We start from the raw sequence: 55,866 nt of genomic DNA on the forward strand, positions 1-55,866 counted from the left end.
GCGGTACGGCACGAGGAGATCGCCCGGGTGATCTCCTGCGAGAACGGCTCCCCGTACTCGTGGAGCGTCCTCGCCCAGGCGCTCGGCGCGATGATGGTGTGGGACGCGGCGATCACGGTCGCACGGGACTTCAGCTACGAGGAGCGACGCGACGGCGCCCTGGGGAAGATCCTCGTACGTCGCGAGCCGGCCGGGGTCGTGGCGGCCGTGGTGCCGTGGAACGTGCCGCAGTTCGTGGCCGCCGCCAAACTCGCGCCCGCCCTGCTGGCCGGGTGCACCGCAGTTCTGAAGCCGTCCCCCGAGTCGCCGCTGGACGCGTACATCCTCGGTGAGATCGCGCGCGAGGCCGGGCTGCCGGAGGGCGTGCTGTCGATCCTGCCCGCGGACCGCGAGATCAGCGAATACCTCGTCGGGCACCCCGGCATCGACAAGGTGTCCTTCACCGGGTCGGTCGCGGCCGGCAAACGGGTGATGGAGGTCGCGTCGCGCCATCTCACCCGGGTGACCCTGGAGCTCGGCGGGAAGTCGGCGGCCGTGGTCCTGCCGGACGCGGACCTCGCGACGACGGTGGCGGGGATCGTGCCGGCCGCCTGGATGAACAACGGGCAGGCCTGTGTGGCGCAGACCCGCATCCTGGTGCCGCGCTCGCGCTACGACGAGTTCGCCGAGGCCCTCGCCGCCGCGGCGGGGGCGCTCGTGGTGGGCGATCCGCTGGACCCGGCGACCCAGGTCGGTCCGCTGGTGGCCGCCCGCCAGCAACGGCGCAACCTCGACTACATCGGGATCGGCCAGGAGGAGGGTGCCAAGGTACTCACCGGTGGCGGGCGCCCGGCGGGCCTTGCCCGCGGCTGGTATGTGGAGCCGACCCTGTTCGGCGACGTCGACAACACCATGCGGATCGCCCGCGAGGAGATCTTCGGGCCGGTCGTCTGTCTGCTCCCGTACGGCGACGAGGACGAGGCCGTGAAGATCGCGAACGACTCCGACTACGGCCTGAGCGGCAGCGTCTGGACGGCGGACGTCGAGCACGGTATCGACATCGCACGGCAGGTGCGTACCGGCACCTACTCGGTGAACACCTTCAGTCTCGACATGCTCGGCCCCTTCGGCGGCTACAAGAACTCGGGTCTGGGGCGGGAGTTCGGGCCCGAGGGGTACGGCGAGTTCCTGGAGCACAAGATGATCCATCTGCCTGCCGGGTACGGGGAGGCGTAGCGCATGGGAGACCGCTGGCACATCGAGGTCGACCGCTCGGTCTGCATCGGCTCCGCACAGTGCGTCCACCGTGCGGCCGAGGCCTTCCGCCTCGACGGCGCACGGCAGTCCCACCCCGTGGATCCGGACGCCGACGCGGGCGAGCAGATCCTGGACGCGGCGGAGAACTGCCCGGTGGAGGCGATCGTGATCACCCTGGTGGACAGCGGGGAGCCGGTGTTCCCGCCGGAGGACTGAGCGGATCCGCGGACGACCGTCCGGATTGCCCGAAAAATCTTTATTAAGGGGTTCCCGTCAGGTGTGCCGGTGATATCCTGATAAGTGCCTACGAGGCGAGCGAGGAAACTCGACCGGAAGCTGCCGACTTTGGCGTGAGGTTTCGGTTTCCGCTGAGGCCGACATCGGTCGGCCGAGGGGCTGGAAGGTCGAAAGACCGGAAAGTCATCCAGACCCGTCTCGTAGGTTTTTCCGTGCCCGCGGCACGGGCGTGTGCGGGCCCCCTCCGCCCGGGGCGGCGCCTAGTGCCGCTCGCGGGGGCCGGTGAGGTCGATGAGCCGGCACACCGTCTCGATGTCGATCTTGACCTGGGCGATGGAGGCGCGGCCCGAGAGCCAGGTGATCAGGGCCGAGTGCCAGGTGTGTTCGATCACCCGGACCGCGGAGAGCTGTTCCGGGGTCGGGTCGTCCAGCCCCATGGCGTCCAGGATGATCGCCGTCGTCTGACGGGAGACCTGGTCCACCTCCGGGGAGACGCTGCGGTCCGCGAAGGTCAGCGCGCGCACCATGGCATCGGCCAGATGAGGCTCGCGCTGCAGGGCGCGGAAGGCGCGCATCAGGGTCTCCGCCACCCGCTCCGCGGCCGTCTCCCCGGACGGCGGCTTCTTCCGCAGGGTGCCGTGCATGTGCTCCAACTGGTCCTGCATGGTGGCGACGAGCAGATGCACCTTCGAGGGGAAGTAGCGGTAGAGCGTGCCCAGGGCGACCTGCGAGGACTCCGCGACCTCACGCATCTGCACCGCGTCGAAACCGCCCCGGCTGGCCAGCTGCGCGCTCGCGTGCAGGATCCGGCGGCGGCGCGCCTCCTGCCGCTCGGTGAGCGGTGGTGAGGCCGGCTGGGCCGCCGGTCGCGCGGTACTGGCTGGCACCTTGGCTTCCGCAGGCATGGGTCCCGTTCCGTGACAGTCGGTGAGGGCGGGCGATCAGACAGCATGGCAGGGTGCCGGTCGTGGCGCGAATCACCCGATCCACCACTCACAGCGGCGCTACCTGCCGGTAGATTCAGAGCCCCTACGATCAAGTCTGAAACTTGTTCTAGATTACCGTCCCGACGTAATCTCGCGGGAAAATGGCAGGGAGAAGGGGCCGAGAGTGACCGCTGAGGCCAGGGAGGCGGGTCCCCAGGAGGGCTTGGCCGCGGACGGGGACCGTCCGTTGCGCATCGCGCTCCTCACCTACAAGGGAAACCCGTTCTGCGGCGGTCAGGGTGTCTATGTCCGGCACCTCTCGCGCGAACTGGTCCGGCTCGGCCACCGGGTCGAGGTGATCGGTGCCCAGCCGTACCCCGTGCTCGACGAGGGCGAGGACCTTCAGGGCCTGACCCTCACCGAACTGCCCAGCCTCGACCTGTACCGGCAGCCCGACCCCTTCCGCACCCCGGGGCGCGAGGAGTACCGGGACTGGATCGACGCCCTCGAGGTCGCGACGATGTGGACCGGCGGCTTCCCGGAGCCGCTGACCTTCTCGCTGCGCGCCCGCCGTCATCTGCGGGCCCGGCGCGGCGACTTCGACGTCGTGCACGACAACCAGACGCTCGGTTACGGCCTGTTGGGTGAGGTGGGGGCGCCGCTGGTGACCACCATCCATCACCCCATCACCGTGGACCGCCAGTTGGAGCTGGACGCGGCCGAGGGCTGGCAGCGCAGACTTTCCGTACGGCGCTGGTACGCGTTCGCGCGGATGCAGAAGCGTGTGGCCCGCCGGCTGCCCTCGGTGCTCACCGTCTCCGGCACCTCCCGCCAGGAGATCGTCGACCACCTCGGCGTCTCCCGGGACCGCATCCGCGTCGTGCACATCGGTGCCGACACGGACCTGTTCTCGCCGGACCCCTCGGTGCCGCAGGTACCCGGCCGGATCGTCACCACGTCCAGCGCGGACGTGCCGCTCAAGGGCCTGGTGTTCCTGATCGAGGCGCTCGCGAAGCTGCGGACCGAACATCCGGGGGCGCATCTGGTCGTGGTCGGCAAGCGGGCGCAGGACGGACCGGTCGCCCAGGCCATCGAGCGGTACGGGCTCGCGAGCGCCGTCGACTTCGTCAAGGGCATCTCGGACGCGGAACTTGTCGATCTGGTGCGGTCGGCCGAGGTGGCCTGCGTGCCCTCGCTGTACGAGGGCTTCTCGCTGCCGGCCGCCGAGGCCATGGCGACGGGTACGCCGCTGGTGGCCACCACCGGTGGTGCCGTACCCGAGGTCGCGGGAGCGGACGGCGAGACGTGTCTCGCGGTGCCCCCGGCCGACGCCGGCGCGCTGGCCGCCGCGATCGGCAGGCTGCTCGGGGACCCGGAGCTGCGGGCACGGCTCGGAGCGGCCGGACGCCGACGCGTATTGCGCCACTTCACCTGGGCCAGGGCCGCCGAGGGCACGGTGGCGCGGTACCGCGAGGCCGTCGCCGCCTCCGTCCGGCAGGACTCCCGGCGCTCCCCGGCCCCGACACGGGCCGCCCGCGCGGCCGAAGAGGCGGTCGCGGCCGGGAAGCCGGCCGCCGCCGAAGAGATCGTCGTACCCAATCGCGAAAGCAGGGCCACGTGCTGACCGTCGACTTCTCCCGGTTCCCGCTCGCCCCGGGAGACCGCGTCCTGGACCTCGGCTGCGGTGCCGGACGGCACGCGTTCGAGTGCTACCGGCGCGGAGCCCAGGTCGTGGCCCTCGACCGGAACGGCGAGGAGATCCGCGAGGTCGCCAAGTGGTTCGCGGCGATGAAGGAGGCCGGCGAGGCCCCCGAGGGCGCCACCGCGACCGCCATGGAGGGGGACGCCCTTGCGCTGCCCTTCCCCGACGAGTCCTTCGACGTCGTGATCATCTCCGAGGTCATGGAGCACATCCCGGACGACAAGGGCGTGCTCGCCGAGATGGTCCGGGTGCTCAAGCCGGGCGGGCGCATCGCGATCACCGTGCCGCGCTACGGCCCCGAGAAGGTCTGCTGGACCCTGTCCGACGCCTACCACGAGGTCGAGGGCGGCCATATCCGCATCTACCGCGCGGACGAGCTCCTCGCGAAGATCCGGCAGGCCGGGCTCAAGCCGTACGGCACGCACCACGCGCACGCGCTGCACTCGCCGTACTGGTGGCTCAAGTGCGCCTTCGGCGTCGACAACGACAAGGCGCTGCCGGTGCGCGCGTACCACAAGCTCCTGGTCTGGGACATCATGAAGAAACCCGTCGCCACCCGGGTCGCCGAGCAGGCGCTGAACCCGCTGATCGGCAAGAGCTTCGTGGCCTATGCGACAAAGCCGCATCTGCCCCGTCTCTCCGGGGTCTCCGAGGCGGCCGGCCAGTGACGACCCCCCGGACAGAACACCTCGTCCTGCCCGGGGTCCTCACCGCCGAGGAGGCCGCCGCGACCGTCCGCGGGCTCCTCGACGTGCAGCGGGAGGACGGGGCCATCCCGTGGTTCCGGGGGCACCATCTGGACCCGTGGGACCACGTCGAGGCGGCCATGGCGCTGGACGCGGCCGACGAGAACGAAGCGGCCGAGCGGGCCTACGAGTGGCTGGCCCGGCACCAGAACGAGGACGGCTCCTGGTACGCGGCGTACGCCGACGGGGACCCGCAGAACGTGACCGACCGCGGCCGGGAGACGAACTTCGTCGCCTACGTGGCCGTAGGCGTGTGGCACCACTACCTCGCGACCGGGGACGACACGTTCCTGGACCGGATGTGGCCGACCGTGTACGCGGCCGTGGAGTTCGTGCTGCGCCTCCAACTGCCCGGCGGGCAGATCGGTTGGAAGCGCGAGGACGACGGAACGGCAGTGACGGACGCGCTGCTCACCGGCTGCTCCTCGATCCATCATGCGCTGCGGTGCGCTCTCGCGATCGCGGAACAGCGCGAAGAGGCCCAGCCTGACTGGGAGTTGGCGGTGGGGGCGCTGCGGCACGCGATACGCCGGCACCCCGAGCGCTTCCTGGACAAGGACCGCTACTCGATGGACTGGTACTACCCGGTCCTGGGGGGCGCCCTGACGGGCGTCGAGGCGAAGGAGCGCCTCGAGGCGGACTGGCACCGCTTCGTCGTGCCCGGTCTCGGGGTGCGCTGTGTCGTCCCCAACCCCTGGGTGACCGGCGGCGAGTCGGCCGAACTCGCCCTGGCCCTGTGGGCCGTGGGCGAGTCCGACCGCGCGCTGGAGATCCTTCAGTCCATCCAGCACCTGCGGGACCCGGAGACGGGCCTGTACTGGACGGGCTACGTCTTCGAGGACCGGACGATCTGGCCGAGGGAGCTCACCACCTGGACGGCCGGTTCACTGCTGCTGGCCGTGGCCGCGCTCGGCGGCGACGAGCCGACGTGCGCGGTCTTCGGGGGCGAGCGCCTTCCACGCGGCCTGGAGGCCGACTGCTGCGCCTAGGATCCGCCGTTCGGATCAGGTCGGCCGAGGGAGACCGCGCCTTTCGGGCGACGCCGGCATGATCCGAACGACAGGCCCTGGACCCCGTTCAGTGCCGGTGCATACGGTGGGCGATGGCGTGGCCCACGAAGAGGTAGACCACGGCGGCCAGTCCGTAGCCGGCGACCACGCGCGCCCACGCCTCGTCGAAGGTGAACAGGTCGTGCGACCAGCCCGCGAGCCAGTTCGCCGCATCGTGGACGAACTGCACCAGGTCGTTGGCGCGGTTGGCGTCCAGCAGGTACATCAGGATCCACAGGCCCAGGATGAAGGCCATGACGTCGGCGACGATCGCGATGACCGTGCCGGCCTGGTTCGCACCGTTGCTATATCGAGGAGACATGTTCTCCGGATTGCCCGTCGACTTCGGTTGAAACGCGTGCGACCGCCGCACATCCCTTGTGGGACAAGGGAGTCACCCGATCGGCCCGGCCCGGTCGGCGCCCCGGGACCCGGCGTGTGACGCTGCCTTGAGAGCCGTGTCTCCCGGCCGGGAGACGCACCGTTCCTCGCCAAGGCCGGAGGATCCCGTGTCCCGACCGATACGCGCCCTCGCGGTGACCCTCGCGACGTGCTCCATCCTGTTCGCCGGGACCGCCTGCGGTGGTCGCAGCGCCGTGCAGCAGGTGGCCGGCAACTACATCGTGGTCGCCTCGCCCTCGCCGAGCACCCCGGCGGAGCGGCAGAGGCTGGCCAGGACCCGCTTCCTGGCGAACGCGGGGCTCGCCGCCGGGGCGACGTACCAGTGGATCGTGAAGCCGTGGAAGGCCGGTGGGTTCAAGAACGGCGCACGGGGCCGGCAGGCGGCCCTGGTGAAGGCCGGCCTCGCGGGCACCTTCGCGTACAACCGGCTCAGGGCGGCCCAGCGCAGCGCCCAGGGTGATCCGGCGCTCGCCAGGGCCCTCGCCCCGCTCGCCGCGGGCATCGACGGGTTGAGGAACCTGCCGACGCGGCTGAACAACGGCGACGAGTCGGCGGCGAGTTCCTTCGCCGACGTGGTCGGCAAGGTGAAGAGCGCGAGCCGCAGCGCGGGCACCCCGGTCAGGAACCAGTACCCGACGGCCAGACAGCTCACGGTGGACTGAGACGCGCGCTACGCGTTCAGCTCGGCCAGCACCCGCAGCGTATGCGGGTCCGGGGCCAGCGCCAGCAGATCGGTCACCGGGCCCTTGCGCCACAACTCCAGCCGCTCCGCGATCCGTTCACGCGGGCCGACGAGTGAGATCTCGTCGGCGAAGGCGTCGGGTACGGCCCGCACCGCCTCCTCCCGTCGTCCCTCCAGGAACAGCCGCTGGATGCGCCGCGCCTCCTCCTCGTACCCCATGCGCGCCATGAGGTCGGCATGGAAGTTCCGTGCCGCGTGCCCCATGCCGCCGATGTAGAAGCCGAGCATGGCCTTGACCGGCAGCAGCCCCTGCGGGACGTCGTCGCAGACGCGCACCTGTGCCATGGGGGCGACGAGGAACCCCTCGGGCACCTCGGCCAGGGCGGGTCCGTAGACCTCGGGACGGGTCGGTGCCCAGTAGAGCGGCAGCCAGCCGTCGGCGATCCGGGTCGTCTGCGCCACGTTCTTCGGCCCCTCGGCGCCGAGCAGGATCGGCAGATCGGCGCGCAGAGGGTGGGTGATCGGCTTCAGCGCCTTGCCGAGCCCGGTGCCGTCCGGCCCCGGGTAGGGCAGAGGGTGGAAGCGTCCGTCCAGTGCGACCGGGGCCTCACGCCGCAGCACCTGGCGTACGACGTCGACGTACTCCCGGGTGGCGGTCAGCGGGGAAGCGGGGAACGGCCGTCCGTACCAGCCCTCGACGACCTGGGGCCCCGACAGCCCGAGTCCGAGCATCATGCGTCCGCCGGAGAGATGGTCGAGGGTGAGCGCGTGCATCGCGGTCGTGGTCGGGGAGCGGGCCGCCATCTGGGCGACGGCCGTGCCCAGACCGATCCTCGAGGTCCGTGCGGCGATCCAGGTCAGCGGGGTGAAGGCGTCCGATCCCCAGGACTCGGCGGTCCACACCGAGTGGTAACCCAGCCGTTCGGCCTCCCGCGCCAGCGGGACGTGGTCCGCCGCGGGGCCACGGCCCCAGTAGCCGAGCGCGAGTCCGAGCCGCATGTCGCCTCCAGCCGTGCCGATCTGACGAGTCATCAGAGAGGGGACGCAGGGCTGCGACTGTACGACAACGGCCCCCCGCCCGGAAGGGCGAGGGGCCGTATGCCGATGAAGGGGTCAGCCGCGCTGGATGCCGCTGGTGTCCTGCAGCACACCTCGGCGGCCGTCCTGCGTCTGGGCCACCAGGCCCGGGCCGCGCTGCTCCACCGCCAGGTACCAGGTGCCGGGCGCGAGTTCGGCGATCGGCGTGGGCGAGCCGTCCTCCGCGAACAGCGGACGGGGCACCGGCACGGCGAACCAGAACGGCGAGAAGTCCCCGGCCGGGGCCTGCTGCTGCGGCTGCCCGCCGAACGGCTGTCCCGGCTGGGGCTGCCCGCCGAACGACGGCTGCTGGGCGCCCGGGTAGCCGTAACCGCCCTGCGGCTGGCCGCCGTAGGGCTGCGGCGCGGCCGGCTTGGGGGCGGGGACGAGGGCGGCCTGCAGTGCCGGCACCACGGGAGTGGCGACGGCGGCGGCCGCCAGCAGCAGGGCGGCGATGAAGCCGAGGACCAGGCCGGTGCCGGCGTCGATCCCGTTCGGGACGTCGACGAGGAACCAGAACAGGATCCACGCGGTGAGGATCGCGAACGCCTGGCCGACCGCCGTGAGTTCCAGGCCGACGATCTTGCGGGGCTGGGGCAGGCAGCGGTTGATGACGATCAGAGCGGCGCCGGCGACCCCGCCCATGTAGAGGCCGAGGCCTTCACCGAGGGAGTCCCAGGCGTTCGGGGCGCCGCTGAAGCCCGCGGCCGAGTAGAAGTCGAGAAACGACGCGATGAACAGCAATACCGCTGCTCCGATCACCACGCCGTCGCCTCTAGTGAGGGAGCGGATATTCACTTCGGGTCCTTCGTCTGTCGTCTCGTCGTCGGTGGAGGCGTCGCTGTCACCTTGTCGCCCTCGGGCCGCGGTGAAAAGCGCAGGGGTGGCCCCTCATCGTAGGGATGACACTATCGTCCGCCCGATCTGCGTGTCCGCCGGGTTCGGACCGGTGATCGCTACCCGCGCAGGAAACTCACGATTCCCTCAGAGATCCCCTGCGCCGCCTTCTGCCGCCACGCGCCGCTGGTCAACGATGCCGCGTCCTTGCTGTCGCGCATGTTGCCGCACTCGATGAACACCTTGGGAACCGTTGACAGATTGAGACCGCCGAGATCGCTCCGTACGACAAGGCCCGTACCGTTGCCGACGTAGTTGGACGGAGCGCTTCCGGTGACGCGGACGAAACTGCCCGCGACGCGCTCGCCGAGGTCGCGCGAGGGGGCGGCGATCTTGCGGGTGTCGGCCGAGCCCGCGTGCACCGCGGCCGGAACGATGACGTGGAAGCCGCGGTCACCGACCGGTGCGCCGTCCGCGTGGATGGAGATCGCCGCGTCGGCGTGCGCCTCGTTGCCGATGCGCGCCCGCTCGTCCACACACGGGCCCCAGGGGCGGTCGCCGTCCTGGGTGAACTTCACCGTGGCGCCCTGCTTCTCGAGGAGCGTGCGCATCCTCCGCGCCACGTCCAGAGTGAACCGGGCCTCCGCGTAACCCGCATTGGTGGACGTGCCCGTGGTGTCGCACTCCTTCCGGTTCGTCCCGATGTTCACCTGGCGGTTGATCTCGGAGGTGTGCCGGAAGTTGCTGGGGTTGTGTCCCGGGTCGATGACGACGACCTTGCCCGCGAGGGGCCCGGAGCCCGCCCGCGCGGTGGCCGGAGTCCGGCCGGGCGGTACCGCGCTCTCCTTGCCGTCCTGCGGTGCGGACGCCGAGGCGGACCCGGTGGCCGAGGACGCCGTCACGGGCACTGCACCGGACCGGCCGCCGCCTGTGTCGGCGACGGCCTCGTAGACCAGCCAGCCCACGAGCGCGGTCGGCACCAGAGCGGCGACCGCCAGCGTCAGCGGGCCGCGCCGAAAGCGGGGCGGCCGGGGAGGATCGAAGTCGGGACCCACGTACGACATGCCTGCGACCCTAACGGCTACGCCGTGCCCGCCGCTCCAACGCCGCGATGCGCCCGCTGCCCCGTTCGTTTCAGGACACGCAGCGAGCCGGTCGCCGAGACCTCCGTGAAGCCGCCGGACTCCAGTGCCCTGAGGTACACCCGGTAGGGCGCCTGGCCGGTGAACTCGTCCTCCGGCTCCGGGAAGACGTCATGGATGACCAGCAGTCCGCCCTGTGCCACATGCGGGGCCCAGCCGTGGTAGTCGGCGTTCGCGTGTTCGTCGGTGTGGCCGCCGTCGACGAAGACCAGGCCGAGGGGGGACTTCCAGAAGGCGGCGATCTGCGGGGAGCGGCCGACCAGGGCCACGACGTGCTCCTCCAGGCCCGCCCGGTGCAGGGTCCTGCGGAACGTGGGCAGCGTGTCCATCAGGCCGACCTCGGGGTCCACCGTCTCCGGGTCGTGGTACTCCCAGCCCGGCTGCTGCTCCTCGCTGCCGCGATGATGGTCGACGGTGAGCGCCGTGACGCCCGCGGCACGGGCCGCGGCGGCGAGCAGGATCGTGGAGCGCCCGCAGTAGGTGCCGACCTCCAGCAGCGGCAGCCCGAGCCGTCCGGCCGTCACGGCGGCCCCGTACAGCGCGAGTCCCTCGTGGAGCGGCATGAACCCCTTGGCGGCCTCGAACGCGGCCAGGATCCCGGACGGGGGAGGGGCCGGGAGCTCGAGGGAGGGTGCCGCCGCCATGGGGGGGGTCCTTTCGGTCGTACGTGCGGGCAGGCGCCGTACGGACGGGTCGGGCGTCGGCACAGGCCTGTAGGCGACCCATGCTGCCGCACCCCCCGTCGCGCGGGCGACGGGGGGTGCGGTGTCCGGTACGGGTCAGGCGGAGACCGTCTCGCCCGGCAGGGAGAGATCCAGATCGATCGGGCGGTGGTCGCCGTGGTGGGTCGCCGAAGAGGCGAGCGGGCCGTGCCCCGCGGCCCTGGCGGCGAGGACGTACGGGCCCTCGGCCGGTACGGCCAGGGCGTAGCTGCCGTCGTCCGCGGAGAGCGTGGCGCCGGCCTGGCGCCCGCGGCGGTCGATCAGCGTCACCTTGGCGCGGGCGACCGGGGTGCCGCCCGCGTCCAGGACGCGGCCGCGGAAACCGCGCAGTACCTCTTCGGCACGCTCCAGGTTGGCCTCCTCCTGGCTGCTCGCGCGCAGCTGCGGGGCGCGGTCCGGCTTGGGCAGGAAGAGGGCCAGGAGCAGGCCGATCGCGACCGCGCCGGTCGCAATCAGGAACGACACATGGAAACCGCGCAGTGTGGGGATCGTGAGACCGCCGGCGTGGTTCGCGGTGTTGGCGAGCACCATGCCGATGACGGCGCTGGAGACCGAGGTGCCGATCGACCGCATCAGGGTGTTGAGACCGTTGGCGGCGCCCGTCTCCGAGGCGGGGACCGCACCGACGATCAGGGCGGGCAGCGAGGAGTAGGCGAGGCCGATGCCCGCGCCCAGGACCACCGAGGTGATCACGGTCTGCCAGGCGGCGTCCATCAGGCCGAGCCCGCCGCCGTAGCCGATGCCGATGATCAGCAGGCCCATGATGAGGGTGACCTTGGGGCCGTACTTCGCGGACAGCCGGGCGTAGACCGGCGCGGTGAACATCATGGTCAGACCGAGCGGTGCCACGCACAGGCCCGCGACCACCATCGACTGGCCGAGGCCGTAGCCGGTGGCGGCGGGCAGCTGGAGCAGCTGCGGCAGGACGAGCGAGACGACGTAGAACGAGACGCCGACCATGATCGACGCGAGGTTGGTGAGCAGCACCTCGCGGCGGGCCGTGGTGCGCAGGTCGACCAGCGGGGCGCTCAGCCGCAGCTCCAGCAGACCCCACAGGAGCAGGACCGCCACCGAGGCCGCGAACAGGCCGAGCGTGGTGCCGGACGACCAGCCCCAGTCGCTGCCCTTGGTGATCGGCAGCAGGAGCAGGACCAGGCCCGCGGACAGGCCGAGCGCGCCGAGCACATCGAAGGAGCCCTTCGCGCGGGCCTCGGACTCGGGCACCACGAGAAGGGTGAGCACGATCGAGAGGACGCCGAGTCCGGCGGCGCCGAAGAAGAGGGCGTGCCAGTCGGCGTTCTGGGCCACCAGGGCGGCGGCCGGCAGCGCGAGTCCGCCGCCGACGCCGATCGAGGAGCTCATCAGGGCCATCGCCGAGCCGAGCCGCTCACGGGGCAGCATGTCGCGCATCAGGCCGATGCCGAGCGGGATCGCGCCCATCGCGAAGCCCTGGAGCGTGCGTCCGACGATCATCGGCAGTACGGCGCTGGTGAAGCCGCTGATCAGTGCGCCGACCACCATCACGGCCAGGCTCGCGAGGAGCATCCGCCGCTTGCCGTAGAGGTCGCCGAGCCGGCCCATGATCGGGGTGGCCACGGCGCCCGAGAGCAGGGTGGAGGTCAGGACCCAGGTGGCGTTGCTGGGCGAGGTGCTCAGCAGCTGCGGCAGATCCTTGATGACAGGGACGAGCAGGGTCTGCATCACCGCGACAACGATTCCCGCGAAGGCGAGTACCGGCACGATTGCGCCGGACGGCCTCCGAGCAGGCTGGTCGGTCGTCGTGTGCGTCATTGCGTGAGGCCTCCAGGCCGAAAGTGAAAGAGGCGCGGAAGGGGCCGTCGGTCGGGTCCGCGCCGGATAAGTGCTGGGTAAACCTCGTATGCACGGGCAACTATTCCGATGCTTTGGCATACTAACGAATCCTTGACCATCCCATGAAGATCTGATCTTCCGTCAGGTCGCTTACGTCCGTGGCGCGGCAGGAACCAGGTCGATGGACCGAGTCGGAGACGGGACGAAATCCCGATGCCGACCGGCCACGGGGTCGGCAGTATGGCGCGCATGCTGCCGACCGTCGAAGACCTGTCCGTGACCCGTCGTTCCCTGCCGCCCGCCTGGGTGGTGATCACGCTGGCGTGCGCCGGACAGTTCCTCGTGGTGCTGGACGTGTCCGTGGTCAATGTGGCGCTGCCCTCGATGCGCGCCGACCTCGGACTGACCGCCCCGGGGCTGCAGTGGGTGGTGAACGCCTACGCGATCGCCTTCGCCGGGTTCATGCTGCTCGGAGGGCGGGCCGGGGACCTGTACGGACGCAGGCGGATGTTCCTCCTCGGGCTCGCCCTGTTCACCGTGGCCTCCCTCGGCGGCGGACTGGCCCAGGAGGGCTGGGAGCTGCTGGTGGCACGAGCCGTGCAGGGACTGGGGGCGGCCGTGCTCGCACCCTCGACGCTGACCCTGCTCACCGCGGCCGTACCGGAGGGCGCGGCACGGGCACGGGCGATCGCGACCTGGACCGCGGTGGGCGCCGGCGGCGGCGCGGCGGGCGGGCTCGTCGGCGGACTGCTCGTGGACGGCCTGTCGTGGCGCTGGGTGCTGCTGATCAACGTGCCGGTGGGCGTGCTCGTCCTCGGGGGATCCGCGCTGGGGATCCCCTCCGCCCGGACGCGGCCGACGGCCGGGGAAGCGCTCCTCGAGAGCCGCACGGCAGACGGACGTCGCCTGGACCTGCCGGGCGCGATGCTGGTGACCTCGGGGCTCGCCGCGCTCGCGTACGGGATCGGGCAGACGGAGGCGGAGGGCTGGACGGCGGCCGCGACGCTGGTGCCGCTGTGCGCGGGACTCGCCCTGATCGGGCTGTTCCTGGCCGTCGAGGCACGGACGAAGGCGCCCCTGATGCCCCTGGGTCTGCTGCGGCTGCGGTCCGTGTCCTCGGCGAACGCGGCCATGTTCGTCTCCGGTTCCGCGATGTTCTGCATGTGGTTCTTCATGACGCTGTACGCGCAGAACGTCCTCGGCTACTCGCCCCTGGACGCCGGTCTCGCGCTGGTGCCCAGTTCACTGGCCGTGGTGTTCGGCTCCAAGCTCGCGCCGTCGGTCATGCGGGCGGCCGGGGCGCGGAACGCGGCGGTGCTCGGGACGCTGGTCGCGGCGGCCGGGTTCGGCTGGCAGTCGACGATGGAGGCGCACGGGGCCTATCTCACGACGATCATGATCCCGGGGATCCTGATGATGCTGGGCGCGGGGCTGGCGGCCACTCCGCTGGCGGCGTTCGCCACCTCGGAAGCGAAACCGGCGGACGCCGGGCTCGCGTCCGGGCTGATCAACACCTCCCGCACGATGGGCGGTTCGCTCGGCCTCGCGGTCATGTCGACGGTCGCGGCGACGCGCACGGGCGGGGGCGCGTCGGCGCAGGCCCTGACGGAGGGTTATGCGCAGGCGTTCCGGTTGAGCGGATGCCTGCTGCTGGCGGGCGCCGCGCTGATGCTGGCGTGGCTGCCGCGCAAGGCCGCCGCGCGCTGAGGGGGCGCACGGGCCGCGGCCGCACGGGTTCCCGCGGAGACGGCCCGTTGGGGCCTGTCGTTCGGATCAGGCCGGTGTCGAAAGGCGCGGTCCTTCCCGCCGACCTGAACCGAACGGCAGGCCCTACAGCCATCCCTGCTGCCGGGCCTCGCGCATCGCCTCCATGCGGTTGCGGGTGCCGGTCTTGCCGATGGCCGACGAGAGGTAGTTGCGGACCGTGGACTCGGACAGATGGAGCTTCGCGGCGATGTCGGAGACCGTCGCCCCGTCCACGGATGCCTTCAGGACCTCGCACTCGCGTGCGGTCAGCGGGTTGGGTCCGGCGCTGAGAGCCGCCGCGGCCAGCGCCGGATCGACCACCGTCTCACCGGTGAGCACCCGCCGGATCGCCGTGGCCAGGTCCTCCACCGGACCGTCCTTGACGAGGAACCCGGCGGCCCCCGCCTCCATGGCGCGGCGCAGATAACCGGGCCGGCCGAAGGTGGTCAGGATCAGCACCCGGCAGTCCGGTGCCTGCACGCGCAGTTCGGCCGCCGCGTCCAGACCGCTCATACCGGGAAGCTCGATGTCCAGCAGGGCCACGTCCGGACGGTGGGTCAGGGCCGTGTCCACGATCGCGTCGCCCGCGGAGACCTGCGCGACGACCTCGATGTCCTCCTCCATGCCGAGCAGCAGGGCGAGGGCGCCGCGCATCATGCCCTGGTCCTCGGCGAGCAGGACCCTGATGCATGTCGCCGGCCTGTGACTTCGGGGCATCTCGTCCACGGGCCAAGCGTACGGTGCGGGCACGTCCGCGGGTCGCGCCTCGACCGGAGCGGGCCGAGACGGCCCGGCGCGGCGTTCTGCACGTTCGGTGATCGCCGGGACGGTGCGCCGTGTTGTCGGTGTGATGGGGCCGGGTGCGCGGTGCGGGCCGGGTGATCGCCGGGTCCTGGGGGTCGTGGTTGCCCGGCGGGAGGGGCGTGAGGCGGCCCGCGTCGGGGTTTCGGCGGTTCCGTGATCGCCGGAACGGACTCCGTGTTGTCGGTGTGACGGGTGCCGGGTGGTCAGTCGGTTCCGGGAGCCGTGGTCGCCGGTGAGAGCTGGACGGCGGGCGGAAGCCCGGCGGCCATCGGGAGTTCCGAGTCCACGGGCAGTTCCGCCGTGACCGTGAATCCGCCGCGCGGTGCCGGGCCGGCGCGCAGTGAGCCGCCCGCCGCCGCGAGCCGCTCCGTCAGCCCCTTCAGACCGGTCCCGCCCACGCCCGCCGGCGGCGGGGTGGCCGGCGCGCCGTTCCCGTTGTCGGCGATCGTCAGCCGGACGCGTCCGGACGTGCCGTCGAGGGTGAGCTCGCAGCGGTCCGCGCCGCTGTGCCGTACGGCATTGGTGACCGCCTCGCGGACCACCCAGCCGAGCAGCACCTCGGTCTGCGGTACCAGGGGAGGGCCCGACCTGCGCACCAACGGCTCGATGCCCGCTGCGGTCAGGGCCGACCGGGCGCGGTCCAGTTCCGTCGCCAGGCTGCCCTCCCGGTAGCCCGTCACCGCCTCGCGGATCTCGGTGAGCGCCTGGCGGCCGACGGACTCGATGTCGGTGACCTGTGTCAGCGCCGCGTCCAGGTCGCGATGGGCCAGGCGGCGGGCCGCCTCGGACTTCACGACGATCACCGAGAGGGTGTGCCCGAGCAGGTCGTGCAGGTCGCGGGAGAAGCGCAGTCGCTCCTTCTCCACCGCTCGGCGGGCCAGTTCCTCTCGGGCGGCGCGCAGTTCGCGGACGGCCTCGGACAGGGACAGGATGGCGGCGGTCACCATCGTCGACAGGAAGGTGCCATAGGCGATGTTGATCCCGTTCCAGCCGTCGCGCAGGCACGCCACGGTTCCGGCCAGCGCGGTGAGCCCCAGACCGGTCTTCCCCAGCCAGGGCCCGCGGACGATGGCGCCCGTCGCCAGACCGAGCAGAGGGAAGAACAGCAGCCAGTTGCCGCCGTAGCCGATGGCCAAGGCGCAGGTCACCGCCCCCATCAGGACCAGCGCCGCACGCGTGGACGGCGCCTCGCGCCGCTCCCTGTCGAAGGCCCGGAAGACGACGTAGATGTAGAGGGAGTTGAACGTGAGCAGGCCGACACTGCCTATCCACGCGTTCGAGGCCTTGCCCTGGAAGAGGTTGGAGAAGGCCCCCATCCCCAGCAGCAGCCACGGCAGCAGGGTGAAGCCGGTGGGCGGCGGACCCGGGCTCTCCGCCGTCTTGCCGGTCTTCCGGGCGGCCTTCTGCTCGGTCTTGAAGCGCGCCATGTCCTCCTTCCACGTCTCGCGTGCGAGCTGCCATGCGTCCATGCGGCAGCCGGCCTTGCGCAACCAGTACATGTCCGTCACCCCGTTCACACGTTCCCCGCACTGCGGCGGTACGACAAGACAGCGTACGAACCGAACGCCAGCGCCCAGGCCGTCAGGACCACGACCGCACCGAGTGCGGGGGCGTGGCCGTCGGCGATCGACGTGCCGAGCTGGGCGAAGCGGTGGGTCGGGGTGTACCCGGAGACCGTGCGCAGCCAGCCGGGGAACAGGGTGACGGGGAACCACAGGCCGCCGAGCACCGCGAGGCCCAGATTGCACACCATGTTCGTCACACCCGTGGTCTGCGCGGTCAGCCGGTAGCCGTTGCCGAGGCCGAGCAGGGTGAACGGGATCGAACCGAGCCACAGCAGGAGCGCGATCGAGGCCCACTGCCATGCCGCCAGCCGGACGCCGTTGAGCAGCCCGCCCGCGGCCAGCACCACGACGATCGCGGGCAGTACCGTCACGGAACCGGTCAGCGCCCGCCCGGCGACGACCTGGCGGGGAGTCATCGGGGTCACCCTGAGCTGCCGCAGCCAGCCGATCGCCCGGTCCTCGGCGACCCCGCCCCCGGTGTTCAGGGCCGACCCGACCGCGCCGTACGCGGCCATGCCGACCATGGAGGCCGTCTTCCAGGCACCGTCGTTCTCACCGAGGTTGGTGAACAGCAGATACATCATCACCGGCATCGCGACCCCACCGATCACGAAGCCCACGTCGCGCAGCGTCCGGCGCACTTCCAGCCGCAGGTAGTCCAGCATCACACGATCTCCATCTCGGGTGCGGTCAGGGCAAGGAACGCGTCGTCGAGCGATGCCGGGGCGACCTCCAGGCCGCGTATCGCGCCCAGCTCCGCCAGGGCGATCACCGTCGCGTCGGAGTCGTCCGAGCGCAGCAGCGCCCGGTCCCCGCGCACTTCCATCGACCGCACTCCGGGCAGCAGGGTGAGCCCCTCGGCGCCGCGCCCGGCCAGGTCGATCGAGACGAGGTTGCCGCCGGCCGCCCGCCTCAGCTGCTCGCCCGTGCCGTCGGCCACGACACGGCCGTGGTCGACGACGACGATCCGGTCGGCGTGCGCGTCCGCCTCCTCCAGATAGTGGGTCGAGAACAGGACGGTGCGACCGAGCCCCGCGTACTCCCGCATCGACCGCCAGAAGGCGTGCCGCGCCTCCACGTCCAGGGCCGCCGTCGGCTCGTCGAGCACGAGCAGCGTCGGATTTCCGGCGAGTGCCACCGCGTACCGCACGCGCTGCGTCTGACCGCCGGAGAGCCGGTCCACCCGCCGCCCGGCCAGGTCGGTGATCCCGGCCAGCTCCAGGGCCTGTGCGACGGGCATCGGGGCCGGATAGCGGCCGGCCACGAAGGACACCAGCTCGCGGACGGTCACCCGGGGGACCGCCCGCGAATCCTGCAGCATGGCGCCCACGCGCCCGGCCAGCACGGAGCGCTCGGGCGCCGCGCCGAAGAGCTCCACCGTGCCCTCGTCGGCCTGGACGAGGCCGAGCAGCAGGGAGATCGTGGTGGACTTGCCGGCGCCGTTGCGGCCGAGCAGTGCCACCGTCTCGCCCTGCGCGATGCGCATGTCCACTCCGTCCACGGCGCGCACGGCGCCGTAGGTCTTGACCGCCCCCGTGAAGGACACGGCAGGCGGTGTCCCGGTCGTTTTCGTCATGACCACGACCTTACGGAGCGGAGGCGGCCCGCAGCAGATGCGGTTGTACGGACTCCGGCAGGACAAATGTCATGGGCCCGGAGGCGGGGCCCGGATCTGACAAGCCGTCAGCGGTCTTCACAACTTCTGCGAGCTGGGTTATACAGGGGGTCGCCGTACTGGAACGCGTTCTAGAACGGGCGGGTTCCGCGGCCCCGTGACGCCCCGGTGCGGCCGACGGTGCGGACGGCCGCACCGGGGCCTTTCCCGCCAGTGTCAGGAGCCCCATGCCCATCGACGCAGCCAAGGCCCTCGCAGCCGAACCCCGGTCCCGCGAGATCACCTGGAACAGCAAGGACGTCCAGCTCTATCACCTCGGCATCGGCGCGGGCGCGAACCCCGACAAGCACAGCCCGTCGACCGACGCCGACGAGCTGCGCTACACCCTGGAGTCCCGGCTGCACGTCCTGCCGAGCTTCGCCACCGTCGCGGGCGCCGGGGCCCCGGGCGTGATCAGCGGCCTGTCCATGCCCGGCATCGAGGTCGATCTCGCCCGGGTCCTGCACGGTGGCCAGACACTGACGGTCCTCCGTCCGATCCCGGTGGAGGGCCGGGCGACCGCGACCTCCCGCATCGCCGCCGTGTACGACAAGGGGAAGGCAGCCGTCCTCGTGCTGCGCACCGAGACCACCGACGACCACGGCCCGCTGTGGACCAACGACGCGCAGATCTTCGTCCGCGGGGAGGGCGGCTTCGGCGGCGACCGCGGCCCCGCCGTCCCCACCGACCGGCCCACCGGCGCACCCGACAAGGTGATCGAGCGGCCCACCCGCGAGGACCAGGCGCTGCTGTACCGCCTCTCCGGCGACTGGAACCCGCTGCACGCCGATCCCGAGTTCGCCAAGCTCGCCGGCTTCGAGCGGCCCATCCTGCACGGACTGTGCACCTACGGGATCACCCTCAAGGCCGTCGTCGACACGCTGCTCGACGGGGACGTCGCCCGGGTGCGCGCCTGCTCCACGCGCTTCGCCGGAGTCGTGTTCCCCGGCGAGACCCTGCGCATCCGTGTGTGGCGGCGGGAGGGCTCCCTGCGGGTGACGGTCGGTGCGGTCGAGCGGGACGACGCTCCGGTCCTCACCGACACCGTCGTCGAACACTCCTGAGCCACCCAGCCTTCGAGGGAGCCGCACCATGCGCGCAGCCGTACTGCACGAGATCGGCCAGGACAAGCTGGAGGTCCTCGACGACGTCGAGGCGACGGGCTTCGGCCCCGGCAAGGTCAGGATCCGGGTGCGCGCCACCGGGCTGTGCCACTCGGACCTGTCCGCGATGAACGGGGTGCTCCCGCAGCCCGCCCCGTTCGTGCCCGGCCACGAGGGCGCGGGCGAGATCCTCGAGGTGGGCGAGGGCGTCCGCACCCTGCGGCCCGGCGACCGGGTGGTCGTGTGCTGGCTGCCCGCCTGCGGCGCCTGCCCCGCCTGCCGGCGCGGTCAGACCGAACTGTGTCTGTCCGGGTTCATGAACGCGGGCACCCCCAACTTCACACGTCCCGGCGGCGACGTCTTCGGCTTCGCGGGCACCGGCACCTTCGCCGAAGAGGTCGTCGTGGACGCCGGCTGCGCGGTGCCCGTCCCGGACGACGTGCCGTTCGACATCGCCGCGCTCATCGGCTGCGGGGTGACCACCGGCCTGGGCGCGGCCCTCAACACCGCCGACGTGGCGGCGGGTTCGTCCGTGGCCGTCATCGGCTGCGGTGGCGTCGGGATCTCCGCGATCCAGGGTGCCCGGCTCCGGGGCGCCGCCGAGATCGTCGCCGTCGACCCGGTCGCCTCCCGCCGCGAGTCCGCGCTGAAGTTCGGGGCCACGAGGGCCGTGTCACCCGAGGAGCTGCCGGACGCCAAGCAGCAGGTCACCGCGGGAGAGGGCTTCGACTACGTCTTCGAGGTCGTCGGGAAGTCGGCAACCGCCCGCACGGCCTACGAGCACACCCGGCGCGGCGGCACCCTCGTCGTGGTCGGCGCCGGCGCCATGGACGACTTCCTCCGGCTCAACATGTTCGAGCTGTTCTTCGACGAGAAGCGCATCCTGCCGTCCATGTACGGCGGCGGGGACGTCCTGCGTTCGTACGAGCGGACCATCGCGCTGTGGCGCGCCGGGCGTATCGACCTGGCGGGCCTGATCACGCATCGGGTGCCCCTCGCCGGGATCAACGAGGCGCTGGAGGGGATGAGGACGGGCGCGGCACTGCGCACGTGCATCGAACTCTGAGCCCGCTGCCCCCGTACGCCTGCCGAAAGGGACCGTGATGTCGCTGCCACTGGAAGGGCTGTCCGCCGTCGTCACCGGGGCGGGCCGGGGGCTGGGCCGGGCCGAGGCGCTGGAGCTCGCCCGGCTCGGGGCGGCCGTCGTCGTCAACGACTACGGGCAGCCGGGCCGGGACGGTTCGGGGGAGGCGTGCGGGGGTCCCGCCGAGGAGGTCGCCGCCGAGATCCGCGCGGCGGGCGGCCGGGCCGTCGCCCACACCGGGGACGTCGCCGACTTCGACCAGGCCCACGGTCTGATCGAGTTGGCGGTCGCCGAGTTCGGAAAACTCGACGTACTCGTCAACAATGCGGGCATCCTGCGCGACCGCATGGTCTTCTCGATGTCCGAGAACGAATGGGACGCGGTGATCCGGGTCCACCTCAAGGGCCACTTCAACACGACCCGCTTCGCCGCCGCGCACTGGCGGGCGCGTTCCAAAGCGGTGGACGGCCCGGTGTACGGGCGGATCGTGAACACGTCGTCGGAGGCGTTCGTGGCGGGCTCGGCCGGGCAGCCCAACTACGCGGCGGCCAAGGGCGGCATCGTGGGCCTCACCACCTCCACCGCCCTCGCCCTGGCCAGGTACGGCGTCACGGCGAACGCCATCTGCCCGCGTGCCCGCACCCGGATGACCGAGGACGTGTTCGCCGGCCTCGAACGCCCGGAGCAGGGTCTCGACCCGCTCGCCCCCGAGCATGTGGCCCCACTCGTCGGCTATCTGGTCTCACCCGCCGCCGCACCGGTCAACGGGCAGCTCCTGGTGGTGCACGGCGGTCTGGTCGCGATCGTCGAGCGGCCCCGGGTGCACGCCAGGTTCGACACGAAGCAGGACGCGTTCACCTACGAGGAACTCGACACCCTCCTCACCCCGCACTTCGCGCAGCGCCCCCGGGGCGAGACGTTCGCGGCGGTGGAGGTGCTCGGGCTGAAGCACGTGTGAGCGGTGACCGGCCGGCGGTCCCGCCTCCCGGCGCCATCGCGGGCCCGGCACCCCCCAACCGGCCGTAGCCCGCCGCGTGCCACCGATACCGGGGCACCGCTCCATGGCACCGTCGGACCATGACCACGTCGCAGGCGGAGAGAGCCGCTCCCCGAGTCCGGGCACCGTGGAGTGCGCTCGCCGCCCTCATGGTCGGCTTCTTCCTGCTCATGCTCGACACCACCGTCGTGGTCGTGGCGATGCCGACGCTCTCCGCCGATCTCCATACGGACATCAGTACGACGGTGTGGGTGACCAGTTCCTATCTGCTGGCGTACTCCGTGCCGCTGCTGCTCGCGGGCCGCCTCGGGGACCGGTTCGGCGCCAAGCGGATCTATCTGATCGGTATGGCGGTGTTCACCGCAGCCTCGCTCCTGTGCGGGCTCGCGTCCGGCATCGGTCAGCTGATCGCCTTCCGGGCCCTTCAGGGACTGGGCGCCGCGGGCATGAGCCCCCAGTCCATGGCGATCATCAGCAAGACCTTCCCCAAGGAGGTCCGCGGGCGCGCCATGTCGTACTGGGGTCTGGTCTCCGGCGGTGCCGTTCTGGTCGGACCGGTCTGCGGCGGTCTGCTCGTCGACTCGCTGGGCTGGCGGTCGATCTTCCTGATCAATGTGCCGATCGGGATCGTCGGACTCCTGGTGGCGCGGCGCTTCGTGCCCGCGCTGTCCGGCGATCCGCACCGCTTCGACGTCGTCGGCGTGCTGATCAGCGGCCTGTCCCTGTTCTGTCTCGTCTACGGCCTGGAGAACGGCAGCGGCTACGACTGGTCGGAGATCACCGACGACCTCGTCGTCCTCGGCCACCACACCGGGATCTCCGTGGGCGTCCCCGAGATCCTCGTCCTCGGAGTCGTGCTCGGGGCCGGCTTCGCCGCCTGGGAACGTGTGAACAAGAGCGAGCCGCTGGTGCCGATGGGCGTCTTCCGGGTCAGGACGTTCGCGGCCGCCAATCTGGCGATCGTGGCCGCGGGCTTCGCCACCGTCGCCGCGAGTTTCCCCGGGACCCTCTACTTCCAGGCGGGCCGCGGTATGACGCCGGCCGAGGCGGCGCTGATGATGCTGCCTTCGGCGCTGGTCTCGGTGCCGCTCGCGCCCTGGATCGGCAGGCTCGTCGACAGGGTCGGGCCCAAGTGGCCGGCGTTCACCGGGCTCGCCCTGTTCAGCTCCGCGCTCTTCGTCCGGCACTTCCTGATGACACCCGACATGTCGCTGGCCGTGCTGCTCGTGCACGCCGCCTGGATGGGCGCGTCGAGCTCGCTGATGATGAGTCCGCTGGCCGTCGCCGCGATGCAGGGGCTGCCGCCCACCTACATCGGCGCCGGTTCGGGTGTGTTCAACGCGTCGCGGCAGATCGGGGCCACACTCGGCTCCGCGGTCATCGCGACCGTCATGACCGCCCAGTTCAAGACCCAGATCGCGGCGCACGCGGCGGATCTCGGCGCAAGCCGGAGAAGCGCCTTCGAGAACATCGACTTCCAGCGGCTGGAATCCGGCCGCGGTGTGCAGGACTCCGTCCGTACCGTCGTCTCGGCCGTCATGGCCAACGCCCTGCTGTGGCCGGCCGCGGCGATGGCGATCGGGGCGGCCGCGGTGCTGCTCGTGCGCAGTCCCGCACCCAAGGAGTGACGGGTCGTGGGGCGACCGGGGCGGGGAGCGACGGGTCCCGGGCCCTCGTCATGGCGAGGCCCCCCGCCCGTGACGGAACGGACGGGGGGCCTCAGCGGAATCGATGCGCCCTCAGTGAGTGGCCGACCCCTGATCGGCCGTCATGCCGCGGTCCGCGGCACGGTGACGCCCGTTGGGGTTCGCGTCGGTGTTCTCGGCGGAGACCGGTCCGCGGTGCCGGCCGTGCCCCGGGATCTCCTGGGCCGCGTCCGGCGTAGGCGTGCTGCTGCTGATGTCGCTCATCTGAACTCTTCACCCCGTCAATATGTCTTTCGTACAGCCGGGCGAGTCTAACGGGCGGCGACCACGGCCGTACCGGGGACCGGTGGCGTGGCGCCGCGGCTCTCCGCGTTCCCCGCCGCTCCGTTTCCACTCCCCACCGGCGTCTGCTTCGTGCGCACCCATACGAGGGGTGTCCGCTCGGTCCGGCCACCGCGTGGCGCGAGCGCCTGCTGCAAGGGCACCGGTCGCGACGTGCGTCCCACCGGGGGCTTCGGCACCGGCCACCGGCCCGGGTCCTGGGACGGCGGGGCGGGTGCCGCGGCGGGGGGTACGACCCGGGCCACCGCGCAGCGCACCGTCCGGGTCGCATACGGCAGTCGCAGCACCCCGTCCCGCGTCCACAGGCCCGTGCCCGCCAACCAGCCCTCGGGGGCCGCGAGATGGTGGACACGGCGGTCCGCCGGGCGCCACACCCCGATCCAGCTGCCCGCCGCCCCGTCGATCCTGAGCGCCACCGCACAGCTCTCCGGCATCAAGGCCTGTCCCGGCTGGATGGCGAAGGGGGCCGCCGGGCTGTCCAGCCGCAGGCACTCGGGGAAGCGCACCGGCAGCGTGCTCCCCAACACCCCCCAGCCGAGCCGGTCCTGACCCGGCGACGGGGCGTCCGAGCGGATCAGCAGCAGTCCGCTGTCCGGATCCGCGAGCAGCAGCCGGTCGTGGCTCGCGTCCGTGATCTGCAGCAGCGGCGAGATCTCCCCGCCCCGCGCCAGATCCACCACCACCGTCTTCGCGGGCCCCCCGTCGGGCGGTGTGCGGTCGAGGGCCAGCATCCGACCCGTACGGTCCAGCCACACCCCGCCCGAGCAGCGGCCCGGCACCTGAGCCAGCCGCTCGGGCCCACCCGGTCCCCCCGCCACCTGCCACACCGCCGTGGATCCCCCGTCCACGGCCAGCGCGAACGCGCGGTCCCCCGTCGGCGCGGGGGGCAGCAGCCGCAGCCGGGCGTCCTCCGTGGGGCATTCCACCGAGCCCAGCGGCAGCTCCCCGGTCCCCGGTCCGGTCGGATAGAGCAGCGAGAACGTGTGGCGTCCCGCCGCGACGCGGTGGATCAGCACCCGGCCGTCGGCCAGGGGCTGCACTTCGGTGCCGGGCTCCTCCGGCTGGTTGCCGGGCAGTGGTACGGCGTACGGTTCGGGGCCGTCCAGGGTCCAGCGCTCCGGGTACCAGGACCCGTCGTCCAGGGCGAGACGTGCCGCGTAGGACCCGTCCGCGGTCAGCACGCATCCGGGTCGGGGCACCCACTCGTTCCCCTCCGCCGCGGCGGTTGTGAAGGCACAGGCCGTCATCGTTCGGTCACCTCCGGCGACGAAGCTAGTTTTCGTACGCACGGGCGTGACTTCGCGGGACGGCTGCTTCACACATAAGGGTGTTCGTCGCGCCGTTCGCCTGAGGAAATGGGGGCGGGTGTGCTGCACGAGGGGGCGCACGGCCCGTCCGTGCGCGACCTCCACACCCTCGGGGGCGGTCGGCGCGGCGCCCCCGCCGAGCCCGTCGGCCCGCGACCGGTCGGGGAAGGAGCCGGGGCAGGTAGCCTTTCCCCGTGCCCCGTCTGTCTGAAGTCATCGCCGCCCTGGAGACCCTGTGGCCCGCCGAGCGGGCCGAGTCCTGGGACGCGGTCGGCACGGTCGTCGGCGACCCCGACCAGGAGATCACCCGGGTCCTCTTCGCCGTCGATCCCGTCCAGGAGATCGTCGACGAGGCGGTGAAGCTCGGCGCGGACCTGCTGGTCACCCACCACCCGCTCTACCTGCGGGGGACGACGACGGTGGCGGCCTCCACCTTCAAGGGCCGTGTCGTGCACACCCTCATCAAGAACGACATCGCGCTGCATGTCGCCCACACCAACGCCGACCGCGCCGACCCCGGCGTCAGCGACGCCCTCGCCGGCGCGCTCGACCTGCGGGTGGTGCGCCCCCTCGTACCGGACACGACCGACCCGGAGGGCCGCCGGGGCCTCGGCCGCGTCTGCGAGCTGGACCACCCGACGACCGTCCGCGCGCTGGCCGCCCGGGCCGCCGAGCGGCTGCCCGCCACCGTGCAGGGCATCCGCGTCGCCGGCGACCCCGAGGCGCTGGTCCGCACGATCGCCGTCAGCGGCGGCTCCGGCGACAGCCTCTTCGACGAGGTCCGCGCGGCCGGTGTCGACGCCTTCCTCACCGCGGACCTGCGCCACCACCCGGCGTCCGAGTTCGCGGCGGCCCGCACCCACCGCCCCCTCGCGCTGCTCGACGCGGCGCACTGGGCCACGGAGTGGCCCTGGTGCGAGCTGGCCGCCACCCAGCTCGACGAGATCTCCGACCGGCACGGGTGGGGCCTGCGCGTCCACGTCTCGCCGACGGTCACCGACCCCTGGACCGCCCACGCGGCGTCCGCCACCGTCCAGCCAGAGAGCGCCTCGCGCGCATCCTCCGACTCGCACACCCCTGGAGCCCCCAACTGAACGCCGCGCCCGCCGACCAGATCCGACTCCTCGACGTCCAGGGCCTGGACGTACGACTGCAGCAGCTCGGGCACAAGCGCAGGTCGCTGCCCGAGCACGCCGAGATCGAGTCCCTGACCAAGGACCTCACCCAGCTGCGCGACCTGCTGGTGGCGGCGCAGACCGAGGAGAGCGACTGCGCCCGCGAGCAGACCAAGGCCGAGCAGGACGTGGACCAGGTGCGCCAGCGTGCCGTCCGCGACCAGCAGCGCCTCGACTCCGGTGCGGTCACCTCCCCGAAGGACCTGGAGAACCTCCAGCACGAGATCGTCTCGCTCGCCAAGCGGCAGGGAGACCTGGAGGACGTCGTGCTGGAGGTGATGGAGCGCCGCGAGTCCGCGCAGGAGCGGGTCGCCGAGCTGACCGAGCGGGTCGGATCGGTGCAGTCGAAGATCGACGACGCCTCGGCGCGCCGGGACGCGGCGTACGAGGAGATCGACGGCGAGTCCGCGTCGGTGACCAAGGAGCGCGAGGTCGTCGCGGGCTCGGTGCCCGCGGACCTGCTGAAGCTGTACGACAAGCTGCGGGAGCAGCAGGGCGGCATCGGCGCGGCCAAGCTGTACCAGCGCACCTGCCAGGGCTGCCGCCAGGAACTGGCGATCACCGAGCTGAGCGAGATCCGTGCGGCGGCGCCCGACACGGTCGTGCGCTGCGAGAACTGCCGCCGCATCCTGGTGCGCACCTCCGAGTCCGGCCTGTAAAAGGCGTACGGCGTGCGGGAGTTCATCGTCGAGGCCGACGGCGGGTCCCGGGGCAACCCGGGGCCCGCCGGCTACGGCAGCGTCGTGCGTGACGCGGCGACGGGCGAGACGCTGGTGGAGCGGGCCGAGTTCATCGGGACCGCCACCAACAACGTCGCCGAGTACCGGGGACTGCTCGCCGGGCTGAGCGCGGCGCGCGAGCTGGACCCGGCGGCGAGGGTGCACGTCCGGATGGACTCCAAGCTGGTCGTGGAGCAGATGTCCGGCCGGTGGAAGATCCGGCACCCGGACATGCGGCCACTGGCGATGCGGGCCGCCGCCGTCCTCCCGGCCGGGCAGGTCACCTACGAGTGGATCCCGCGCGAGCGGAACAAGCATGCGGACCGGCTGGCCAACGAGGCGATGGACGCGGGGAGCCGGGGCGAGCGATGGACCGCGTCCCGGTCCGCCGCCGAGCCGGACGCCCATGGTGCGACGGGGCCCGAACCGCCCGGCCCCGCGGGTGATGCGCCGGCCACCGCAGCCGCGTCCCCGTCCGACGGCGCGCAGCCGGGCTCGTCGGCGCGTGCGGGCGCCGATGTGCGTGCCGCCCGCAACGTCGCCTCCGCCCCGCCCGACCTGGGTGCCCCGACCACCTTCGTGCTGGTGCGCCACGGCGAGACCCCGCTCACCCCGCTCAGGCGCTTCTCCGGCAGCGGCGGCGGCGACCCGGCCCTGTCCGACGTCGGCCGGCGCCAGGCCGAGCTCGTCGCCGCCGCGCTCGCCGCGCGGGGGACCGTCCAGGTCGTGATCTCCTCGCCCCTCGCGCGCTGCCGCGAGACCGCCGGGACCGTCGCCGCCCGTCTCGGCCTCGAGGTGAGCGTGGAGGAAGGGCTGCGCGAGACGGACTTCGGTGCGTGGGAGGGCCTGACGTTCGGCGAGGTGCGCGAGAAGTATCCCGACGACATGAACGCCTGGCTCACCGACCCGGAGGCCGCACCCAGCGGCGGCGGCGAGAGCTTCGCGGCCGTCGCCCGGCGGGTCGCCGCCACCCGGGACGCGCTGCTGGCCACTCACGCGGGCCGTACGGTCCTGCTGGTCTCGCACGTCACGCCCGTCAAGACCCTCGTCCGGCTCGCGCTCGGAGCGCCCCCCGAGGCACTGTTCCGGATGGAGCTGTCGGCGGCGTCCCTGTCCGCGGTGGCCTACTTCGCCGACGGCAACGCCAGCCTCCGCCTCCTCAACGAGACGTCCCACCTGCGCTGAGCGGACGGCGCAGTCCCGCCGCCTCGCGTGCCAGCCGCTCGACCCGGGCCCAGTCCTTCGCCTCGATCGCGTCCTGGGGCAGCATCCAGGTCCCGCCCACGCAGCCGACGTTGGGCAGCGCCAGGTACTCCGGGGCGTTCGCCGGGCCGATACCGCCGGTCGGGCAGAAACGGGCCTGCGGGAGCGGTCCGGCCAGCGACGAGAGGTAGGCCGTGCCGCCGGCCGCCTGCGCCGGGAAGAACTTCATCTCCCGCACGCCCCGTTCGAGGAGCGCCACGACCTCCGACGTCGTCGACACCCCGGGCAGGAACGGCACCCCGGACGCCTGCATCGCCGCCAGCAGCGCGTCCGTCCACCCGGGGCTGACCAGGAACCGCGCGCCCGCCGCCACGGAGTCCGACACCTGCGCCGGTGTGATGACCGTGCCCGCCCCGACCACCGCGTCCGCGACCTCGGCGGCGATCGCCCGGATCGCGTCGAGCCCGGCCGGGGTGCGCAGTGTCACCTCGATCGCGGGCAGCCCGCCGGCCACCAGCGCCCGTGCCAGGGGCACGGCGTCGGCGGCGTCCGCGACGACGACCACGGGGACGACGGGTGCGAGATCGAGGACCGGGACGGCGGACGGCGACGGGGGCAGCGGTGAGGTCATGGCTTCATCCTGCCCAGGGAATGCACTCTGCGCAAAGGTCGTTGCGCATGCTGCAATGCGCTGTAGCGCCCGGGTCAGTGGATCTCCGTCACCACCACGTCCAGCGACCACGGCCTGCCGGCGGCGGGGGCCTCGGCCTCCACCACATGGCCCAGGTCCCGCAGCGCCACCACCAGCTCCGCGGGGTTCTTGGGAGCGGCCCCGGCCGACAGCAGAGCCCGGACGATGCGCCCCTTCGTCGCCTTGTTGAAGTGGCTGACGACCGAGCGCTTCTCCACCCCGTCCACGATCCGGGAGTGCAGCACCCGGACGGTCGCCGTCCGCCCGGCCACCTCACCCTTCGGCTTCCACGCCGCCGCATAGGCGGAGGACCGCAGATCCAGCACCAGTCCACCGCCGGCCGCCGCGGGCAGCACCGAGGCCAGGGGTGCGCGCCAGTGCGCGCCGAGCGCCCCGAGTCCGGGCAGCCTCACACCCATCGAGCAGCGGTAGGAAGGGATGCGGTCGGTCACCCGGACCGCGCCCCAGAGCCCGGAGAAGACGAGCAGGGACCGGGCCGCCCGCCGCTTGGCGGCCGGGTCGAGCGAGGCGAGATCCAGGGCGTCGTACAGGACGCCGGTGTAGATCTCCCCGGCGGGCCGCGCCCCCGCGGACCGCAGCCCGGCGTTCTTGGCCGCCTCGCCGCGCAGGCCCTCGCTCAGCCCCAGTACCTCACGCGCCTTCTCCTCGTCACCCGCGCACAGCTCCACGAGCTCACCGAGGACGGCCTCCCGCGCGGCCGTCAGACCGGGCAGCGACAGCGACTCGAGGTCCAGCGGGGCACCGCGACCGGAGGACGCCTTGCCTTCCGAGGGCGGCAGCAGCACCAGCACACATACTCCTTCTGTAGCGCTCCGCGACAGCGTACGGCGTGGGCGCGTCCGCGGACGGCCCCCACCCCCCGGGGCCTACCGTGCCCGCGCGAGCGCCCGGACGACACGGCCGGCGTCGTCGGCGTGGAAGCGGACGACGCGGACCGCCCGCCGACGGCCGAGGAAGGTGACGTGGGCGACGGGCTCGGCGAGTTCCAGCGTGACGGTGGTCTGCGAGCCCACCGGGAGGTTCAGCTCCCCGTCCGCTCGCTCGTGCACGGTGCGCAGCTCGCGGCGCACGGCCGCGATCCGGTCCAGCGGTATGCGCAGATCGACGTGGGCGGCATGGCGGATACGAAGCCCGCCGGGGTCAAGGACGTGCGGACGGACCACGGAGGCCGCGTACAGGCCGACGACGAGCACCACGGTGTAGACGTCCAGCAGCAGCACCACCCCGTGCACCAGCGGCCAGTCGCGCAGCAGCACGGACATGGTGAGCGTCTCCACCACGCACACGAACGCGAACCCGGCCATGACCGGCCCCTGCCCCCGCGCATACCCGAAGGCCCGGCCGCCCCGCGTCCCGTGGGTGCGGCGCGCGGCCCAGAGCGCGAGGCTCACGAGGAGCCGCAGCTCGTGCCGCACCAGGACGTACGCCGTTCTCATCGCCGCCCCCGGGCGTGCATCCGCAGGGCGCGGCGGACGGCCTCCGCCTGAGCCGGTGCGAGGTCCGCGTAGAGCGCCCTGACGAAGCCGTGCTCCTCGTCGACACCCTCCTCGGGTACGAGGCCGTCCGGCAGGCAGGCGACGAGCGCCCGGGCGGCGTCGTCGACCCGCGGATCGTCCGGACCGGCGTCCACGAGCGCGTCGAGCAGCGCGTACACCTCCCTCGCCCGCTCCACGGCGCCCGGCTCACCGAACGCGCCGCCCAGCACGGCCGCCAGCCGTTCCCGTTCCTCCGGCGCGGCCGCGGTCTCGATCAGCGCCAGAACCTCGCGGTCCTTGGTGGCCATGGGGGACTCGAGGAAGGCCTCCATGCCGGCGAACAGCGCGGCGAGTCCGGGGGAGACGGGACCCTCGGCGGGATGGCCCCGCTCCAGCAGCACGCGCAGCCGTACCCGGCGCTCGCGGATCGCCGCCTCCTGCCGGGCCAGATCCTCGTCCAGCTCCGCGAGCACCTCGGCGAGGTCGCGGCCCTCGTCGTCCGCGAGCACGTCCCGTACCTCCGCGAGACCGAGGCCCAGCTCGGTCAGCCGCCGGATCCGGGCCAGCACGACGGCGTGCCGCAGGCCGTAGTCGCGATACCCGTTGGGCAGCCGCTCGGGCTCGGGCAGCAGCCCGAGATGGTGGTAGTGCCGCACGGTCCGCGTGGTGACGCCCACGGCCGCGGCGAGTTCTCCGATCCGCATACGACCAGTACAAACGCTGACGTTGCGGCAAGGTCAAGCGAGCGGATCGCCACGCCCGCACGTCCCTGACGACGGCCGCGATGGCGTGCCACGATCGAGGGAACGCTGCTGGACCGCGAAGCCTCCTCGATCACGCTGTTCGGCGACCCCGAGAAGGACGACTACCGCCGGCACTGCACGTTCCCCTTCGGCAAGCCGCTCGCCCTCCCCGGGCCGTTCGGCCTCGAACCGGACACGACCGACTTCCTCTGAGTTCCCCGGCGGTATGAAAACGGGGCCCGGACGCGTTGCACCCCGCACAAGGGGGTGCACGGTGAGCGGACGGGAACAGGCGCTGTGGACGCGGGCGCGCCTCGGCCGGGGCGGGCCGCCGCTCGACCTGCTCACCGCCCGCTTCGACCAGCACCGCTACGCCCCGCACGCGCACGACGAGTTCACCATCGGCGTCTGCGTCGGCGGATTCGAGGTCATCGACTACCGCGGCGGCCGCATACGGACCGGACCGGGCACCATCGTCGTCCTCGACCCCGGCGAGATGCACACCGGCGCACCCGCCACCACCACCGACGGCTACGCCTACCGCGCCCTGTACGCGGAGCCCTCGCTGCTCTCCGACGGCATCCTGGGCGGTCTCCCGCACTTTCGCGAACCAGTCCTCGACGACCCCGAACTGGTGGCCGCCGTGCGCGCCGCGCACACCGAACTGAGCGCCTGCCCCGACCCGTTGGAGGCCGAGTCCCGGCTCCCGTGGCTGCTCACCGCACTCGCCCGGCGCCACTCCACGGCACGCCCCGTCTCCGACTCGATCCCCGGCGCCGCGGACCTCGCCCACGCCGTACGCGACCGCCTCGCCGACGAACTGCTCGCCCCGCCCTCCCTCGCCGACCTCGCCACCGAACTCGGCCTGTCGCGCTATCAGTTGCTGCGTGCCTTCCGTACGGCGATGGGGATACCGCCCTATGCCTGGCTCGCCCAGTACCGGGTGACGCGGGCCCGCGGGCTGCTGGAGGCAGGACTGCGCCCCGCCGAGGTCGCCCCGCTCGTGGGCTTCGCCGACCAGGCGCATCTGACCCGCTGGTTCCGTCGTGTGCTGGGGGTGACCCCGGCGGCGTACCGTGCGAGCGTGGCCGCGACCGCGCACCGCAACAGCGTTCAAGACGGCGGTCACTGAGCCGGCCGACACTCGCCGTATGACTGCACGCGGCTGGTTCCTGTTCTCCCTCATGGGAGTGATCTGGGGCATCCCCTATCTGATGATCAAGGTGGCGGTGGACGCCGTGTCCCCGTCCATGGTGGTGTTCACGCGCTGTGCGCTGGGCGCCGCGCTTCTGCTCCCCTTCGCCCTGCGCCAGGGCGGCCTGACCCGGACCGTGCGGACGCACTGGCGCCCCATGCTGGCCTTCGCGTGCATCGAGATCATGGGCCCCTGGTTCACGCTCACCGACGCCGAGCGGCACCTGTCCAGCTCCACGGCGGGTCTGCTGATAGCGGGCGTGCCGATCGCCGGGGTGGTGCTGGCCCGCTTCTTCGGTGGCGCCGAGCACCTGGGCGCGCGGCGGGTGGCCGGGCTGGCCCTCGGCCTCGGCGGCGTCGCGGTCCTCACCGTCCCGCACCTGACCGGCGGCGACGCACGGTCGCTCGCTGAGGTGCTGCTGACCGTCCTCGGCTACGCGACCGCGCCGCTGATCGCGGCCCGGCATCTCAGGGACGTTCCCTCACTCCAGCTCACCGCGCCGTGCCTGGCCCTGTCGGCGCTGGTCTACGCCCCGGCGGCCGCCGCGACCTGGCCCACCACCGTACCGTCCGGGCAGGTACTCGCCGCCCTGGCCGGTCTCGGGGTGATCTGCACGGCCGTGGCCTTCGTGGCGTTCCTCGAGCTGATCAAGGAGGCGGGCCCGACCCGGGCCACGGTCATCACCTACGTGAACCCGGCGATCGCGGTGGCGGCGGGCGCGCTCTTCCTGGACGAGCGCCTCACGGCCGGGACGCTGGCGGCCTTCGCCCTGATCCTGGCCGGCTCGGTGCTCGCGACGGTGGCCCCGGTCGGCGGGCGGAGGCGCGGCGCACGCCCGGTACCATGGTCCCTACGGCAGACGAGCCGGGCGGGCGGCCGCGTGGAGGTCCTGGTGGACCTCCCCGAGGAACGTCCGGGCTCCACAGGGCAGGGTGGTGGCTAACGGCCACCCGGGGTGACCCGCGGGACAGTGCCACAGAAAGCAGACCGCCGGGGACCGTATCCGTACGGCCCCCGGTAAGGGTGAAACGGTGGTGTAAGAGACCACCAGTGCCCAGGGTGACCTGGGCAGCTCGGTAAACCCCACCCGGAGCAAGGTCAAAAGGGGCCGCTGTGAAAGGCGCGCCCTGCGCGGACGTTCGAGGGCTGCCCGCCCGAGTCCGCGGGTGGACCGCACGAGGCCGGCGGCAACGCCGGTCCTAGATGGATGGCCGTCGCCCCGGGGCCCGCGAGGACCCCGGGGAACAGAACCCGGCGTACAGCCCGACTCGTCTGCCGCTTCCTGAGCCGCGGGATCGCTGTACGCATCCCGACCGGGGCAGCCGCCTCAGGTGCGTCCAAACGTCGCCACGAACACGATGGCGGCGGCAACCGCTCCTCCGCGTACCGCCGCCGGCCCCACCCGAACGTGCCCTTGTGAAGGGCCGTCACTTCTCCGGAGGTTGCTCAGGCGACCTTCCGGAGCGGCGGCGGATGTCTGATCAGCAGCGGGAGAGCACACCATCCTCGAGCCGGTTCTCGAGGTTTGTCCGGGTTCATCGGCAGTGCGCTGTGGGTGCAGAAAGGGTGCACTCTCAGACGCGAGAGGGGGTTGCCCGGTGCTTAGCGTGGTCGCAAACGCATCCCGCACGAGGAGAAGAAGATGCAGGAGTCGATTGCCCCCGTCGAGCCCGTCCTGGAGCCTGCCGCGGCCGCGTTCGCGCAGGCGACGGCGAAGCCCCCGTTCTTGTTCGACCTGAGTCCCGCCGAGGGCCGCAAGGCTGTCGACGAGGTGCAGTCCGGTGAGATCGCCAAGCCGGAGATCGACGAGGAGTGGGTCACCGTCAGCGGCGGTCCGACCGGCAGCGTCCGGGCGCGGATCGTCAGGCCGGCCGGGGCCACCGGTACCTTGCCGGTGATCATCTACATACACGGCGCGGGGTGGGTGTTCGGCAACGCGCACACGCACGACCGTCTGGTGCGCGAACTGGCGGTGGGGGCGAACGCCGCGGTGGTCTTCCCCGAGTACGACCTGTCGCCCGAGGCCCGCTACCCGGTCGCGATCGAGCAGAACTACACGGTCGCCCGCTGGGTCGTCGCCGATGGCGCGAGCAAGGGCCTGGACACTGCCCGGATCGCGGTGGCCGGTGACTCGGTCGGCGGCAACATGGCTGCGGCGCTGACGCTGATGGCCAAGGAGCGGGGCGACGTCCGGCTCGTGCAGCAGGTGCTGTTCTACCCGGTCACCGACGCGAGCTTCGACACGGGCTCCTACCACCAGTTCTCGGAGGGCTACTTCCTGCGCCGTGACGGCATGCAGTGGTTCTGGGACCAGTACACCACCGACGAGGGCCAGCGCGCCGAGATCACCGCGTCCCCGCTGCGTGCCACCACCGAGCAGTTGAGCGGTCTTCCGGCCGCCCTGGTCATCACCGGTGAGGCGGACGTGCTGCGCGACGAGGGGGAGGCATACGCCAACAAGCTGCGCGCCGCCGGAGTCCCGGTGACCGCGGTGCGCTACCAGGGCATCATCCACGACTTCGTCATGCTGAACGCCCTGCGCGAGACCTACGCCGCCCAGGCGGCCATCACCCTGGCCATCGGCACTCTGCGGACCGCCCTCCACCCCGCCTGATCCTGTTCGGGGCGCGGTCCTGTCGCCGGCAGGTCCGCGCCCCGTCCTCGTCTCCGCGGCCGGCCCCGTGTCGCGGTGCAGCGGCACTGAGGGGCCCAGAACGGCGGACGCCCGCCTTGCCCGCCACTCCTGACCGCGCGGCGGCCGCGGTGCAGCCCCTGCAACTCTCCGTACATCAAGCAAGGATGATCCCTGATGACCGTATCCACGTCTCCGACCGTGGTCCTCGTCCATGGCGCCTTCGCCGATGCTTCCAGCTTTTCGCGCGTGATCCCCGAACTCCTCGCCGACGGCCTGAAGGTGGTGGCCCCGGCGGTTCCCAACCGCAGCCTGATCGGTGACGCCGCCTATGTCGCTTCCGTGGTCCGGCAGATCCCCGGCCCGGTCGTGCTGGTCGGCCACTCCTACGGCGGGGCGGTCATCACGGTGGCCGGTGCCGAGGAGAACGTAGCGGCCCTGGTGTACCTGGCCGGCTACGCACTGGAGGAGGGCGAGAGCCTGGGAGAGCTGCAGGGTGGCTTCCCCGACTCCGACCTTGCTGCCGCGCTGGTCTACACACCTTTCCCGATCGAGGGCGCCGCCGAACCCGGCACGGACGTGTCGGTCGACGTCGAGAAGTTCCCCGCGATCTTCGCCGCCGATGTCGACAAGGACGTCGCCGCGGTCCTCGCGGTGTCCCAGCGTCCACTGGCCGCGCAGGCTTTCGCCGAGGCGGCTCCCGCGGCGGCCTGGAAGACCAAGCCGTCCTGGGGCCTGGTGTCCTCCTCCGACCGCACCATCAACCCCGACGTCGAGCGCTTCGGCTACCGGCGCGCCGGGATGACCACCGTCGAGGTGGACTCCTCCCATCTGGTCATGCTCGCCCACCCCGAGCGGGTCGCCGACCTGATCCGCGAGGCCGTCCAGGCTGTCCGAGGCTGATCCGGCAGGCACGGCCCACGCCGCCGCCCGGCGGGCGGCGGCGTGGGCCGGCAGCATGTGGCACACGTCTCAGCAGGCAGGAGCGCTGCTGGACGGCAGTACCGTGGTGGCGTGAGTACGACGGGCGGTGGCACGGATGGAGGCGGGACGCAGTTCGGGCGCCTGCTGCGGGAGCTACGGCACAGCAGACGCCTGACGATCGAGGAACTCGCGGAATCGTCCGGCATCTCCGGCCGAGCCATCGGCGACATGGAGCGCGGGCGGAGCCTTCGTCCACATCGCGGCACGGTCACCGCTCTCGGTCAGGGGCCGCAGTTGGACGACGCCGGTCATGCCGAACTGCTGGCGGCTGCCCGCGCCGCCCGCCCGGGTCCGAGTCCCGCCGTCCCGGCCGCCGCGTCGCCCTACGCGCTGCCGCGAGGGGCCCGGGACTTCGTCGGCCGGCATCGGGAACTGGCACATCTGCGTACCGTGGTGGCGCCGGCCGCCGCGAACAGGGGAGCGGCGGAGCGGGCGACGCATCCCCTCGCACCGCCGGTGGTGGTGGTCTGCGGTGCGCCCGGCAGCGGCAAGACCACCCTGGCGATCCGGCTGGCCGAGGAGTCCGCGAGCGCGTTCCCCGACGGCGCGTTCCTGCTGGACATGCAGGGGCTGGACGACCAGCCGCTGTCCGCCGAACAGGCCGTGGTGCGGCTGCTGGACGCCTGGGGGGTCGACGACGCCGACCTGGCGCCCCACAGCGCCGAGGAGTGCCTCGCGCGCTACCGGACGATCACATCCCGGCTGCGCGCGGTCCTGGTGCTGGACAATGCCGGCAGCGAGGCGCAGATCCGACCCCTTCTGCCCCGCGAGGGACGTCTCCTCGTCGTGGTGACCAGCCGCCGTACTCTCGCCGGCCTGGAGGGAGTGCAGCGCGCGGAGCTCGGGGCACTGGACGACAAGGAGTCCGTCTCGCTGCTTCGCGCCGTGGTGGGCGCCGCCCGCGTGGACGCGGAACCGGAAGCGGCACGCTCGGTGACCGAGCTGTGCGGGCATCTTCCCCTGGCCCTCCGGGTGGCCGCCAACTGGGTCGCGACCCGCACCAACTGGAGCCTGCAGCGTCTGGCCGACCGGCTGGCCGACGAGGACCGCAGGCTGGATGCGCTCAGCGCGGGCGACCTGCGTGTCAATGCCGCCTTCTCGCTGTCCTATTCGCGACTCGATCCTCTCGCCGCCCGGATGTTCCGGCTGCTGTCCCTGGTACCGGGCCGGGATTTCGGTGTGCCACTGGCGGCCGTTGCCGCGGGCGTGCCCCTGCCCGACGCCGAAGACCAGCTGGAGGAGTTGCTGGAGGCAGGTCTTCTGATGACCTCCCCCGGTGACCGCTACCGCTTCCACGACCTGCTGCGCCTGTATGCCGCGGCCCGCCACCGGGCCGAGGACGGCACGACATCGGCGGCCACCCGGTCCCGCCTGCGCTCGTGGCTGCTGGACACCGCCGTCGTCGCGGGACGCTGGTACGAGCCGGGCTTCGGCACACCTCCCCCGGACCCCGGCCGACTGGTCGCGCTGGACGACCGTGATCAGGCGCTGCGGTGGATCAAGGCGGAGAAAGACAACTGGCTGTCCGCCTTCCGGGAAGCCGCCGAGAACGGTGAGCAGGCCAGGGTCACCGAGGTCGCGGAAGCGATGCACTGGTTCTCCGACAACTGGGTGTCCTGGGGCAACTGGACGGAGATCTACCGGCGTTCCGCCGAGGCCGCGGCGGCCCTGGGCGACCTCGCGCTCGAAGCGACCCACCGCAACTACCTGGCATGGGCCCACTGGGCGTGCGACCACAACCACGCCGCGGCCGTCGACGCGGCCACCCGCGCGCTCGGCCTGGCCACGGCCGCTGCGGATGTGGTCCAGGAGGCATGGGCCCATGTCTATCTCAGCTGGCTGCGGAGCGCCGTCGACGATCTCGCGTCCGCCGCCGACCATGTGTCCCTGGCCATGGAACTGTTCGACCGGGCCGATGACATCAACGGATACCTCACTGCGGCCAACGTGACCATCAGAGTGCTGGAGAAGGCGGGCCGGACGAGGGAAGCCCTGAAGACCTACCAGGAGGTCATGGACGCTCTCGCCTCCCCCGGCAACCGCGACCGGATCCCGCCGAGCGTGCGGGACGTGACCACGCTGGTCGCGACCCACAACGTGGCATTCATCCATTTCAACCGGGGACGCTGGGATGCGGCGGTGGAGGCTCTGCGTTCCATCCGCGGGCAGTTCGACGCCCGAGGTCTGTACGAGCAGGCCGGCAGGGTCCACCTGATGCTGGCGCATGCGCTCGCCCACCTCGGCAAGGACTCCGAGGCGGCTGCCGAGTACCGAGCGGTGCTGGCCCTCCAGGACCGCACCCCTGCGGCCGTCCTGGAGGAGGCCCGCACGGGTCTCACCGCCGTTGTCGCAGGGCGGCCGAATCCCCCGACCCGGTTCGGCTGAAGGGTGTCCCGCACCTCACCGGCCGACGGGGAATGAAGCGCCACTGCCCTTCCTTTCAACCCTTCGTCCCGGTGGCCCCTTCGGTACCCAGACCATGAGCCTGCCATTCGCGGGGCGTCATGCCGTATGCCGCCCGGAAGACCCGGCCGAAATGGCTGGGACTGACAAAACCCCATCGCCGGGCCACGGCCGCAACCCCGAGATCCCTGCCTTTCGACCGCAGAAGATCCCGCCGGCACCGCTCCAGGCGTCGTGCCTGGATCCACCTGCCCACCGTTTCGCCCTCGACCTGGAAGAGCTTGTGCACATAGCGCACCGACATGAAATTCGCCGCGGCGATCGTGGCCGGTGACAGACCCGGGTCCGGCAGGTTCCGGATGATGTAGTCCTTCACTCGCACCGCGGCTGCCGCAGCCGTTTCGGCGGCCTGGGGTGTGAAGCGGCCGCGCCGCTCGTCGATCAGCAGGGCCAGCAGATCAAGACCGGTCGTGGCGAACTGCCGGCCCACGGCGTCGCCGAAGCCCCTGGCCTCCTGCGCCATGCGCGCGAAGTACGCCGCCACCACGGCAGCGCTGCCGGTCCGGCCGGTGAAGGTCGTCGCGGTCAGTGCCCGCAGGTCCTCCTCCCGCACATGGAGCTCTTCACGAGGGAAGTGGAAGGAGGTGAAACTGAATTCTCCCCCGAGCTTCTTCCGGAACGGACGAGAGGAATCGGAAATGGAGAACTCGCCGGGATTGATGACGGATTCCCGGCCGTCTTGCTCTTTTATCGCAGTGCCGCTGTGCTGAAGCGAGAGGATGAGGAATTCCTGGTCGTCACGGGCGATCAGACGCCTGCTGCGCGTCACTGTCTGCGGTCCGGCACGGACAAGGGAGACCTGGACAAGACCGAGCTGTTCGCTGGAAATCACTCCGGGCGACGGTTCCGTCTCGAGAAGCCGGACATCGAGAGGTACGAAGGTGCGCGACACCACTTCATGCCATCGCTCCGACCGATCGGAAGCGGACAGCGGAGCGGTGGACAGAGCAATGGGCAACAGACGTCCTTCAGGAACGGCGTGGTCGACCGGCCGAGGGGCTACGTGCCGGCCACAACCCATGAGACCGCTCCCGCGCCGGGCAGTCCAGGAAGAATCGGAGGAAGAATCACCCGAAGGCTCCGTCCCGGCCGCACCGCCGACGGCCCGCACGCCCCCTCACATCACCTCCAGCGCCCGCCGCCCCCGCTCGACGAAGGTCCGCAGTGCCTGCCAGAACGGCGCGTAGGCCGAGTCGAAGCGGTCCGCGGCCGTGGGGTCGCCGTCGAGTACCGCCTCGACGGCACGATAGGCGGGGGTGGTGGTGCGGCGCAGTGCGTCGGCCGCTTCGGCGACCTCGGGCGGGCCCTCCAGGGAGACGATCCAGGTGCAGTGGCGCAGCCCGCTGTACTCGTCCCGCAGACGGTCCCTCAACCGGCCCAGTTCCGGGAGGCGTCGGGTGACGTCGTCCGCGCACAGGTCGGACACCTTCCAGTACAGGTCGCCCATCCGCTGCGCCCGCTCCATGAGGTCCGCGTAGGCCGCGCGCCGGGACTCACGCAGCCGCTCCGCCCGTTGCGCCCGCGTAGTCGTGTCCGCCTGGATGCGTGCCGCCCGCGCCGTACCGCGGCCGGTCACCCAGCTCGCCAGGACGGCCGTTCCCGCGGTCAGCGAGGCGATCCAGAACGCGTTGTCGGCCATGCCCTCCCCCTGTCCGGACCGTGGCCCGGGATCCACCGTCCCCGGTAGATCATGCCGGTCACCGCCCCCACCACGGGAGTCCGGGTATGTGGTGCCGTGCCCGGATCACGACGTGCCGGAGCCGAGCGAGCGCCGGGCGACCCGCTCCAGATGGGCGGTGAACACCTCGCGTGCGTCCGGGGTCAGGGTGCGCAGGGCCACCAGGGCCGTGATCACCACGTCGCACAGTTCGGCCTGGACGTCGTCCCAGCTGTGCGTGGTGCCCTTGCGGGGGTTCTGGCCCGTTGCGCCGATCACCGCCTGGGCGACCTCGCCGACCTCCTCCGACAGTTTCAGCACGCGCAGCAGCAGACCGTCGGCACCGTCGTGCGTCCGGTTCGCCTCCAGCCACGCGTACAGCAGGTCGATCGGCTCCCAGAGGTCCGCCGGGGTGTCGCGTTCGCTCATGCCCGCAGACTGCCATGCGGCGGCTACTCCTCGAACAACGCCTCCTGCTCGCCGTCCCCGTCCGCCCTCCGCCGCAGTCGCCGGTTCCGTGCCCCGATCACCACCGCCGCCGCGGCTCCTGCCACCGCGAACGCCGCCGGGACCATCCAGTCGCGGTTCACGGCGTTGCCGCACAGTGCGTCCAGGGAGAGCCGGCCGGGGCCCGCGACCGACAGGCCCGTCGCCACGAGGCCGAGGGACAGCGGGTGTTCGTAGCCGCCGTTCTGGCTGAAGAACCCGTTCGGCGCGTGGACGGCGACCGCCCCGGCCATGCCGGCGGCCACCGCGGCGCCCGCCGCCGGAGTCGCGAGGCCCAGCGCCAGCAGGGTGCCGCCGCCCGCCTCCGCGAGCCCGGAGGCCACCGCGCTCGCCTTGCCCGGGCGGTAGTCCAGGGAGTCCATGAACTGCGCGGCCCCGTCCAGTCCGGGTCCGCCGAACCAGCCGAACAGCTTCTGGGTGCCGTGCGCCGCCAGTACCCCGCCGGTCCCCAGCCGGAGCAACAGCAGTCCCACGTCACGTCGGTCGATACAGGTCACGATCACTCCCCGGGGCAGCCGGCAGGAACGGGTCCCCTCCGCCCCTCAACCGTCCCACCCGTCCCGCCCGACCGGCCTGTCCACGGAGCCGTTCGGGTGGCGCGCACCGGGCCCGGAAGGCGGGGTCCGGGACTCGGGTGGCGGGCGCCCGGTACCGATGTGACCCTGGCAGCCATGACGATTCAGACAGCCAAACTCAGCGATCCGGCGGTCCGGGCCTTCGTGGCGGCCCTCAACTCCCATGACCGCGAGGCCTTCATGTCGCTCCTCGCGCCGGACGCCACCATGTCCGACGACGGTTCCGACCGGGACCTCGCCGACTGGATCGACCGGGAGATCTTCTCCACCCACGGGCACATGGACGTCGACAACGAGTCCAACGGCGGCCGCTCGCTCGTCGCCCGGTACAGCAACGACACCTGGGGTGAGATGCGCACCCGGTGGAGCTTCACCGTGGACGGCGAGGGCAGGATCTCCCGTTTCGAGACCGGGCAGGCCTGAGCACCGGCACGGCTCTTGCCTTGGAGTGCGCTTCAACTCCTAGCGTCTTGGCCCATGGAGACCATCGAGCACACCAGGACGCTGGGACGCAGCGCGATCGAGGTCAGTGCCCTCGGCTTCGGCTGCTGGGCCATCGGCGGTGAGTGGAGCACCACGGACGGACAGCCGCTCGGCTGGGGCAAGGTCGACGACGAGGAGTCCGTGCGGGCCGTCCGCCGGGCCCTCGACCTCGGTGTCACCTTCTTCGACACGGCCGACGCCTACGGGACCGGGCACAGCGAGCGCGTGCTGGCGCGGGCCCTGGGCAAGCGGCGGGCGGACGTCGTGCTCGCCACCAAGTGGGGCAACGTCATCGATGAGGAACGCAGGCTGCTCGTCGGCAGCGACGACTCCCCGGCCTACGCCCGGCGTGCGCTGACGGCCTCACTGCGCCGCCTCGACACCGACCACATCGACCTGTACCAACTGCACCTGTCCGACGCCGAGCCAGAGCGTGCCGCCGAACTCCGTGAGATCTGCGAGGAGTTCGTACGGGAGGGGCTCATTCGCGCCTACGCCTGGAGCACCGACGACCCTGCGCGGGCCGCCGTGTTCGCCGAAGGCCCGCACTGCGCGGCCGTCCAGCACCGGCTCAACGTCGTCCAGGACGCACCCGAACTCCTGGCGCTGTGCGAGGAGTCGAACCTCGCGAGCATCAACCGGAGCCCCCTCGCCATGGGACTGCTGACGGGCCGGCACACCGGCGGACAGTCGCTCGCACCTGGTGACATCCGCACCTCCCCGCCCGCGTGGCTCTCCGGCTTCTCCGAGGGCGGAGGCGCCGACACCGACTGGCTGCGCCGGGTGGAGGCGCTCAGGGACGTCCTCACCAGCGACGGCCGCACGCCCGCCCAGGGCGCCCTCGCCTGGATCTGGGCCCGCAGTTCGCACACCGTTCCGATCCCGGGCTTCCGCTCGGTCGCCCAGGCGGAGGAGAACGCGGGCGCGATCGCGAAGGGGCCGCTCACCCCCCGGCAACTGGCCGAGGTCGAACGGATTCTCGGGCGGTGAGCGGTACCCCGGGCGCCGCGGGCGCGGATCAGGGGCGCAGGCCGAGTCCCTGACCGCGCAACCGCCGGCGGTACGGCACCGGGCCCCGCGGTCCGTACGGCGGTACGGGGTGTCCCGCCCTGTTCGGTGAGCCCGACCGGGCGAGAGACTGCGCGGGCCGGGAAGCCGGCGTCCGGGGCGTATGTCCGCACGGCGGCCGGCAGCGCCGCTTGTCGGGAAACCCCCTGCTGAGTGGCCTGCCGGCGAGGGCGGGTCCGCTGGTGCGCGCCCCCTTCGCCCCCCTTTCGCCGCGGCGGTGACCCGGCCATGACCGGGCCTTTGCCGCGCTTTTGTGACCCCGCTGCCCGTTGCCGGGGGATGCCTTTGTACGGTCCCCGAATGCGTGATTTCTCTCCGCCTTCGCCGCGTGCCGCACGGATGTCCCGTCGCGCCGTCCTCGGACTGACCGCCGCCGCGCCGTTGGCCCTGGCCGCGCCCGCGTCCGCGCTCACCACCGTCGGTGGTGAGCGGCTCGGCCGGTCAGGCGTCCAGGTACGGCAGCCCGCCGGCCTGCCGAAGAAACTCACCGCACGCTCCTGGCTCGTCGCCGACCACGGCACCGGTGAGGTGCTCGCCGCGTGCAACGCGCACCGCCGGCTCGCGCCCGCCTCCACGCTGAAGATGCTCTTCGCGGACACCGTGCTGACGAAGTTCGAGCCGACGCAGCGGTACAAGGTGACGGACGCCGATATCGCGGACGTTCCGGCGGGCTCCAGCCTGGTCGGCGTCAAGCCGGGGATCACGTACACCGTCGAGCAGTTGTGGCTCGGCGTCTTCCTCCGCTCGGGCAACGACGCGGTCCACGTCCTCAGCCACATGAACGGCGGGATCGCGAGGACCGTGGCGGAGATGCAGGCGAGGGCCGAGGATCTCCAGGCCCTCGACACCCATGTGGTCAGTCCCGACGGCTTCGACCACAAGGGGCAGCTCTCCTCCGCCTACGACCTCACGCTGTTCGCCCACCACGGTCTGCAGAACGCCGCGTTCCGCGGCTACTGCGCGACGAGGACCGCCGACTTCCCCGCGGGCGGCCGGAAGACCTTCCAGATCCAGAACACCGACCGGCTGCTGACCGGCGCATGGGGGCTGGGCACCTACAAGGGCATCATCGGGGTGAAGAACGGCTACACCAGCAACGCGGGCAACACCTTCACCGGCGCCGCCACCCGCGGCGGCCGCACGCTCCTCGCGACCGTGATGCACCCGGAGCCCGGCGGCAACGGTGTCTACGAGGAGACCGCCGCGCTGCTCGACTGGGGCTTCGCGCACGCCGGTGCGGCCGGGTCGGTGGGCACGCTGGTCACCCCGCTCAGCGCGGGCGGGGCGAAGGCGTCGCCCTCGCCGACCGCCACCGAGGCGGTGTCCGCCGCGCGGGCGGCCGGTGCGGCGAGCGGCTCGTCGTGGGGGCTGGCAGGCGGGGCCGGGGGAGTGATGGCGCTGCTGGCCGGTGGGGCGTACGCGCTGCGCAGGCGGCGGGCGACGATCGACCAGGGGCGCCACCGAGGCTGATCTGTGGGCGGCCGCTCCGTGATCCGGCGCGTACCTCGCGGTCCCACGCGAGGCCCACCCCCTGCCGAACCACGGAACGGCTGCCGCCTCCCCCTTGGTGTGGCCTGCGGAGCCTTGGTGCTCCAAGTGTGAAGCTCCGGTGGAGGGACCACGAGCATAAGCTCCCCACGTGCGAAACGGCACTGAGGTTCACATTCCGTTTGTGCAGGTTGAACGGGTGACCACGCCGGGTCGTGTCAGCCGCGGCCCACGTACGGCATCGTCGTCGCCAGGACCGTCGCGAACTGCACGTTCGCCTCCAGCGGCAGCTCGGCCATGTGCCGTACGGTGCGCGCCACATCGGACACGTCCATCACGGGCTCGACCGCGAGCTCCCCGTTCGCCTGGGGAACCCCGTCCCGCATGGACGCGGTCATAGCGGTCGCCGCGTTGCCGATGTCGATCTGGCCCACCGCGATGCGGTACGGACGCCCGTCCAGGGACAGCGACTTGGTCAGGCCGGTCAGCGCATGCTTGGTCGCCGTGTACGCCACCGAGCGCGGCCGGGGCGTGTGCGCCGAGATCGAGCCGTTGTTGATGATCCGCCCGCCCTGCGGGTCCTGTTCCTTCATCTGCCGGTACGCCGCCTGCGCGCACAGGAAGGCGCCGTTGAGGTTGGTGTCCACCACATGCCGCCACGCCTCGTACGACAGCTCCTCCACCGGCACCCCGCCCGGCCCGAACGTGCCCGCGTTGTTGAAGAGCAGGTCGAGCCGCCCGAACCGGTCGCGGACGGCCGTGAACAGGGCCTCCACGTCACCGGGTTCGCAGACGTCCGTCCGGACGGCGAGGCAGCGCCCCTCGGGCACGAGCGCGGCGGTCTCCTCCAGGGGCCCGGTGCGCCGTCCGGCGAGCACCACCGACCAGCCCGTGCGCACCAACTCCACCGCGACCGCACGCCCGATCCCCGAGCCGGCCCCGGTCACCACCGCGATCCTCGACCGGCGGGCGGATTCCATGGCATCCATGGGGCCGCAGCGTACGGGGAGAATCCGCCATGCGGAATCCTTCATCCGCCATACGGTTGTCGTCCGCGTGACCGTCCGCGTCCCCGGAGGCCGCGGACGGCGACTCACACCGAGGCGAGCCGGGGTGCCGCGTCCTCGCCGGGATAACGGACGCCGATCCGGTCCCGGATGGCGTCGAGTGTGCGCATCACGGCGAGGCTTCCCTCCAGCGGTACGAGCGGGGACTCGGTCTCGCCGGCCCGCAGCGCCCGCATGACCTCGGCCGCCTCGTGCTTGAGGCTGTTGCGCGGCCCGTCGGCGGGGTCGGCGCGGAACTCCTCGGGGTCCTGTCCGTCACGATGGAGCACAAAGCGGTCCGGGTAGAAGAAACCCTGGGGGACCTCGATGCGTCCCAGGGAGCCGGTGACCGCCGCGGTGACGGGGGTGCCGCCGTTCAGGGAGCAGTGCACCGAGGCGAGGGCACCGCTCTCCCACGAGAGCAGCGCTCCGGTCTGCAGATCGACGCCCTCCTCGGAGAGCACCGCCCGTGCGGCGATGTCCGACGGCTCCCCGAGCAGCAGGTGGGCGAACGACACCGGGTACACGCCCAGGTCGAGCAGCGCCCCACCACCGAGCGCGGGGTCCCGCAGCCGGTGCGAGGGGGGAAAGGGACCGGCGAGCCCGAAGTCGGCCTGGACGCTGCGCACCTCACCGATCGCCCCGTCGTCGACGAGCGCCTTCAGCCGCCGCACCAGCGGATTGCAGTACATCCACATGGCTTCCATCAAGAAGGCGCCGCGTTCCTGCGCCAGCGCGACCAGTTCTTCGGCCTCGCGCGTGTTCAGCGTGAACGCCTTCTCGCACAGGACATTGCGACCGGCCTCAAGGCACATTCCGGCCGCGGCCCGGTGCGCCGAGTGCGGGGTGGCGACGTACACCACGTCGACGTCCGGGTCCTCGGCGAGAGCGTCCCACCGCCCGTAGGCCCGGGGTATCCCGAACCGCTCCGCGAACGCCCCGGCCGACTCCTCGGTCCGCGAGGCGACCGCCACGATCTCCGCGTCCGGGAGGTCGACCAGATCGGCCGCGAACGCCGCGGCGATGCCCCCGGTCGCCAGGATCCCCCACCGCACCCGTCCGTCCGCCGTCCCCACCATGTCCGCCCCTCGGTCCACCACACCGGCCATCCCGTACGAGCTGAGAGCATATGTGGCGGACCAAACGAGGGGGGAGGGGCTCATGCCCGAGCGTGGGCGCACCAGGCACGAGCGCCGGCCGGAGGGCCGCACGACCGGGGTGGTCGCGACGGCATCCGTGACCGAGGACGCTGTACCCCCGACCGAGGCGCGGGCCCCCGCACCGGGAGGCGCCCTCCGCCGTACCGGTCTCCTCGTCACCCTGGTCCTCGGCGGCCTCACCGCCACGCCCCCGCTGGCCATGGACATGTACCTCCCGTCCCTGCCGGAGGTCACCCGTTCCCTGCACGCGCCCGCCGCCACCGTGCAGCTGACCCTCACCGGCTGCCTCGCGGGCATGGCGCTCGGCCAGCTGCTGGCCGGCCCGATGAGCGACAGATGGGGACGCCGCCGCCCGCTGCTCGTGGGCCTCGTCGGCTACGTCGTCGCCACCGCGCTGTGCGCGCTCGCGCCCTCCGTGGAGTCGCTCGTGGTGTTCCGGCTGGTGCAGGGGCTGGCGGGTGCGGCCGGGATAGTGATCGCGCGCGCCGTCGTCCGCGATCTGTACGACGGCGTCGCCATGGCCCGGTTCTTCTCCACCCTGATGCTGATCTCCGGGGTCGCGCCCGTCGTCGCGCCCCTCATCGGCGGCCAGATCCTGCGGGTGACGGACTGGCGGGGCGTCTTCGTCGTCCTCACCGTCGTCGGGATCGCGCTCACCGGGCTCGTATGGGCGAAACTGCCGGAGACGCTGGCGCCCGCCGAACGGCACGACGGGGGAGTCGGCACGGCCCTGCGCTCCATGCGGCGGCTGCTCGCCGACCGCGCCTTCACCGGGTACACCGTCGCGGGCGGCTTCGCCTTCGCGGCCCTGTTCGCGTACATCTCGGCCTCCCCGTTCGTGATCCAGGAGATCTACGGCGCCTCCCCGCAGACCTTCAGCCTGCTGTTCGGCCTGAACTCGGTGGGCCTGGTGGCCGTCGGCCAGATCAACGGAAAGCTCCTGGTCGGACGGGTCGGGCTGGACAAGGTGCTGGCGGTCGGCCTGGCCGTGATCACGCTCGCGGCGACCGCCCTGCTGCTGATGTCGACGGGTGCCCTCGGCGAGGTGGGCCTCGTCCCCGTCGCCGCCGCCCTCTTCGTCCTGATGTCGGCGATGGGCCTCGCGATGCCCAACACCCAGGCGCTGGCCCTGATGCGCACCCGGCACCACGCCGGTTCGGCGTCCGCGCTCCTCGGCGCGTCCTCCTTCCTCATCGGTGCCGTGGCCTCGCCGCTCGTCGGGATCGCCGGCGAGCACACCGCCGTTCCGATGGCCGTCGTCCAACTGGCGGCGGCACTGGTGGCCGTCCTCTGCTTCGTGGCACTGTGCCGTCCGTGGAACCAGGGAGCGGTCGTGCACGGCGGGCGGCAGGCAGGGACCCCGGGAGGGGACGGCTGAGCGCGCCGAGACTGCGCATCGACACACCGGAGAAGGCCGGGCTGGACGGGGAGGAACTGCGCCTCCTGGTGGACGGGATCCGCGACGCCGTCGAGGGGGAGCGCCCCTGGGCCGCCGGCGCCGTGGTGGTCGCCGGGCGCGGCCCGGTGATCGCCGTCGAGGAGGCGGTGGGCTGGGCGGTCCGGTACTTCGCCCACGACCCCGAGACGGACCGCGGGGTGGAACTGCCACCGGAAGCGCGCGTGCCCATGACCACGGACACACGCTTCGACCTGGCCTCGCTCACCAAGCTGTTCACCACGGTCGCCGCGGTCCAGCAACTGGAGCGCGGCACGATCGACATCGACGCGCCGGTCGAGACGTATCTGCCGGACTTCAACGGGGTGGCGGCGCACGGCGTCACCGTGCGCCGGCTGCTGACGCACACCTCCGGCCTGCGGCCGGAACTCCCGCTGTACGACCACCCTTCCTACGCGGCGCGGATCGCGCTGCTGCGGGCCGAGGCACCGGTCACCGCGCCCGGCACCCACTGCTACTCGGACCTGAACATGCTGCTCCTGCAGTTCGTGCTGGAGCGCGTCACCGGGCACCCGCTCGACGAGCTCGTCGAGGACCGCATCACCCGGCCGCTCGGGATGACGGCGACCGGGTTCGGACCCAGCCCCGACGCGGCGGCGACCGAGGACCAGCGGCGGCCGTGGGCCAAGGCGGACCGCGGGATGCTGCGCGGTGTGGTCCACGACGAGAACGCCTGGGCGCTCGGCGGGGTGGCGGGCCATGCGGGCCTGTTCTCCACGGGGCGCGACCTGGCCGTCTTCTGCCGCACCCTGCTCGCGGGCGGTTCGTACGGCCAGGCGCGCATCCTCGGCCCCGACTTCGTCGATCTGATGCTGGCCCCGCCCGGGCTGGGATTCGCGGTCGACCGGCCCTGGTTCATGGGGGAGCTGGCCGGCGGGGGTGCGGCGGGCCACACCGGCTTCACGGGCACGTCACTGGTGCTCGACCCCTCGACGGACACGTTCCTCGTCCTCCTGGCGAACGCGGTCCACCCGCGCCGCCGTGACCCGGACAACCGGGTGCGGGCCGAGGCGGCGGATCGACTGGCACGGGCGGTCCGCGGCACCTGAGAGAATCTGCGGGTGAACGCCCCCGTCTCCCCAGCCGACACGCTCCGCGCCGCCCTCGCCGGGCTGCTGGACGGGCTGCCGCCCCGGCAGGCCGCACAGGCCGTGGACCGGCTGATCGCCAACTACCGGGGACGGACCCCGACCGACGCCCCGGTACTGCGGGACCGTGCGGATGTGGTCGCGTACGCCGCGTACCGGATGCCCGCGACGTTCGAGGCGGTGCGCGCGGCACTGGAGGCGCTCGCGGACGCCGCGCCGGGATGGGTGCCTTCGGACCATGTGGACGTCGGCGGCGGGACCGGCGCGGCGACCTGGGCCGTGAGCGCGACATGGGACGGCGAACGACCGGTCACCGTGCTCGACTGGGCCGAGCCGGCCCTCGAGCTGGGCCGCGAGATCGCCGCGGCGAACCCGGCGCTGAAGTCCGCCGTATGGCAGCGCACCCGTATCGGAGCGGCGCTCGGCATCGAGAGCACCGATCTCGTCACGGTCTCCTACGTCCTCGGTGAGCTGACCGGGGCCGACCGCGCCCATGTCGTCGACGCGGCGGCTGCTGCCGCTCAGGCCGTCGTGATCGTGGAGCCCGGCACCCCGGACGGCTACGCCCGCGTCATCGAGGCCCGCGACCGGCTGATCCACGCCGGACTCCAGGTCGCGGCGCCCTGCCCGCACAGCGCGGCCTGCCCCGTCGTCCCCGGCCAGGACTGGTGCCACTTCTCCGCCCGGGTCAGCCGCTCCTCGCTGCACCGGCAGGTCAAGGGCGGAACACTGGCGTACGAGGACGAGAAGTTCAGCTACGTCGCCGCGGCCCGCTTCCCGGTGGCGCCGGCCGCCTCCCGGGTCGTCCGACGCCCCCAGATCCGCAAGGGGCAGGTGCTGCTCGAGCTGTGCGGCCCGGACGAGTCCCTGCACCGCGAGACGGTGACCAAACGGCACGGTCCGCTGTACCGGGCGGCCCGCGACACGGACTGGGGAGACGCCTGGCCGCCCGAGGACCGCTGACACCGCTTCCGGGCGGGCCCCGCGCCTCCACCGGCCGATTTTTCGTTCGGATATGTCCGGGCACATGCCGACACCGTCGCAGATGAAGGCCCGCGGTCGGCGTCGCCCCGACCACCCCGGATGTGGGCTCCGGTCACCCGAGGCGCAGGATGGTGGGACGATAAGGCATGCCGTCCGCACCACAGCAGCGAGCGAGGGGATAGATGAGCGCAGAGTTCGGCCGCCGCAAGGGCGCGCAGGGCAGGATCTCCCAGTGGCTGCGCGGACGACGTCCCGCCCGTCTCGAGGAGGGCGCCGGGGACGGCGACCGTGAGGCGATGCTGCTGGCTGCCGCCGCCGCAGGGCTGCCGATCGCGCCCGCCGCGCATCCCCTCGGCTACCGCTGCTCCTGCGACCGCGTCGGCTGTCCGACGCCCGCCCGCCACCCGGTCTCGTTCGCCTGGCAGACGCAGTCCACCACCGACCGTGCACAGGTCGAGCGCTGGGTCCGGCACCAGCCGCAGGCGAACTTCATCACCGCCACCGGGATGGTCCACGATGTGCTGGACGTCCCGCGCGAGGCCGGTGAGGAGGCCCTGGGACGGCTGCTCGAGGCCGGCGTCGAGGTGGGTCCGGTCGCCGTGACCGGTGACGGGCGCATGCTGTTCTTCACACTGACGCGCGGTACACCCGAGGACGAGGACGAGTGGTGGCCGTGTGAACTGGACTGCCACCCCGAGACGATGGACGAGCACCCGGGCCTGCGCTGGCACTGCCGGGGCTCGTACGTGCTGCTGCCGCCCGCGCGGCTGCCGGGCGAGAAGTCGGTGGAGTGGGTCCAGGGCCCGGAGCACCCGCTGCCGGATCCGCTGAGCCTGCTCGAGGTGCTGACCGACGCGTGCGCGCGGCACGCCCGGGACGAGATCGAGCTCGCCGGCTGGCCGCATCGGGGCTGAGCCCCGGCGGCACGCCCTATTCGCCCTTCGCCCCCGTCAGCCCCTCCACCCTGCTCAGGAACGTCACCTTGCCCCGCGTGGGGTCCAGCACCGCCTGGTTGGAGACGAACTCCAGCGTCAGGGACTGCTTGGCCTCACCCGTCAGCAGCGCCTTGATGCTCGGGTCGGCCACCGTGATGTTCACGCCCGGTGCGGCCGTCTGCTTCTCGAAGTGGCGGGTGGCGAAGAAGACGAGCGCGCCGCCGTCCGCGGTGCGCAGTCCCACCGGGGCGTAGTCGCCGCCCGCCAGCGGTTCGTCGAGGTACTGCCGGGCGAGCCCCGGCTTGGTGGCGTTCTTCAGCCGGGTGGCGCGCCACCCGGAGGTGTGCGCGCCGGGCGCGAACGTGTCCCCGCCGGACTTCAGATACGCCGTGTAGGCCGGACCGAGCTTGTGGGGCTGCACCGCGAGCGCCGCGTCGTCGGCGGTGACGGGCTGGGCCCAGCCGTCCTCGTCCTTCTTGAACGCCGGTACATCACCGGCCGCGAGGATCGTCAGATACGACACCGCCCACACCTTGCTCGCGTCGGAGCGGGTGAAGACGAGCAGCCAATGGGCGCCGGTGTTGCCCTTGTTGGACCGGGTGTCGGCGACGAACCAGCGCGGCCAGCCCGCCTTCTCGGGAATGGTGAACTTCGCGTCGGTCAGCTTCAGCGGGACATGGGCCGGGTTGCCCGCCGGGTGGTTCCTGTGACCGGCGTCCAGCTTGCCGCCGTCGATGGCGGCGAGCGGGCCGGTGACCCGCGCCGCGTCCAGGGAGCGGTCGTAGGCCTTGTCCGCCTTGTTGTACGCGGTCATGAAGTCCGCGAGAGCGCGGGACGCTTCGGCACGTGTCGCCGTCGGAACGACCTCCCGCTCGCCATGGACCACGACACAGCCGCTCGCGACCACGGCGACGGTGCCGGCCGTCGCCGTTGCCAGGGCGAACCGGCTGAGACTACGAAGCGTTCGAGGGCTGCGATCCCCGCGATCCCTGGTCATCAGTGGCCTTCACCTTCCCCTTCCCGGAGGCGAACCCTACCGGGACGAGGAAGATGGCGAGGGTGGGGACCAGATACAGAGCCCACACCGTGATCTGGAGGACCGTCGGGTCGGGCTGGAAGTTGAACACGCCCTTGAGCAGGGTGCCGTACCAGCTGTCCGGCGGGATGGTCCCGCTGATGTCGAAGGCCAGCTTCGTCAGGCCCGGGATCCAGTCGGCCTCCTGCAGGTCGTGGAAGCCGTAGGCGAGCACGCCCGCGGCGACGACGACCAGCATGCCGCCCGTCCAGGTGAAGAACTTGGCGAGGTTGATCTTCAGGGCGCCGCGGTAGAACAGCCAGCCGAGGAGCACCGCGGTGGCCAGGCCCAGCGCCACGCCGATCAGCGGGCGCGGGGTGCCGTCGCTCGCCGCGTGCACCGAGGCCCATACGAACAGCGCGGTCTCCAGACCTTCGCGGCCCACGGCCAGGAACGCGGTGGCGACCAGCGCGCCCGTGCCCAGCGCCAGGGCCGCGTCCAGCCTGCCGTGCAGTTCGGACTTCAGATGCCGGGCGGTGCGACGCATCCAGAAGACCATCCAGGTCACGAGGCCGACCGCAAGAATCGACAGGGAGCCGCCGAGCGCCTCCTGCGCCTGGAACGTCAGTTCCTGGGAGCCGAATTCGAGCGCGCAGCCGAAGCCCATGGCGAGGGCGACCGCGACGGCGATGCCGATCCAGATCGGCCTGAGCGCGTCCCTGCGGCCCGTCTTGACCAGATAGGCGATCAGAATGCAGACGACGAGGCTGGCCTCCAGCCCCTCGCGCAGGCCGATCAGGTAGTTGGAGAACACTGGCTACGCCTCCTCGGTGAGCAGCGTCCGGCCCCACCAGTCGTCCTTGTCCCGGACGCCGGGCGGGATCGCGAAGACCGCCGAACCCACGTGCTGGATGTATTCGTTGAGCGCGTCGGACGCCGACAGCTTGCGCTGGAGCGGGATGAAGCCCTTGCGCACGTCGCGCTGGTAGGCGAGGAAGAACAGACCCGCGTCCAGCCGGCCGAGTCCGTCCGTGCCGTCGGTGAAGGAGTAGCCCCGGCGCAGGATCGTGATCCCGCCGTTGGAGTCGGGGTGCGCGAGCCGTACGTGGGCGTCGGGCTTCATAGCCTTCAGGAACGGCTCGTCGTGCTCCTTCGCCTTGCCGACGGGAGCGCCCTCGCCCTTGTCGCGGCCGAAGACGTCCTCCTGCTCCTGCAGGGAGGTACGGTCCCAGGTCTCGATGTTCATCCGGATACGCCGTGCGACGAGATACGAGCCGCCGGTCATCCAGTCGGTGCCGTCGCCCTCGCCGACCCACACGAACTTCTTCAGCCGGTCGGTCTCGGTGCCCGCGATGTTGCGGGTACCGTCCTTGAACCCCATGAGATTGCGCGGGGTCTGGGCGTCCGGGGTGGTCGAGGAGGTCTTGCCGAAGCCGAGTTGGGACCAGCGGACGGCGACCTTGCCGAAGCCGATGCGGGCCAGGTTGCGGATCGCGTGCACGGCCACCTGGGGGTCGTCCGAGCAGGCCTGGATGCACAGGTCGCCGCCGGTGCGGGACGTGTCCATGTTCTCACCGGGGAAGCGGGGCAGGTCGACCAGCGCCTCCGGTCGCCTGCCGGCCAGCCCGAACTTCTCGAAGAACGACGGCCCGAACCCGATCGTCAGGGTCAGCCGCGACGGCTTGAGGCCCACGGCCTCGCCCGTGTCGTCCGGCGGTGCCTCGGCGAGCCCGCCGAACGCGCCGTCGCCGACCGCCTGCCCGGCGGTCATGCGCCGGGCGGCCGCGGTCCAGTCCTTGAGCATCTGGACGAACTCGGCGCGGTCGTCGGTCTTCACGTCGAACGCGGCGAAGTGGAGCCGGTCCTGCACCGGTGTGGCGATGCCCGCCTGGTGCGCGCCGTGGAAGTCGACCGCGACGCCCGTCGCGGACCCGGCCGGGTCCACATCGTTGCCCGTACGTGTCATCGCCACCGTGCCGCCGGCCGCGGCGGCTCCGAGCGCGAGTCCGGCACCGCCCCAGCCGATCAGCGCACGGCGCGAAGGACTCGCGGTGCCTTGGGTCTCGGTCATGGTCGTCCCTACTTCACAACGGCGGCGGCGAGCTTGGACAGCGGCTCGGCGAGCGCGTTCACGTTGTCCGACAGCTCCTTGCGCTGATCCTTGGTGACCTTGTCATATGAGACGAAGTCGTACTGCGCCGGGTCCGTGCGGTACTTGTCGAGCAGCGTGTTCAGTGCGGAGAACTGCTTGTCGAGCTCGGTGGTCAGTGCGGCGTCGTTCGTCGAGGCGACCGGCTTCAGCAGCTCGTAGGCCTTCTGTGCGCCCTCGACGTTGGCCTTGAAGTCGACGAGGTCGGTGTGCGAGTAGCGGTCCTCCTCGCCCGTGACCTTGCCGGTGGCGACCTCGTCGAGCAGCTCCTTGGCGCCGTTGGCCATGGAGGTCGGCGTGATCTCGGCCTTGCCCACCCGCTGCTGCCAGTCCTTCAGGTCGGTCACCAGCTGGTCGGCGAGCGTCTTCTCCTCGTCACCGATCTTCTTGTCCTCCCAGAGGGCCTTCTCCAGGCGGTGCCAGCCGGTCCACTTCTGGCCCTGCTCCAGGCCGTCGGCGCGGGTGTCGACCTTCGGGTCGATGTCACCGAAGGACTCGGCGACCGGCTCGGTGCGCTCCCACCCGATGCGGGAGGTCGCATAGGCCTTCTTGGCGGCCTCGAGGTCGCCGTCCTTGACGGCCTTGGCGAAGGTCTCGACCCGCGGCAGCGTCTCGTCGGCCTGGTCCTGGGCGTACTGGCGGTACTCGGCGACGGCCTGGTCCAGCTTCGGGTTCCGCTTGGCGGCCGAGCCGCCGGTGACCGTGAGCTGCTGGCGTACGCCGTGGCCCTTCATGCCCGGGCGGCAGGCGATCTCGTACGAACCGGCCTTGACCTCGGCCGTCAGCGTGTACTTGGTGCCCGGTCCGATGTTCTCCTTCTCCGAGACGATCCGGTCGTCCGGGAAGAGGATCTCGACCTCGGTGGCCTTGGAGCCCTTGTTCTCGATCTGCAGGGTGACCTGGCCCGCCGGAATCGACTTGGCGGAGGTGTCGCACGTGGAGTCGGCGGCGGTCACCTGGATCGCGTCGCCGTCCTTGGCGTCGCTCTTCGCCGTGCAGGCCGTGATGGCGGTCAGAGCGGCCACCGTGGCGGCGGCGGTGACGGTGAGTCGGACGGCTCGCATACGGGCTCCAAGCGGAAACGGTGTGGTGAGGCTGACCTAAGTTACCTGAGCCTTACCTCACCTGCACCCACCCGGGTGGCAATTCGAGCCTCACGAAAAGATCACAGAAACGGCTTGATCACGACGACTCAAAACGAACCCCAAGAACTGGTCAAGAAGAACCCAACGGCGGGTGGCCCGGGGCCCGGGGCCCGGGTAAACGGTTTTCGCGGCGCGGCCGCACCCGCTCCTGGCCGTTGTCCGGTGGGGCCGGGGCCTGGGACGTGTTCGCCCGGCGCGCGATGTTTGAATGCCCGCGTGACTGACTACGACGTGCTGCGCGTCTTCTGCGGGCCGGACGGCGGCCACGGCAACGAACTCGCCGTCGTCCGCGACGGTTCGACGGTTCCCGACCGGGGTGACCGCCAGGCGCTCGCCGCCAAGATCGGCTTCAGCGAGACCGTGTTCGTCGACGACCCCGAGCGGGGTGCCATCGACATCTACACGCCCACGCTGCGGCTGCCGTTCGCCGGGCACCCCTGCGTCGGCACGGCCTGGCTGCTCGACGTGCCCGAACTCGTCACACCGGCGGGGGTGGTGGGGGCCCGAACGGACGGCGAGTTCAGCTGGATCGAGGCCCGCCCGGAGTGGGCGCCGCCGCGCACGCTGCGCCGGCACGCGACCGCGAGCGAGGTGGACGCACTCGCGGTGCCGCCGCCGGGGGAGTGGATCTACGCCTGGGCGTGGGAGGACGAGGCGGCGGGCCGTGTGCGCGCCCGGGCCTTCCCCGGCCGGGACGACGGCATCGACGAGGACGAGGCGACCGGCGCGGCGGCGCTGCTCCTCACCGATCGTCTCGGCCGAGCGCTCAACATCCGCCAGGGGACGGGCTCCCAGATCCTGACGGCACCGCAGCCCGAGGGATGGGTGGAGGTCGGCGGCCGGGTGTTCCTGGAGCGCTGACCGTCCCGGCCGCGGACGGTGCCGACCGCCCAAGCCGCCGGGCCCGCGGGGGCGACCCCGCGGGCCCACGGGCGGCGGTGCCCCCGTGCCCCAGTGCCCGCGGATCAGTCGCCGAGTGTCCGTGCGGAGA

54 protein-coding genes, 1 other RNA gene and 1 pseudogene (2 of these 56 only partly in view) are annotated in these 55,866 nt (G+C 72.1%); 28 read left to right on the plus strand and 28 right to left on the minus strand.

The features are described 5' to 3' along the window. Positions 1–1,215, plus strand: the 3' portion of a protein-coding gene (locus tag ACSHXN_RS28470) for an aldehyde dehydrogenase (protein ID WP_438304135.1). Its footprint begins 246 nt before the window's first position; only the last 1,215 of its 1,461 coding nucleotides appear in the window; its start codon lies off the left edge, out of view; it ends in the stop codon at positions 1,213–1,215. 3 nt (positions 1,216–1,218) lie between these two features. After that, positions 1,219–1,452, plus strand: coding sequence for a ferredoxin (locus ACSHXN_RS28475; protein ID WP_355132140.1), 234 nt, complete (start codon positions 1,219–1,221; stop codon positions 1,450–1,452). A gap of 281 nt (positions 1,453–1,733) precedes the next feature. On the opposite strand, the gene ACSHXN_RS28480 is transcribed toward ACSHXN_RS28475, so the two are convergent. Further along, positions 1,734–2,378: a TetR family transcriptional regulator gene (locus ACSHXN_RS28480; protein ID WP_355132141.1), complete on the minus strand. Its 645-nt coding sequence runs from the start codon at positions 2,376–2,378 to the stop codon at positions 1,734–1,736. A 205-nt stretch (positions 2,379–2,583) separates the two neighbouring features. Between ACSHXN_RS28480 and ACSHXN_RS28485 the strand changes: the two genes are divergently transcribed. From ACSHXN_RS28485 to ACSHXN_RS28495, 3 genes are read left to right on the plus strand one after another with little or no spacing between them, the layout of a single operon-like run. Continuing rightward, positions 2,584–4,023, plus strand: coding sequence for a glycosyltransferase family 4 protein (locus ACSHXN_RS28485; RefSeq protein ID WP_355132142.1), 1,440 nt, complete (start codon positions 2,584–2,586; stop codon positions 4,021–4,023). Next, positions 4,017–4,769, plus strand: a complete 753-nt coding sequence (locus ACSHXN_RS28490; protein ID WP_355132143.1) for a class I SAM-dependent methyltransferase — start codon at positions 4,017–4,019, stop codon at positions 4,767–4,769. Before ACSHXN_RS28485 ends, ACSHXN_RS28490 begins: the two co-directional genes overlap by 7 nt. Beyond that, positions 4,766–5,836, plus strand: coding sequence for a prenyltransferase/squalene oxidase repeat-containing protein (locus ACSHXN_RS28495; protein ID WP_355132144.1), 1,071 nt, complete (start codon positions 4,766–4,768; stop codon positions 5,834–5,836). Before ACSHXN_RS28490 ends, ACSHXN_RS28495 begins: the two co-directional genes overlap by 4 nt. A gap of 88 nt (positions 5,837–5,924) precedes the next feature. Here the strand turns inward: ACSHXN_RS28495 and ACSHXN_RS28500 are convergent, their stop codons facing one another. Then, positions 5,925–6,218, minus strand: a complete 294-nt coding sequence (locus ACSHXN_RS28500) for a hypothetical protein (RefSeq protein ID WP_355132145.1) — start codon at positions 6,216–6,218, stop codon at positions 5,925–5,927. Positions 6,219–6,405: 187 nt separating this feature from the next. Between ACSHXN_RS28500 and ACSHXN_RS28505 the strand changes: the two genes are divergently transcribed. Continuing rightward, positions 6,406–6,960 carry a hypothetical protein gene (locus ACSHXN_RS28505; protein ID WP_355132146.1) on the plus strand — a complete coding sequence of 185 codons (555 nt, stop codon included), beginning with the start codon at positions 6,406–6,408 and terminating at the stop codon, positions 6,958–6,960. 8 nt (positions 6,961–6,968) lie between these two features. On the opposite strand, the gene ACSHXN_RS28510 is transcribed toward ACSHXN_RS28505, so the two are convergent. From ACSHXN_RS28510 to ACSHXN_RS28530, 5 genes are all read right to left on the minus strand, one after another. Further along, on the minus strand, positions 6,969–7,979 hold the full coding sequence (locus ACSHXN_RS28510) for an LLM class F420-dependent oxidoreductase (RefSeq protein ID WP_355132147.1): 1,011 nt from the start codon (positions 7,977–7,979) through the stop codon (positions 6,969–6,971). Positions 7,980–8,093: 114 nt separating this feature from the next. Beyond that, the gene (locus ACSHXN_RS28515) at positions 8,094–8,822 is read right to left on the minus strand and encodes a hypothetical protein (protein ID WP_355132148.1); all 729 of its coding nucleotides are present in this window, start codon (positions 8,820–8,822) and stop codon (positions 8,094–8,096) included. Between the two features lie 191 nt (positions 8,823–9,013). Then, a complete protein-coding gene (locus tag ACSHXN_RS28520; protein ID WP_356293176.1) occupies positions 9,014–9,958 on the minus strand; it encodes an N-acetylmuramoyl-L-alanine amidase in 945 nt (314 codons plus the stop codon). Between the two features lie 17 nt (positions 9,959–9,975). Beyond that, positions 9,976–10,680 (minus strand): class I SAM-dependent methyltransferase, encoded by a 705-nt coding sequence (locus ACSHXN_RS28525; protein ID WP_356112811.1) that lies wholly within the window; start codon positions 10,678–10,680, stop codon positions 9,976–9,978. Positions 10,681–10,815: 135 nt separating this feature from the next. After that, positions 10,816–12,549 carry an MFS transporter gene (locus ACSHXN_RS28530; RefSeq protein ID WP_355132151.1) on the minus strand — a complete coding sequence of 578 codons (1,734 nt, stop codon included), beginning with the start codon at positions 12,547–12,549 and terminating at the stop codon, positions 10,816–10,818. Positions 12,550–12,810: 261 nt separating this feature from the next. On the opposite strand from ACSHXN_RS28530, the gene ACSHXN_RS28535 reads away from it, so the two are divergent. Beyond that, positions 12,811–14,277: an MFS transporter gene (locus ACSHXN_RS28535; protein ID WP_438306509.1), complete on the plus strand. Its 1,467-nt coding sequence runs from the start codon at positions 12,811–12,813 to the stop codon at positions 14,275–14,277. 123 nt (positions 14,278–14,400) lie between these two features. Here ACSHXN_RS28535 and ACSHXN_RS28540 read toward each other — a convergent pair whose 3' ends face one another. The 4 genes from ACSHXN_RS28540 to ACSHXN_RS28555 all read right to left on the minus strand — a co-directional run bounded on the left by ACSHXN_RS28540 (position 14,401) and on the right by ACSHXN_RS28555 (position 18,261). Further along, the gene (locus ACSHXN_RS28540; protein ID WP_355795826.1) at positions 14,401–15,033 is read right to left on the minus strand and encodes a response regulator transcription factor; all 633 of its coding nucleotides are present in this window, start codon (positions 15,031–15,033) and stop codon (positions 14,401–14,403) included. Between the two features lie 290 nt (positions 15,034–15,323). Continuing rightward, positions 15,324–16,619: a sensor histidine kinase gene (locus ACSHXN_RS28545; protein WP_438304142.1), complete on the minus strand. Its 1,296-nt coding sequence runs from the start codon at positions 16,617–16,619 to the stop codon at positions 15,324–15,326. A 14-nt stretch (positions 16,620–16,633) separates the two neighbouring features. Continuing rightward, entirely contained in the window at positions 16,634–17,350 is a 717-nt protein-coding gene (locus ACSHXN_RS28550; protein ID WP_356112804.1) for an ABC transporter permease, read from the minus strand. Continuing rightward, positions 17,350–18,261, minus strand: a complete 912-nt coding sequence (locus ACSHXN_RS28555) for an ABC transporter ATP-binding protein (RefSeq protein ID WP_355132155.1) — start codon at positions 18,259–18,261, stop codon at positions 17,350–17,352. The genes ACSHXN_RS28550 and ACSHXN_RS28555 overlap by 1 nt, the downstream gene beginning before the upstream one ends. A 266-nt stretch (positions 18,262–18,527) precedes the next feature. Here ACSHXN_RS28555 and ACSHXN_RS28560 point away from each other — a divergent pair, with 266 nt between their 5' ends. The 4 genes from ACSHXN_RS28560 to ACSHXN_RS28575 all read left to right on the plus strand — a co-directional run bounded on the left by ACSHXN_RS28560 (position 18,528) and on the right by ACSHXN_RS28575 (position 23,151). Further along, positions 18,528–19,403, plus strand: coding sequence for a MaoC/PaaZ C-terminal domain-containing protein (locus tag ACSHXN_RS28560; RefSeq protein ID WP_355132156.1), 876 nt, complete (start codon positions 18,528–18,530; stop codon positions 19,401–19,403). Positions 19,404–19,431: 28 nt separating this feature from the next. Beyond that, a complete protein-coding gene (locus ACSHXN_RS28565) occupies positions 19,432–20,508 on the plus strand; it encodes a Zn-dependent alcohol dehydrogenase (RefSeq protein WP_355132157.1) in 1,077 nt (358 codons plus the stop codon). 37 nt (positions 20,509–20,545) lie between these two features. Next, a complete protein-coding gene (locus ACSHXN_RS28570) occupies positions 20,546–21,484 on the plus strand; it encodes a 3-oxoacyl-ACP reductase (protein WP_355132158.1) in 939 nt (312 codons plus the stop codon). A 119-nt stretch (positions 21,485–21,603) separates the two neighbouring features. Then, the gene (locus ACSHXN_RS28575; RefSeq protein WP_355132159.1) at positions 21,604–23,151 is read left to right on the plus strand and encodes a DHA2 family efflux MFS transporter permease subunit; all 1,548 of its coding nucleotides are present in this window, start codon (positions 21,604–21,606) and stop codon (positions 23,149–23,151) included. Between the two features lie 111 nt (positions 23,152–23,262). On the opposite strand, the gene ACSHXN_RS28580 is transcribed toward ACSHXN_RS28575, so the two are convergent. Both ACSHXN_RS28580 and ACSHXN_RS28585 read right to left on the minus strand, forming a co-directional pair. Beyond that, on the minus strand, positions 23,263–23,433 hold the full coding sequence (locus tag ACSHXN_RS28580) for a hypothetical protein (RefSeq protein WP_438304147.1): 171 nt from the start codon (positions 23,431–23,433) through the stop codon (positions 23,263–23,265). 47 nt (positions 23,434–23,480) lie between these two features. Then, positions 23,481–24,758, minus strand: a complete 1,278-nt coding sequence (locus ACSHXN_RS28585) for a hypothetical protein (protein ID WP_438304149.1) — start codon at positions 24,756–24,758, stop codon at positions 23,481–23,483. Positions 24,759–25,012: 254 nt separating this feature from the next. Between ACSHXN_RS28585 and ACSHXN_RS28590 the strand changes: the two genes are divergently transcribed. Genes ACSHXN_RS28590 through ACSHXN_RS28600 form a run of 3 tightly spaced genes read left to right on the plus strand, consistent with a single transcriptional unit; the run spans position 25,013 to position 27,897 of the window. Next, on the plus strand, positions 25,013–25,912 hold the full coding sequence (locus tag ACSHXN_RS28590) for a Nif3-like dinuclear metal center hexameric protein (protein WP_355132162.1): 900 nt from the start codon (positions 25,013–25,015) through the stop codon (positions 25,910–25,912). Continuing rightward, positions 25,909–26,652 carry a zinc ribbon domain-containing protein gene (locus ACSHXN_RS28595; protein ID WP_355132272.1) on the plus strand — a complete coding sequence of 248 codons (744 nt, stop codon included), beginning with the start codon at positions 25,909–25,911 and terminating at the stop codon, positions 26,650–26,652. The genes ACSHXN_RS28590 and ACSHXN_RS28595 overlap by 4 nt, the downstream gene beginning before the upstream one ends. 12 nt (positions 26,653–26,664) lie before the next feature. After that, positions 26,665–27,897 (plus strand): bifunctional RNase H/acid phosphatase, encoded by a 1,233-nt coding sequence (locus tag ACSHXN_RS28600; protein WP_438304151.1) that lies wholly within the window; start codon positions 26,665–26,667, stop codon positions 27,895–27,897. On the opposite strand, the gene eda is transcribed toward ACSHXN_RS28600, so the two are convergent. The 4 genes from eda to ACSHXN_RS28620 all read right to left on the minus strand — a co-directional run bounded on the left by eda (position 27,872) and on the right by ACSHXN_RS28620 (position 30,806). Then, entirely contained in the window at positions 27,872–28,546 is a 675-nt protein-coding gene (eda, locus tag ACSHXN_RS28605; RefSeq protein WP_355795385.1) for a bifunctional 4-hydroxy-2-oxoglutarate aldolase/2-dehydro-3-deoxy-phosphogluconate aldolase, read from the minus strand. The two genes, ACSHXN_RS28600 and eda, sit on opposite strands and share 26 nt — an antisense overlap. 74 nt (positions 28,547–28,620) lie before the next feature. After that, entirely contained in the window at positions 28,621–29,418 is a 798-nt protein-coding gene (yaaA, locus tag ACSHXN_RS28610) for a peroxide stress protein YaaA (RefSeq protein ID WP_356112797.1), read from the minus strand. A 75-nt stretch (positions 29,419–29,493) separates the two neighbouring features. Then, positions 29,494–30,063, minus strand: coding sequence for a hypothetical protein (locus ACSHXN_RS28615; protein ID WP_355132166.1), 570 nt, complete (start codon positions 30,061–30,063; stop codon positions 29,494–29,496). Beyond that, positions 30,060–30,806, minus strand: coding sequence for a MerR family transcriptional regulator (locus tag ACSHXN_RS28620; protein ID WP_356293165.1), 747 nt, complete (start codon positions 30,804–30,806; stop codon positions 30,060–30,062). The genes ACSHXN_RS28615 and ACSHXN_RS28620 overlap by 4 nt, the downstream gene beginning before the upstream one ends. Positions 30,807–31,071: 265 nt before the next feature. On the opposite strand from ACSHXN_RS28620, the gene ACSHXN_RS28625 reads away from it, so the two are divergent. The 6 genes and pseudogenes from ACSHXN_RS28625 (at position 31,072) to ACSHXN_RS28650 (ending at position 38,041) form a co-directional block, all read left to right on the plus strand. Further along, a complete protein-coding gene (locus ACSHXN_RS28625) occupies positions 31,072–31,977 on the plus strand; it encodes a helix-turn-helix domain-containing protein (protein ID WP_438304154.1) in 906 nt (301 codons plus the stop codon). 19 nt (positions 31,978–31,996) lie between these two features. Further along, positions 31,997–32,827 (plus strand): annotated as a pseudogene (locus tag ACSHXN_RS28630) (DMT family transporter); the annotation flags it as partial. Between the two features lie 73 nt (positions 32,828–32,900). Then, positions 32,901–33,315, plus strand: an RNA gene (rnpB, locus tag ACSHXN_RS28635) — RNase P RNA component class A. Positions 33,316–33,682: 367 nt separating this feature from the next. Next, positions 33,683–34,654: an alpha/beta hydrolase gene (locus tag ACSHXN_RS28640; protein ID WP_356110799.1), complete on the plus strand. Its 972-nt coding sequence runs from the start codon at positions 33,683–33,685 to the stop codon at positions 34,652–34,654. A 195-nt stretch (positions 34,655–34,849) separates the two neighbouring features. Further along, entirely contained in the window at positions 34,850–35,575 is a 726-nt protein-coding gene (locus ACSHXN_RS28645) for an alpha/beta fold hydrolase (RefSeq protein WP_438304157.1), read from the plus strand. 111 nt (positions 35,576–35,686) lie between these two features. Next, positions 35,687–38,041, plus strand: a complete 2,355-nt coding sequence (locus ACSHXN_RS28650) for a helix-turn-helix domain-containing protein (protein ID WP_438304159.1) — start codon at positions 35,687–35,689, stop codon at positions 38,039–38,041. Positions 38,042–38,096: 55 nt separating this feature from the next. Here ACSHXN_RS28650 and ACSHXN_RS28655 read toward each other — a convergent pair whose 3' ends face one another. The 4 genes from ACSHXN_RS28655 to ACSHXN_RS28670 form a co-directional block, all read right to left on the minus strand. Continuing rightward, the gene (locus tag ACSHXN_RS28655) at positions 38,097–39,011 is read right to left on the minus strand and encodes a helix-turn-helix domain-containing protein (RefSeq protein ID WP_355132171.1); all 915 of its coding nucleotides are present in this window, start codon (positions 39,009–39,011) and stop codon (positions 38,097–38,099) included. 225 nt (positions 39,012–39,236) lie between these two features. Continuing rightward, positions 39,237–39,758: a hypothetical protein gene (locus ACSHXN_RS28660; RefSeq protein ID WP_355132172.1), complete on the minus strand. Its 522-nt coding sequence runs from the start codon at positions 39,756–39,758 to the stop codon at positions 39,237–39,239. A gap of 105 nt (positions 39,759–39,863) precedes the next feature. Next, on the minus strand, positions 39,864–40,205 hold the full coding sequence (locus ACSHXN_RS28665) for a MazG-like family protein (RefSeq protein ID WP_355132173.1): 342 nt from the start codon (positions 40,203–40,205) through the stop codon (positions 39,864–39,866). A 23-nt stretch (positions 40,206–40,228) separates the two neighbouring features. Beyond that, positions 40,229–40,780, minus strand: coding sequence for a DoxX family protein (locus tag ACSHXN_RS28670; RefSeq protein ID WP_355132174.1), 552 nt, complete (start codon positions 40,778–40,780; stop codon positions 40,229–40,231). A 174-nt stretch (positions 40,781–40,954) separates the two neighbouring features. On the opposite strand from ACSHXN_RS28670, the gene ACSHXN_RS28675 reads away from it, so the two are divergent. From ACSHXN_RS28675 to ACSHXN_RS28685, 3 genes are all read left to right on the plus strand, one after another. Next, on the plus strand, positions 40,955–41,281 hold the full coding sequence (locus tag ACSHXN_RS28675) for a nuclear transport factor 2 family protein (RefSeq protein ID WP_355132175.1): 327 nt from the start codon (positions 40,955–40,957) through the stop codon (positions 41,279–41,281). Between the two features lie 54 nt (positions 41,282–41,335). Then, complete coding sequence (locus ACSHXN_RS28680) at positions 41,336–42,331, plus strand: aldo/keto reductase (RefSeq protein ID WP_438304162.1); 996 nt, start codon at positions 41,336–41,338, stop codon at positions 42,329–42,331. Between the two features lie 378 nt (positions 42,332–42,709). Beyond that, the gene (locus ACSHXN_RS28685; protein WP_355132177.1) at positions 42,710–43,879 is read left to right on the plus strand and encodes a D-alanyl-D-alanine carboxypeptidase family protein; all 1,170 of its coding nucleotides are present in this window, start codon (positions 42,710–42,712) and stop codon (positions 43,877–43,879) included. Between the two features lie 236 nt (positions 43,880–44,115). Here ACSHXN_RS28685 and ACSHXN_RS28690 read toward each other — a convergent pair whose 3' ends face one another. After that, positions 44,116–44,886, minus strand: a complete 771-nt coding sequence (locus tag ACSHXN_RS28690; protein WP_355132178.1) for an SDR family oxidoreductase — start codon at positions 44,884–44,886, stop codon at positions 44,116–44,118. Between the two features lie 104 nt (positions 44,887–44,990). Continuing rightward, entirely contained in the window at positions 44,991–46,022 is a 1,032-nt protein-coding gene (locus ACSHXN_RS28695) for a Gfo/Idh/MocA family protein (RefSeq protein ID WP_359448877.1), read from the minus strand. 82 nt (positions 46,023–46,104) lie between these two features. On the opposite strand from ACSHXN_RS28695, the gene ACSHXN_RS28700 reads away from it, so the two are divergent. The 4 genes from ACSHXN_RS28700 (at position 46,105) to ACSHXN_RS28715 (ending at position 50,545) form a co-directional block, all read left to right on the plus strand. Further along, a complete protein-coding gene (locus tag ACSHXN_RS28700) occupies positions 46,105–47,481 on the plus strand; it encodes a multidrug effflux MFS transporter (RefSeq protein WP_438304165.1) in 1,377 nt (458 codons plus the stop codon). Then, complete coding sequence (locus tag ACSHXN_RS28705) at positions 47,409–48,608, plus strand: serine hydrolase domain-containing protein (protein ID WP_438304167.1); 1,200 nt, start codon at positions 47,409–47,411, stop codon at positions 48,606–48,608. Before ACSHXN_RS28700 ends, ACSHXN_RS28705 begins: the two co-directional genes overlap by 73 nt. A 12-nt stretch (positions 48,609–48,620) precedes the next feature. Continuing rightward, the gene (locus tag ACSHXN_RS28710) at positions 48,621–49,610 is read left to right on the plus strand and encodes a small ribosomal subunit Rsm22 family protein (protein ID WP_355795418.1); all 990 of its coding nucleotides are present in this window, start codon (positions 48,621–48,623) and stop codon (positions 49,608–49,610) included. Positions 49,611–49,813: 203 nt separating this feature from the next. Further along, a complete protein-coding gene (locus tag ACSHXN_RS28715; RefSeq protein ID WP_356110781.1) occupies positions 49,814–50,545 on the plus strand; it encodes a bifunctional DNA primase/polymerase in 732 nt (243 codons plus the stop codon). Positions 50,546–50,561: 16 nt separating this feature from the next. Here the strand turns inward: ACSHXN_RS28715 and ACSHXN_RS28720 are convergent, their stop codons facing one another. From ACSHXN_RS28720 to efeO, 4 genes are read right to left on the minus strand one after another with little or no spacing between them, the layout of a single operon-like run. Then, entirely contained in the window at positions 50,562–51,563 is a 1,002-nt protein-coding gene (locus ACSHXN_RS28720; protein WP_356293139.1) for a hypothetical protein, read from the minus strand. Next, positions 51,520–52,395 carry an iron uptake transporter permease EfeU gene (efeU, locus tag ACSHXN_RS28725; protein ID WP_355132185.1) on the minus strand — a complete coding sequence of 292 codons (876 nt, stop codon included), beginning with the start codon at positions 52,393–52,395 and terminating at the stop codon, positions 51,520–51,522. Before efeU ends, ACSHXN_RS28720 begins: the two co-directional genes overlap by 44 nt. A gap of 3 nt (positions 52,396–52,398) precedes the next feature. Then, complete coding sequence (gene efeB / locus ACSHXN_RS28730) at positions 52,399–53,652, minus strand: iron uptake transporter deferrochelatase/peroxidase subunit (protein ID WP_355132186.1); 1,254 nt, start codon at positions 53,650–53,652, stop codon at positions 52,399–52,401. An 8-nt stretch (positions 53,653–53,660) separates the two neighbouring features. Then, complete coding sequence (efeO, locus tag ACSHXN_RS28735; RefSeq protein WP_355132187.1) at positions 53,661–54,794, minus strand: iron uptake system protein EfeO; 1,134 nt, start codon at positions 54,792–54,794, stop codon at positions 53,661–53,663. Positions 54,795–55,091: 297 nt separating this feature from the next. Here efeO and ACSHXN_RS28740 point away from each other — a divergent pair, with 297 nt between their 5' ends. Beyond that, positions 55,092–55,736, plus strand: coding sequence for a PhzF family phenazine biosynthesis protein (locus ACSHXN_RS28740; protein ID WP_355132188.1), 645 nt, complete (start codon positions 55,092–55,094; stop codon positions 55,734–55,736). Positions 55,737–55,840: 104 nt separating this feature from the next. On the opposite strand, the gene ACSHXN_RS28745 is transcribed toward ACSHXN_RS28740, so the two are convergent. Next, a protein-coding gene (locus ACSHXN_RS28745) for an SDR family NAD(P)-dependent oxidoreductase (RefSeq protein WP_331267365.1) crosses the window boundary here: on the minus strand, positions 55,841–55,866 show its end. Its footprint extends 937 nt past the window's final position; the window shows 26 of its 963 coding nt (coding positions 938–963); its start codon lies beyond the right edge, outside the window; its stop codon occupies positions 55,841–55,843.

Source organism: Streptomyces sp. HUAS TT11 (assembly GCF_051553595.1).
In the GTDB taxonomy this organism is placed as follows: domain Bacteria; phylum Actinomycetota; class Actinomycetes; order Streptomycetales; family Streptomycetaceae; genus Streptomyces.

Bases quoted from the DNA above. Each gene is read 5' to 3' on its own strand.
- ACSHXN_RS28645 (WP_438304157.1), top strand. From the start codon at position 34,850: ATGACCGTATCCACGTCTCCGACCGTGGTCCTCGTCCATGGCGCCTTC.
- ACSHXN_RS28475 (WP_355132140.1), top strand. From the start codon at position 1,219: ATGGGAGACCGCTGGCACATCGAGGTCGACCGCTCGGTCTGCATCGGC.
- ACSHXN_RS28690 (WP_355132178.1), bottom strand. From the start codon at position 44,886: ATGGATGCCATGGAATCCGCCCGCCGGTCGAGGATCGCGGTGGTGACC.
- efeO (WP_355132187.1), bottom strand. From the start codon at position 54,794: ATGCGAGCCGTCCGACTCACCGTCACCGCCGCCGCCACGGTGGCCGCT.
- ACSHXN_RS28520 (WP_356293176.1), bottom strand. From the start codon at position 9,958: ATGTCGTACGTGGGTCCCGACTTCGATCCTCCCCGGCCGCCCCGCTTT.
- ACSHXN_RS28540 (WP_355795826.1), bottom strand. From the start codon at position 15,033: ATGCCCCGAAGTCACAGGCCGGCGACATGCATCAGGGTCCTGCTCGCC.
- ACSHXN_RS28530 (WP_355132151.1), bottom strand. From the start codon at position 12,549: ATGACGCACACGACGACCGACCAGCCTGCTCGGAGGCCGTCCGGCGCA.
- ACSHXN_RS28545 (WP_438304142.1), bottom strand. From the start codon at position 16,619: ATGTACTGGTTGCGCAAGGCCGGCTGCCGCATGGACGCATGGCAGCTC.
- ACSHXN_RS28715 (WP_356110781.1), top strand. From the start codon at position 49,814: ATGAGCGCAGAGTTCGGCCGCCGCAAGGGCGCGCAGGGCAGGATCTCC.
- ACSHXN_RS28570 (WP_355132158.1), top strand. From the start codon at position 20,546: ATGTCGCTGCCACTGGAAGGGCTGTCCGCCGTCGTCACCGGGGCGGGC.
- ACSHXN_RS28480 (WP_355132141.1), bottom strand. From the start codon at position 2,378: ATGCCTGCGGAAGCCAAGGTGCCAGCCAGTACCGCGCGACCGGCGGCC.
- ACSHXN_RS28700 (WP_438304165.1), top strand. From the start codon at position 46,105: ATGCCCGAGCGTGGGCGCACCAGGCACGAGCGCCGGCCGGAGGGCCGC.
- ACSHXN_RS28720 (WP_356293139.1), bottom strand. From the start codon at position 51,563: ATGACCAGGGATCGCGGGGATCGCAGCCCTCGAACGCTTCGTAGTCTC.
- ACSHXN_RS28625 (WP_438304154.1), top strand. From the start codon at position 31,072: ATGAAAACGGGGCCCGGACGCGTTGCACCCCGCACAAGGGGGTGCACG.
- ACSHXN_RS28685 (WP_355132177.1), top strand. From the start codon at position 42,710: ATGCGTGATTTCTCTCCGCCTTCGCCGCGTGCCGCACGGATGTCCCGT.
- ACSHXN_RS28565 (WP_355132157.1), top strand. From the start codon at position 19,432: ATGCGCGCAGCCGTACTGCACGAGATCGGCCAGGACAAGCTGGAGGTC.
- ACSHXN_RS28585 (WP_438304149.1), bottom strand. From the start codon at position 24,758: ATGACGGCCTGTGCCTTCACAACCGCCGCGGCGGAGGGGAACGAGTGG.
- eda (WP_355795385.1), bottom strand. From the start codon at position 28,546: ATGACCTCACCGCTGCCCCCGTCGCCGTCCGCCGTCCCGGTCCTCGAT.
- ACSHXN_RS28555 (WP_355132155.1), bottom strand. From the start codon at position 18,261: ATGACGAAAACGACCGGGACACCGCCTGCCGTGTCCTTCACGGGGGCG.
- ACSHXN_RS28615 (WP_355132166.1), bottom strand. From the start codon at position 30,063: ATGAGAACGGCGTACGTCCTGGTGCGGCACGAGCTGCGGCTCCTCGTG.
- ACSHXN_RS28575 (WP_355132159.1), top strand. From the start codon at position 21,604: ATGACCACGTCGCAGGCGGAGAGAGCCGCTCCCCGAGTCCGGGCACCG.
- ACSHXN_RS28560 (WP_355132156.1), top strand. From the start codon at position 18,528: ATGCCCATCGACGCAGCCAAGGCCCTCGCAGCCGAACCCCGGTCCCGC.
- ACSHXN_RS28500 (WP_355132145.1), bottom strand. From the start codon at position 6,218: ATGTCTCCTCGATATAGCAACGGTGCGAACCAGGCCGGCACGGTCATC.
- ACSHXN_RS28680 (WP_438304162.1), top strand. From the start codon at position 41,336: ATGGAGACCATCGAGCACACCAGGACGCTGGGACGCAGCGCGATCGAG.
- ACSHXN_RS28640 (WP_356110799.1), top strand. From the start codon at position 33,683: ATGCAGGAGTCGATTGCCCCCGTCGAGCCCGTCCTGGAGCCTGCCGCG.
- ACSHXN_RS28510 (WP_355132147.1), bottom strand. From the start codon at position 7,979: ATGCGGCTCGGACTCGCGCTCGGCTACTGGGGCCGTGGCCCCGCGGCG.
- ACSHXN_RS28550 (WP_356112804.1), bottom strand. From the start codon at position 17,350: ATGCTGGACTACCTGCGGCTGGAAGTGCGCCGGACGCTGCGCGACGTG.
- ACSHXN_RS28695 (WP_359448877.1), bottom strand. From the start codon at position 46,022: ATGGTGGGGACGGCGGACGGACGGGTGCGGTGGGGGATCCTGGCGACC.
- efeB (WP_355132186.1), bottom strand. From the start codon at position 53,652: ATGACCGAGACCCAAGGCACCGCGAGTCCTTCGCGCCGTGCGCTGATC.
- ACSHXN_RS28580 (WP_438304147.1), bottom strand. From the start codon at position 23,433: ATGAGCGACATCAGCAGCAGCACGCCTACGCCGGACGCGGCCCAGGAG.
- ACSHXN_RS28535 (WP_438306509.1), top strand. From the start codon at position 12,811: ATGGCGCGCATGCTGCCGACCGTCGAAGACCTGTCCGTGACCCGTCGT.
- ACSHXN_RS28620 (WP_356293165.1), bottom strand. From the start codon at position 30,806: ATGCGGATCGGAGAACTCGCCGCGGCCGTGGGCGTCACCACGCGGACC.
- ACSHXN_RS28675 (WP_355132175.1), top strand. From the start codon at position 40,955: ATGACGATTCAGACAGCCAAACTCAGCGATCCGGCGGTCCGGGCCTTC.
- ACSHXN_RS28525 (WP_356112811.1), bottom strand. From the start codon at position 10,680: ATGGCGGCGGCACCCTCCCTCGAGCTCCCGGCCCCTCCCCCGTCCGGG.
- ACSHXN_RS28665 (WP_355132173.1), bottom strand. From the start codon at position 40,205: ATGAGCGAACGCGACACCCCGGCGGACCTCTGGGAGCCGATCGACCTG.
- ACSHXN_RS28660 (WP_355132172.1), bottom strand. From the start codon at position 39,758: ATGGCCGACAACGCGTTCTGGATCGCCTCGCTGACCGCGGGAACGGCC.